Source organism: Microbacterium sp. NPDC028030 (assembly GCF_040637855.1).
In the GTDB taxonomy this organism is placed as follows: Bacteria; Actinomycetota; Actinomycetes; order Actinomycetales; family Microbacteriaceae; genus Microbacterium.
Genome location: NZ_JBEZXF010000001.1, coordinates 451458 through 506463, shown reverse-complemented (window position 1 = coordinate 506463; position 55006 = coordinate 451458). Strand labels below are relative to the sequence as shown.

The 55006-nt window shown below is 68.5% G+C and carries 59 protein-coding genes and 2 pseudogenes (1 of these 61 running past the window's edge); 29 read left to right on the top strand and 32 right to left on the bottom strand.

Annotated features, from left to right (window positions below):
- Positions 1–155: 155 nt before the first annotated feature.
- The 7 genes from AB0E56_RS02435 (at position 156) to AB0E56_RS02405 (ending at position 6087) form a co-directional block, all read left to right on the top strand.
- Positions 156–1592: an NAD(P)/FAD-dependent oxidoreductase gene (locus AB0E56_RS02435; RefSeq protein WP_359796484.1), complete on the top strand. Its 1437-nt coding sequence runs from the start codon at positions 156–158 to the stop codon at positions 1590–1592.
- A 137-nt stretch (positions 1593–1729) separates the two neighbouring features.
- The gene (locus AB0E56_RS02430; protein WP_359796483.1) at positions 1730–2032 is read left to right on the top strand and encodes a DUF427 domain-containing protein; all 303 of its coding nucleotides are present in this window, start codon (positions 1730–1732) and stop codon (positions 2030–2032) included.
- A 43-nt stretch (positions 2033–2075) separates the two neighbouring features.
- Entirely contained in the window at positions 2076–2948 is an 873-nt protein-coding gene (locus AB0E56_RS02425) for an ATP-binding cassette domain-containing protein (RefSeq protein WP_359796482.1), read from the top strand.
- Positions 2945–3628: an ABC transporter permease subunit gene (locus AB0E56_RS02420; protein ID WP_359796481.1), complete on the top strand. Its 684-nt coding sequence runs from the start codon at positions 2945–2947 to the stop codon at positions 3626–3628. Before AB0E56_RS02425 ends, AB0E56_RS02420 begins: the two co-directional genes overlap by 4 nt.
- Entirely contained in the window at positions 3625–4350 is a 726-nt protein-coding gene (locus AB0E56_RS02415) for an ABC transporter permease (protein WP_359796480.1), read from the top strand. Before AB0E56_RS02420 ends, AB0E56_RS02415 begins: the two co-directional genes overlap by 4 nt.
- A gap of 48 nt (positions 4351–4398) precedes the next feature.
- A complete protein-coding gene (locus tag AB0E56_RS02410) occupies positions 4399–5316 on the top strand; it encodes an ABC transporter substrate-binding protein (RefSeq protein WP_359796479.1) in 918 nt (305 codons plus the stop codon).
- 375 nt (positions 5317–5691) lie between these two features.
- The gene (locus AB0E56_RS02405) at positions 5692–6087 is read left to right on the top strand and encodes a hypothetical protein (protein WP_359796478.1); all 396 of its coding nucleotides are present in this window, start codon (positions 5692–5694) and stop codon (positions 6085–6087) included.
- Positions 6088–6109: 22 nt separating this feature from the next.
- Here the strand turns inward: AB0E56_RS02405 and AB0E56_RS02400 are convergent, their stop codons facing one another.
- Together AB0E56_RS02400 and AB0E56_RS02395 are read right to left on the bottom strand one after the other, a co-directional pair.
- Positions 6110–6430: a hypothetical protein gene (locus AB0E56_RS02400; RefSeq protein WP_359796477.1), complete on the bottom strand. Its 321-nt coding sequence runs from the start codon at positions 6428–6430 to the stop codon at positions 6110–6112.
- A 146-nt stretch (positions 6431–6576) separates the two neighbouring features.
- A complete protein-coding gene (locus AB0E56_RS02395) occupies positions 6577–7785 on the bottom strand; it encodes an AI-2E family transporter (protein WP_359796476.1) in 1209 nt (402 codons plus the stop codon).
- 62 nt (positions 7786–7847) lie between these two features.
- On the opposite strand from AB0E56_RS02395, the gene AB0E56_RS02390 reads away from it, so the two are divergent.
- Both AB0E56_RS02390 and AB0E56_RS02385 read left to right on the top strand, forming a co-directional pair.
- Complete coding sequence (locus AB0E56_RS02390) at positions 7848–8147, top strand: chorismate mutase (RefSeq protein ID WP_359796475.1); 300 nt, start codon at positions 7848–7850, stop codon at positions 8145–8147.
- A gap of 156 nt (positions 8148–8303) precedes the next feature.
- Entirely contained in the window at positions 8304–9470 is a 1167-nt protein-coding gene (locus tag AB0E56_RS02385; RefSeq protein WP_359796474.1) for an ROK family protein, read from the top strand.
- Between the two features lie 157 nt (positions 9471–9627).
- On the opposite strand, the gene AB0E56_RS02380 is transcribed toward AB0E56_RS02385, so the two are convergent.
- From AB0E56_RS02380 to AB0E56_RS02370, 3 genes are read right to left on the bottom strand one after another with little or no spacing between them, the layout of a single operon-like run.
- Positions 9628–10554, bottom strand: a complete 927-nt coding sequence (locus AB0E56_RS02380) for a carbohydrate ABC transporter permease (RefSeq protein WP_359796473.1) — start codon at positions 10552–10554, stop codon at positions 9628–9630.
- 2 nt (positions 10555–10556) lie between these two features.
- Positions 10557–11528 carry a sugar ABC transporter permease gene (locus AB0E56_RS02375; protein ID WP_359796472.1) on the bottom strand — a complete coding sequence of 324 codons (972 nt, stop codon included), beginning with the start codon at positions 11526–11528 and terminating at the stop codon, positions 10557–10559.
- A gap of 31 nt (positions 11529–11559) precedes the next feature.
- Positions 11560–12804 (bottom strand): extracellular solute-binding protein, encoded by a 1245-nt coding sequence (locus AB0E56_RS02370; protein WP_359796471.1) that lies wholly within the window; start codon positions 12802–12804, stop codon positions 11560–11562.
- Between the two features lie 326 nt (positions 12805–13130).
- Between AB0E56_RS02370 and AB0E56_RS02365 the strand changes: the two genes are divergently transcribed.
- From AB0E56_RS02365 to AB0E56_RS02345, 5 genes are all read left to right on the top strand, one after another.
- Positions 13131–14027: a sugar isomerase gene (locus AB0E56_RS02365; protein WP_359796470.1), complete on the top strand. Its 897-nt coding sequence runs from the start codon at positions 13131–13133 to the stop codon at positions 14025–14027.
- Positions 14024–15043: an ROK family protein gene (locus tag AB0E56_RS02360; protein WP_359796469.1), complete on the top strand. Its 1020-nt coding sequence runs from the start codon at positions 14024–14026 to the stop codon at positions 15041–15043. Before AB0E56_RS02365 ends, AB0E56_RS02360 begins: the two co-directional genes overlap by 4 nt.
- Positions 15040–15987: a 1-phosphofructokinase family hexose kinase gene (locus AB0E56_RS02355; RefSeq protein WP_359796468.1), complete on the top strand. Its 948-nt coding sequence runs from the start codon at positions 15040–15042 to the stop codon at positions 15985–15987. The genes AB0E56_RS02360 and AB0E56_RS02355 overlap by 4 nt, the downstream gene beginning before the upstream one ends.
- Complete coding sequence (locus AB0E56_RS02350; RefSeq protein ID WP_359796467.1) at positions 15984–16823, top strand: class II fructose-bisphosphate aldolase; 840 nt, start codon at positions 15984–15986, stop codon at positions 16821–16823. Before AB0E56_RS02355 ends, AB0E56_RS02350 begins: the two co-directional genes overlap by 4 nt.
- Positions 16824–16917: 94 nt before the next feature.
- On the top strand, positions 16918–17694 hold the full coding sequence (locus AB0E56_RS02345; protein ID WP_359796466.1) for a DeoR/GlpR family DNA-binding transcription regulator: 777 nt from the start codon (positions 16918–16920) through the stop codon (positions 17692–17694).
- Positions 17695–17720: 26 nt separating this feature from the next.
- Here AB0E56_RS02345 and AB0E56_RS02340 read toward each other — a convergent pair whose 3' ends face one another.
- From AB0E56_RS02340 to AB0E56_RS02310, 7 genes are all read right to left on the bottom strand, one after another.
- A complete protein-coding gene (locus AB0E56_RS02340) occupies positions 17721–17960 on the bottom strand; it encodes a hypothetical protein (protein WP_359796465.1) in 240 nt (79 codons plus the stop codon).
- On the bottom strand, positions 17957–18220 hold the full coding sequence (locus AB0E56_RS02335) for a ribbon-helix-helix protein, CopG family (protein ID WP_359796464.1): 264 nt from the start codon (positions 18218–18220) through the stop codon (positions 17957–17959). Before AB0E56_RS02335 ends, AB0E56_RS02340 begins: the two co-directional genes overlap by 4 nt.
- Positions 18221–18531: 311 nt before the next feature.
- The gene (locus AB0E56_RS02330; RefSeq protein WP_359796463.1) at positions 18532–20976 is read right to left on the bottom strand and encodes a CHAT domain-containing protein; all 2445 of its coding nucleotides are present in this window, start codon (positions 20974–20976) and stop codon (positions 18532–18534) included.
- A 251-nt stretch (positions 20977–21227) separates the two neighbouring features.
- Positions 21228–22793 carry a S8/S53 family peptidase gene (locus AB0E56_RS02325; RefSeq protein ID WP_359796462.1) on the bottom strand — a complete coding sequence of 522 codons (1566 nt, stop codon included), beginning with the start codon at positions 22791–22793 and terminating at the stop codon, positions 21228–21230.
- Between the two features lie 55 nt (positions 22794–22848).
- Positions 22849–23304 carry a hypothetical protein gene (locus AB0E56_RS02320; RefSeq protein WP_359796461.1) on the bottom strand — a complete coding sequence of 152 codons (456 nt, stop codon included), beginning with the start codon at positions 23302–23304 and terminating at the stop codon, positions 22849–22851.
- Positions 23301–23981 carry a sigma-70 family RNA polymerase sigma factor gene (locus tag AB0E56_RS02315; RefSeq protein ID WP_359796460.1) on the bottom strand — a complete coding sequence of 227 codons (681 nt, stop codon included), beginning with the start codon at positions 23979–23981 and terminating at the stop codon, positions 23301–23303. The genes AB0E56_RS02320 and AB0E56_RS02315 overlap by 4 nt, the downstream gene beginning before the upstream one ends.
- Positions 23982–24038: 57 nt before the next feature.
- The gene (locus AB0E56_RS02310) at positions 24039–25349 is read right to left on the bottom strand and encodes an MFS transporter (protein WP_359796459.1); all 1311 of its coding nucleotides are present in this window, start codon (positions 25347–25349) and stop codon (positions 24039–24041) included.
- Between the two features lie 74 nt (positions 25350–25423).
- Between AB0E56_RS02310 and AB0E56_RS02305 the strand changes: the two genes are divergently transcribed.
- Positions 25424–26014, top strand: coding sequence for a helix-turn-helix domain-containing protein (locus tag AB0E56_RS02305; protein ID WP_359796458.1), 591 nt, complete (start codon positions 25424–25426; stop codon positions 26012–26014).
- A gap of 5 nt (positions 26015–26019) precedes the next feature.
- On the opposite strand, the gene AB0E56_RS02300 is transcribed toward AB0E56_RS02305, so the two are convergent.
- The 7 genes from AB0E56_RS02300 to AB0E56_RS02270 form a co-directional block, all read right to left on the bottom strand.
- Positions 26020–27138, bottom strand: a complete 1119-nt coding sequence (locus AB0E56_RS02300; RefSeq protein WP_359796457.1) for an aromatic acid exporter family protein — start codon at positions 27136–27138, stop codon at positions 26020–26022.
- Positions 27139–27289: 151 nt separating this feature from the next.
- Complete coding sequence (locus AB0E56_RS02295; RefSeq protein WP_359796456.1) at positions 27290–27976, bottom strand: hypothetical protein; 687 nt, start codon at positions 27974–27976, stop codon at positions 27290–27292.
- Positions 27976–28890, bottom strand: a complete 915-nt coding sequence (locus AB0E56_RS02290) for an ABC transporter ATP-binding protein (protein ID WP_359796455.1) — start codon at positions 28888–28890, stop codon at positions 27976–27978. The genes AB0E56_RS02295 and AB0E56_RS02290 overlap by 1 nt, the downstream gene beginning before the upstream one ends.
- Positions 28887–29276: a GntR family transcriptional regulator gene (locus tag AB0E56_RS02285; RefSeq protein WP_359796454.1), complete on the bottom strand. Its 390-nt coding sequence runs from the start codon at positions 29274–29276 to the stop codon at positions 28887–28889. The genes AB0E56_RS02290 and AB0E56_RS02285 overlap by 4 nt, the downstream gene beginning before the upstream one ends.
- Before the next feature lie 296 nt (positions 29277–29572).
- On the bottom strand, positions 29573–30094 hold the full coding sequence (locus AB0E56_RS02280; RefSeq protein WP_359796453.1) for a MarR family transcriptional regulator: 522 nt from the start codon (positions 30092–30094) through the stop codon (positions 29573–29575).
- A gap of 10 nt (positions 30095–30104) precedes the next feature.
- Positions 30105–31727: a polyketide antibiotic transporter gene (locus tag AB0E56_RS02275; protein WP_359798252.1), complete on the bottom strand. Its 1623-nt coding sequence runs from the start codon at positions 31725–31727 to the stop codon at positions 30105–30107.
- Positions 31727–32719 carry an ABC transporter ATP-binding protein gene (locus tag AB0E56_RS02270; RefSeq protein WP_359796452.1) on the bottom strand — a complete coding sequence of 331 codons (993 nt, stop codon included), beginning with the start codon at positions 32717–32719 and terminating at the stop codon, positions 31727–31729. Before AB0E56_RS02270 ends, AB0E56_RS02275 begins: the two co-directional genes overlap by 1 nt.
- Before the next feature lie 90 nt (positions 32720–32809).
- Here AB0E56_RS02270 and AB0E56_RS02265 point away from each other — a divergent pair, with 90 nt between their 5' ends.
- The 4 genes from AB0E56_RS02265 to AB0E56_RS02250 all read left to right on the top strand — a co-directional run bounded on the left by AB0E56_RS02265 (position 32810) and on the right by AB0E56_RS02250 (position 37652).
- Positions 32810–33976, top strand: a complete 1167-nt coding sequence (locus AB0E56_RS02265) for a methyltransferase (protein ID WP_359796451.1) — start codon at positions 32810–32812, stop codon at positions 33974–33976.
- A gap of 410 nt (positions 33977–34386) precedes the next feature.
- Positions 34387–35688, top strand: a complete 1302-nt coding sequence (locus tag AB0E56_RS02260; protein ID WP_359796450.1) for a glycine betaine/L-proline ABC transporter ATP-binding protein — start codon at positions 34387–34389, stop codon at positions 35686–35688.
- Positions 35688–36689, top strand: coding sequence for a proline/glycine betaine ABC transporter permease (locus AB0E56_RS02255; protein WP_359796449.1), 1002 nt, complete (start codon positions 35688–35690; stop codon positions 36687–36689). The genes AB0E56_RS02260 and AB0E56_RS02255 overlap by 1 nt, the downstream gene beginning before the upstream one ends.
- Before the next feature lie 54 nt (positions 36690–36743).
- Complete coding sequence (locus tag AB0E56_RS02250; RefSeq protein WP_359796448.1) at positions 36744–37652, top strand: glycine betaine ABC transporter substrate-binding protein; 909 nt, start codon at positions 36744–36746, stop codon at positions 37650–37652.
- 79 nt (positions 37653–37731) lie between these two features.
- On the opposite strand, the gene AB0E56_RS02245 is transcribed toward AB0E56_RS02250, so the two are convergent.
- The gene (locus tag AB0E56_RS02245; protein WP_359796447.1) at positions 37732–37926 is read right to left on the bottom strand and encodes a hypothetical protein; all 195 of its coding nucleotides are present in this window, start codon (positions 37924–37926) and stop codon (positions 37732–37734) included.
- A complete protein-coding gene (locus AB0E56_RS02240) occupies positions 37923–38831 on the bottom strand; it encodes a hypothetical protein (RefSeq protein ID WP_359796446.1) in 909 nt (302 codons plus the stop codon). Before AB0E56_RS02240 ends, AB0E56_RS02245 begins: the two co-directional genes overlap by 4 nt.
- Before the next feature lie 503 nt (positions 38832–39334).
- On the opposite strand from AB0E56_RS02240, the gene AB0E56_RS02235 reads away from it, so the two are divergent.
- From AB0E56_RS02235 to AB0E56_RS02225, 3 genes are all read left to right on the top strand, one after another.
- The gene (locus AB0E56_RS02235; RefSeq protein ID WP_359796445.1) at positions 39335–39520 is read left to right on the top strand and encodes a hypothetical protein; all 186 of its coding nucleotides are present in this window, start codon (positions 39335–39337) and stop codon (positions 39518–39520) included.
- A 2-nt stretch (positions 39521–39522) separates the two neighbouring features.
- Positions 39523–40221: a DUF981 family protein gene (locus AB0E56_RS02230; protein WP_359796444.1), complete on the top strand. Its 699-nt coding sequence runs from the start codon at positions 39523–39525 to the stop codon at positions 40219–40221.
- A gap of 110 nt (positions 40222–40331) precedes the next feature.
- Positions 40332–41807 (top strand): lipase maturation factor family protein, encoded by a 1476-nt coding sequence (locus tag AB0E56_RS02225; RefSeq protein ID WP_359796443.1) that lies wholly within the window; start codon positions 40332–40334, stop codon positions 41805–41807.
- Positions 41808–41834: 27 nt separating this feature from the next.
- On the opposite strand, the gene AB0E56_RS02220 is transcribed toward AB0E56_RS02225, so the two are convergent.
- Genes AB0E56_RS02220 through AB0E56_RS02210 form a run of 3 tightly spaced genes read right to left on the bottom strand, consistent with a single transcriptional unit; the run spans position 41835 to position 43587 of the window.
- Positions 41835–42242 carry a rhodanese-like domain-containing protein gene (locus tag AB0E56_RS02220; protein WP_359796442.1) on the bottom strand — a complete coding sequence of 136 codons (408 nt, stop codon included), beginning with the start codon at positions 42240–42242 and terminating at the stop codon, positions 41835–41837.
- Positions 42239–42859 (bottom strand): bifunctional 4-hydroxy-2-oxoglutarate aldolase/2-dehydro-3-deoxy-phosphogluconate aldolase, encoded by a 621-nt coding sequence (locus tag AB0E56_RS02215; protein WP_359796441.1) that lies wholly within the window; start codon positions 42857–42859, stop codon positions 42239–42241. Before AB0E56_RS02215 ends, AB0E56_RS02220 begins: the two co-directional genes overlap by 4 nt.
- An 11-nt stretch (positions 42860–42870) precedes the next feature.
- Positions 42871–43587, bottom strand: coding sequence for a PAS domain-containing protein (locus AB0E56_RS02210; protein ID WP_359796440.1), 717 nt, complete (start codon positions 43585–43587; stop codon positions 42871–42873).
- Positions 43588–43742: 155 nt separating this feature from the next.
- Between AB0E56_RS02210 and AB0E56_RS02205 the strand changes: the two genes are divergently transcribed.
- Genes AB0E56_RS02205 through AB0E56_RS02190 form a run of 4 tightly spaced genes read left to right on the top strand, consistent with a single transcriptional unit; the run spans position 43743 to position 48362 of the window.
- Positions 43743–45101 carry an MFS transporter gene (locus tag AB0E56_RS02205; RefSeq protein WP_359796439.1) on the top strand — a complete coding sequence of 453 codons (1359 nt, stop codon included), beginning with the start codon at positions 43743–43745 and terminating at the stop codon, positions 45099–45101.
- Positions 45098–46357: an amino acid aldolase gene (locus AB0E56_RS02200; protein ID WP_359796438.1), complete on the top strand. Its 1260-nt coding sequence runs from the start codon at positions 45098–45100 to the stop codon at positions 46355–46357. The genes AB0E56_RS02205 and AB0E56_RS02200 overlap by 4 nt, the downstream gene beginning before the upstream one ends.
- A gap of 11 nt (positions 46358–46368) precedes the next feature.
- Positions 46369–47955 (top strand): amidohydrolase family protein, encoded by a 1587-nt coding sequence (locus AB0E56_RS02195; protein WP_359796437.1) that lies wholly within the window; start codon positions 46369–46371, stop codon positions 47953–47955.
- A gap of 23 nt (positions 47956–47978) precedes the next feature.
- A complete protein-coding gene (locus AB0E56_RS02190; RefSeq protein ID WP_359796436.1) occupies positions 47979–48362 on the top strand; it encodes a RidA family protein in 384 nt (127 codons plus the stop codon).
- A gap of 84 nt (positions 48363–48446) precedes the next feature.
- On the opposite strand, the pseudogene AB0E56_RS02185 reads toward AB0E56_RS02190, so the two are convergent.
- A pseudogene (locus AB0E56_RS02185) lies at positions 48447–48563 on the bottom strand (ABC transporter permease); the annotation flags it as partial.
- Positions 48564–48637: 74 nt separating this feature from the next.
- Here AB0E56_RS02185 and AB0E56_RS02180 point away from each other — a divergent pair.
- The 3 genes and pseudogenes from AB0E56_RS02180 (at position 48638) to AB0E56_RS02170 (ending at position 49905) form a co-directional block, all read left to right on the top strand.
- Entirely contained in the window at positions 48638–49015 is a 378-nt protein-coding gene (locus AB0E56_RS02180) for a hypothetical protein (RefSeq protein WP_359796435.1), read from the top strand.
- Positions 49016–49030: 15 nt separating this feature from the next.
- A pseudogene (locus tag AB0E56_RS02175) lies at positions 49031–49546 on the top strand (cutinase family protein); the annotation flags it as partial.
- 173 nt (positions 49547–49719) lie between these two features.
- On the top strand, positions 49720–49905 hold the full coding sequence (locus AB0E56_RS02170; protein ID WP_359796434.1) for a hypothetical protein: 186 nt from the start codon (positions 49720–49722) through the stop codon (positions 49903–49905).
- Positions 49906–49999: 94 nt separating this feature from the next.
- Here the strand turns inward: AB0E56_RS02170 and AB0E56_RS02165 are convergent, their stop codons facing one another.
- The 7 genes from AB0E56_RS02165 to AB0E56_RS02135 all read right to left on the bottom strand — a co-directional run.
- Positions 50000–50767, bottom strand: a complete 768-nt coding sequence (locus tag AB0E56_RS02165; protein WP_359796433.1) for an ABC transporter permease — start codon at positions 50765–50767, stop codon at positions 50000–50002.
- On the bottom strand, positions 50764–51543 hold the full coding sequence (locus tag AB0E56_RS02160) for an ATP-binding cassette domain-containing protein (RefSeq protein ID WP_359796432.1): 780 nt from the start codon (positions 51541–51543) through the stop codon (positions 50764–50766). The genes AB0E56_RS02165 and AB0E56_RS02160 overlap by 4 nt, the downstream gene beginning before the upstream one ends.
- Positions 51540–51908, bottom strand: a complete 369-nt coding sequence (locus AB0E56_RS02155; protein WP_359796431.1) for a DUF1048 domain-containing protein — start codon at positions 51906–51908, stop codon at positions 51540–51542. Before AB0E56_RS02155 ends, AB0E56_RS02160 begins: the two co-directional genes overlap by 4 nt.
- A gap of 2 nt (positions 51909–51910) precedes the next feature.
- Positions 51911–52255: a PadR family transcriptional regulator gene (locus AB0E56_RS02150; protein ID WP_359796430.1), complete on the bottom strand. Its 345-nt coding sequence runs from the start codon at positions 52253–52255 to the stop codon at positions 51911–51913.
- 175 nt (positions 52256–52430) lie between these two features.
- Positions 52431–53201, bottom strand: a complete 771-nt coding sequence (locus AB0E56_RS02145; protein ID WP_359796429.1) for a LysM domain-containing protein — start codon at positions 53199–53201, stop codon at positions 52431–52433.
- Between the two features lie 50 nt (positions 53202–53251).
- The gene (locus AB0E56_RS02140; protein WP_359796428.1) at positions 53252–53890 is read right to left on the bottom strand and encodes a response regulator transcription factor; all 639 of its coding nucleotides are present in this window, start codon (positions 53888–53890) and stop codon (positions 53252–53254) included.
- Positions 53878–55006, bottom strand: partial view of a sensor domain-containing protein gene (locus tag AB0E56_RS02135; RefSeq protein ID WP_359796427.1) — the 3' portion only. Its footprint extends 104 nt past the window's final position; the window shows 1129 of its 1233 coding nt (coding positions 105–1233); its start codon lies beyond the right edge, outside the window; its stop codon occupies positions 53878–53880. Before AB0E56_RS02135 ends, AB0E56_RS02140 begins: the two co-directional genes overlap by 13 nt.

Sequence of the window (55006 nt, the reverse complement as noted above, 5' to 3'; positions counted from 1 at the left end):
GTGCGCATCCGTGCTTCCGTCGTGCATGTGGCCCGACTTCGCGCACATGCCTCCGACCCGCCACCGGGAACAAGTCACCCGTGACTCGGCGTTGGTCTTGAGCGAGACTGGGCGACGGAGCCCGGCGACGGTTCCGGCGACGAGAGGTGCGACGCATGACTGCTGCGGACAAGACCGACGAGTACGACCTGATCGTCCTGGGCGGAGGGCCGGTGGGCGAGAACGTCGCCGATCGCGCCGTGCAGGGCGGGCTCACCGCGATCATCGTGGAGAGCGAGCTCGTCGGCGGGGAGTGCTCCTACTGGGCCTGCATGCCGTCGAAGGCGCTGCTCCGCTCCGCGCAGGCGCTCCGGGCTGCGCAGCACGTCGGCGGGGCGTCGCAGGCGGTGACCGGGAAGCTCGACGTGCGCGCGGTCTTCGACCGCCGTGACTCGTTCACCAGCAACTGGTCCGACGACGGGCAGGTGAAGTGGCTCGACTCGGCCGGTATCGACCTCGCCCGCGGGCACGGCCGACTCACGGGCGAGCGCGAGGTGACCGTGACGGATGCCGATGGCCTGGAGCGTGTGCTGCGGGCGCGTCACGCGGTCGCCGTCAGCACAGGATCGGATGCCGTCATCCCGCCGATCCACGGTCTGCGCGAAGCCGCGCCGTGGACGAGCCGGGAGGCGACCAGCGCAGAGGAGCTGCCGGAGAGTCTCGCCGTGATCGGCGGCGGCGTGGTCGCGGTCGAGATGGCGACGGCGTATGCAGCCCTGGGTTCGCACGTGACCGTGATCGCACGCAGCGGCCTGCTCGGCGGCATGGAGCCGTTCGCGGGCGAGCGCGTGGCCGCAGGACTGAAGGAGCTCGGCGTCGACGTGCGCACAGGCACCGGCACGACGGCCGTCCGCCGCGGAGACGACGGCGTCACCATCACGCTCGACGACGGCACGGAGATCACTGCCGCCGAGGTGCTCGCCGCGACCGGCCGCTCCCCGCGCAGCAGCGACATCGGCCTGGAGGTCGCGGGCCTCGAGCCGGGGCGCTGGATCGAAGTGGACGACACGCTCCGGGTGCCCGGCTCCGACTGGCTGTACGCGGTCGGCGACGTCAACGGGCGCGTACTGCTCACGCACCAGGGCAAGTACCAGGCCCGCGCCGCCGGCGACGTGATCGTCGCGCGCGCGAACGGCGACGACGTCGATGACGCTCCGTGGGGGCGCCACGTCGCGACCGCCGACGCCGCCGCCGTACCGCAGGTCACCTTCTCGATCCCCGAGGTCGCCTCGGTCGGTCTCACCGAGGCCGCGGCGCGCGAGGCGGGGAAAGAGGTGAAGAGCGTCGACTACGACCTGGGCTGGGTCGCCGGCGCGAGCCTCTACGAGGACGGCTTCGAAGGCCAGGCGCGGCTCGTGGTCGACACCGACCGCGATGTCGTGGTCGGCGCCACGTTCGTCGGCCCCGAGGTGTCGGAGCTCGTGCACGCCGCGACCATCGCGATCGTGGGGGAGGTCCCCATCGCCCGCCTCTGGCACGCGGTGCCGTCGTACCCGACCGTGAGCGAGATCTGGCTGAGACTCCTCGAGGGCTACGGTCGCGACTCCGCCTGAGCCGGCGGCAATCCGTTTTCGAGGTCAGGCCGAACAGCTGACGGATTGTTTCCCACATTGACGGCCCGCGCGCAACCCGCCAGCCCGATGTCGCCGCCGTCTTATACGCTCGAACCCACATCCGAGGAGGCAGGACCATGAAGGCTGTACTCGCAGGAACCGTCATCGCCGAGGCCGACGAGAGCGATCTCGTCCGCATCGAGGGGAACTGGTACTTCCCACCCGCATCCGTCACCCCCGGCGTGCTCGTCGAGAGCCCCACCCCGTACACCTGCCCATGGAAGGGCGCCGCTCAGTACTACTCGGTGCAGACCGAGGGTGAGCTCCACACCGACTACGCCTGGTCGTATCCGAACCCGTATCCCTCGGCCTTCGACCGCGTGGGCACGGACTTCTCGGGATACGTGGCCTTCGACCCGCGCGTCGAGGTCGGACCGTAGCCGTTCCCGCTCTCGCATCGATCGACCGACTGGAGAACAGCCCATGATCGAGTTCCGCAACGTCACGAAGCGGTTCCCCGGCGGCGCGCTCGCCGTCGACGACTTCAGCCTGGTGCTGCCGTCGCGCAAGACCACCGTGTTCGTCGGTTCGTCCGGCTGCGGCAAGACCACCCTCCTGCGGATGATCAACCGGATGGTCGAGCCGACCTCCGGTGACGTCGAGATCGACGGCGAGAGCGTGCTCGAAGGAGATCCGGTGGCTCTGCGTCGACGCATCGGCTACGTCATGCAGAACTCCGGACTCATGCCGCACTTCACGGTGATCGACAACGTGGCCACCGTGCTGCGCCTGACCGGTGTGAAGAGGGGACCGGCGCACAAACGGGCGCGAGAACTGCTCGACACGGTCGGCCTCGACCAGGCGCTCGCCGACCGCTATCCGAGCCAGCTCTCCGGGGGGCAGCAGCAGCGCGTGGGCGTCGCCCGTGGACTCGCGGCCGATCCGAACATCCTGCTCATGGACGAACCGTTCGGCGCGGTCGACCCCATCGTGCGGGCCGATCTGCAGCAGGAGACGCTGCGTCTGCAGCACGAGCTCGACAAGACTGTCGTGTTCGTCACGCACGACATCGACGAGGCGTTCCTGCTCGGCGACCAGGTCGTCATCCTCGACAAGGGTGCGCGCATCGTCCAGGTGGGCAGCCCCAGCGAGATCATCGAGAACCCCGCAGACGACTTCGTCGCCGCGTTCATCGGCGCCGATCGCGGACGCCGGGCGCTGCACCTCAAGCAGACCCCGCGCGGCACCGTCGTGGTCGACTCCGAGGGTCGCACGCAGGGCGCGATCGTCGACGTGCCGGATGCCGTGACCGATGCGCTCCTGAGCGAGGAGAGCGCGACGAAGGGCGCTCCGTGAACTGGGTCGTCGACAACCTCGGGCTCATCTTCGAGCTGACCGCGATACACCTCCAGCAGAGTGCGATCGCGATCGTGCTCGGCTTCGTCCTGTCGCTGCCGCTGGGGTGGGTCGCCTGGCGATATCAGTTGGTGAAGGGACCGGTCATCGTCCTGACCGGTCTGCTCTACACGATCCCCTCGCTCGCACTGCTGATCCTCCTGCCGTCCGTCGCGGGCTATCCGGCTCGCAGCCCCATCAACCTCATCATCGGGCTGACGATCTATGCGATCGCGATCCTGGTGCGCGCGGTCTCCGACGGCCTGGATTCGGTCGACCCCGCGATCAGACAGTCGGCCACCGCGATGGGGTACGGCGGATTCCGGAGGTTCTGGACGGTCGACTTCCCGCTGGCCGGTCCCGTCGTGCTCGCTGGACTGCGGGTCGCAGCCGTGAGCACGATCTCCCTCGCCACCGTCGGCATCCTGGTGGGCGTCACCAACCTCGGGTATCTGTTCACCGACGGTCTGCAGCGTCGCATCCTCGCCGAGGTGTTCGCGGGCATTGTCGCCGTCGTGGTCATCGCCCTCGTGATCGACCTGTTGCTGCTGTTGCTGGGGCGGGCTCTGATGACGTGGACCCGAGCCGCGAAGACGCCGTCGTCTCTGCGGCGCACCGTCACGCTGAGGACCGCCGCATGAACGTCTTCGCCGACGCCTTCGCCTGGCTCTTCTCCCCTGAACGGTGGGAGGGCGCCTACGCGCTGCCCGTCCTGTTCGGCCAGCACATGTTCTACACGATCGTGTCGGTGCTGATCGCGGCCGTCATCGCGGTGCCGCTGGGCTGGCTCATCGGTCACACGGGCCGTGGGCGGGAGATCGCGGTCGCGGTCTCCGGTGCCGCGCGCGCCATCCCGTCGTTCGGTCTGATGGTGCTGCTGGTGCTGCTTCTGGGTGTGCTCCGCATCCCCGAGGCGGCCATCATCACCTTCGTGCTGCTCGCCATCCCGTCGTTGCTCGCCGGCGCGTACACGGGCTTCGAGGCGGTCGACCGGCGCGTACTCGACTCCGCGCGGTCGATGGGCATGACCGAATGGCAGGTGTTCTGGAAGGTGGAGGTGCCTCTGGGCATGCCCCTCCTGGTCGGAGGCCTCAGGGCGGCACTGCTCCAGGTGATCGCCACCGTGACGATCGCCGCCTACGTCAACCTCGGCGGTCTCGGCTGGCCGATCATCCAGGGCATCCCGCTCCGCAAGTTCGACCAGGTGCTCGGCGGCGCGATCCTGGTGGCCGTCCTGGCGCTGATCGTCGACCTGCTCCTCGCGATCGCCCAGCATGCGGCCGTGCCAGCGGGAGTGCGCGCCGCGCCCCGACCGCGGGAGTCGCGTTCCACTGCCAAGGCCACGGCCGCGGCCCCCGCCTGACACCGACCCACAGCATCCATCCCGTTGTCCCAGAGAAGAGGAAGTCCCATGTTCACAGCACGTAAGTCACGACTCGCCCTCGCCGGCGGCGTCTCGCTCGTCGCGGCGCTCGTCCTCGCCGGCTGCGCGAGCAGCAACCCGCTCGACGCACCCACCGACGACTCCGGCTCCGGTGCGAGCGACACGATCGTGATCGGCTCGCAGGCGTACTACTCGAACGAGATCATCGCCGAGATCTACGCCCAGGCGCTCGAGGCGGCCGACTTCGAGGTCGACCGCCAGTTCAGCATCGGACAGCGCGACGCGTACATGCCCGATGTCGAGTCCGGCGCGATCGACCTGTTCCCGGAGTACACGGGCAACCTGCTCGAGTACCTCGACAAGGACGCCACCGCCACGAGCCCCGACGACGTCTACGCCGCCCTTCAGGACGCGCTGCCCGACGGTCTCACCGCGCTCGACTATGCCGACGCTTCGGACCAGGACACCTACACGGTGCTGAAGAGCTTCGCCGACGAGAACGGCCTCACGTCGATCGGCGACCTCTCCAAGGTCACCACTGCCGTGACCATCGGCGCCGCGCCGGAGTTCGAGCAGCGTCCCTACGGCCCCGCAGCGGCCAAGGAGGTCTACGGCGTCGACCTGGCGTTCTCGGCGACCGGTCCGACCACGCTCGAGTCGCTGCTGGCCGGAGAGATCCAGGTCGCCGACATCTACTCGGCCGACCCGGCGTTCCAGACGCAGGAGATCGTCGCTCTCGAGGACCCGGAGAACATCATCCTGGCGTCGAACGTGGTGCCGATCGTCTCGGACGACGTGGCCGATGACATCTCCGACGTCATCAACGCCATCAGTGCCAAGCTGACCGCCGAGGAGCTCGTCGCGCTGAACGTGCAGAGCACGGTCGACCAGAAGTCGGCTTCCGACATCGCGAAGCAGTGGCTGACTGACAACGACCTCGTCTGAGTCGTCTTCCACGATGAAGCGCCCGGCCCCCCCAGGGGGCCGGGCGCTTCTTGGTGCGGTCGTCTTCCGGTCGCCCTCTCGCACAGCTTCGGAGATCGCACGCGACACGCCGGATGTTGGATCCCGGGGGTGCTCCGTAATCGTGAGCGCAGGCCGATTCGAGATCTTTGCCTCGGTGGTGCTCTGTAGTCGTGGTTGGCGCACCAGAGATTGTGCGGCGCTCGGAAGAGGGAGGCGCTCCTCGAGCTGTCCGCCGAAGAGAGGACAGACATCGCCACGCGTACATGTAAAACGTCACGTGTAAGACATATCTAACCTTCGGATAGAACGGAAGAAACAATGATCCGTAGTTCGCGATTGATCATGCTTGGAAGCGTGGCGGCAACCATCTGCATCTTGGTCCCGCAGTCAGCAATGGCTGAAGAACTGCCAGCGTCCTCCGCGCCCGGGGAAGGGTTGGCGACGTCCAGTATCGACGTTCCAGCGTCACCCGGCGAACAAGAAGTGCGCTTTGGCGCGACGCTCGAGGACTCAATCCTGCTGGGAATGGTCGGACAGGAACCCGAAGCCCCGGGAATCCAATCCTATCCGCATCCACAAACCGTCCCAGGTGACAAGGTGTGTTTCTCGGCGCCCTTCAGGATCTTCAAGGATGGGCAGGTTTACGCGAGTTTCTACGCCAACACGATCGTGTCGAAGACGAACTACATCGTGATTACCGCATACCCGAGCGACAATTCTCAGGCCTCAGCTTGTCTCCAGGATGACTGAGGGCTGCTTTTCATCGACAGGTCTATAGACCGCGTCTCGGGCGGGTATCCGGGCCATACATGTCGAAGTCCCCAATGACGCGGATCGATGGGTCGATCTCTTCGCGGAGGGCAACGACAAGCGAGTTCCCTTCTGCGATCCATTGTCTGCCCACTTCAGGGTCAGGCCAGGACACATCGTCTCGGACCGGATCGAGAACTGTCTGCCAGATGTTGTTCCACTCGCGAAGCCGTCTCCGGAGGTCATCGGAAATCTGGATCGCCTGGGGCACGCGTTCCTGATAGCCCCATTCGGGGAACAGGATGAGGGTCCGCATCCTCTCTTCCGGAGTTAGCTCGATCATGCGGTGAGTCTACGACGGAACAACTGTGACCCCTTTGTGGAGGCAAGACCCGGCGGACGGGGCCCATACACGACCCCGGAGTCGTCACCTCGACAGAAGCGCCCGGGCCCCTCAGGGGACCGGGCGCTTCTCGGTTCGGGCGAGTGTCAGACCCGAGCGTCCTGCTTCGGGACGAGCACCTGCTTGATGATGATGAGGATCGACGCCGTGACGGGCACGGCCACGAGCGCGCCGAGGAGTCCGAGCAGCGTGCCGCCGGCGAGAGCGCCGATCACCACGAGGGAGCCGGGGACCGCCACGGCGCGGTTCATCACACGCGGGGTGAGGACGTACGCCTCGACCTGCATGTACACCAGGTAGATCGCCGCGAAGATGAGGGCCGCGATCGGGTCTGTGAACAGGGCGAGCCCGGTGCCGATGATCCAGAACAGCACGGAGCCGACGAGCGGGATCAGGGTCACGCAGAACGCGATGGTGGCCATGAGGGGAGGGAACGGCAGTCCGAGCACCGTGTACAGGATGAGCGCGAGGGTCGCGTTGCAGAACGCCAGGATCACCATGCCCATCACGTAGCCGCCCACCGAGTCGGTGATCTGTTCGGAGATGTCGGCGGCGCGAGCCCGGTCGCGCGCAGGCGCCAGACGGAGCAGGCCCTGCTTCATGGCGGGGAGGGTCGCCAGGAAGTACAGGGTGAGCACGAGGACGACGATGGCGCCGGAGATGCCGGTGGCGATCGAAGCCCCGACCGCGAGGGCGCCGCCGCCGATCGTGGCGAGGTTGCCGAAGTCGGAGAGGAACTTCTGCACCTCGCCGACGAGGTCCTGGAACTGATCGCCGAACTGGTCGTCCAGAGCCGCGTACAGGTCGGTCCGCGTGAAGTCCTGGATCATGCCGGGAACCGACTTCACGAAGCTGGTGATCTGGTCGATGACGATCGGGATGACCATCCACAGCACGAGCGCGAACACCACGATCAGAGCGAGGATGGTGATGACGACGGCGATCGCGCGGGAGAGGCCGCGGCGCTCCAGGAACCGCACGGCGGGGTCGAGCCCCAGCGCACCGAACAGGGCGAGGGCGATGTAGATCAGGACCGTCGACAGGCTCGAGATCGCGAGGCCGATGACGATGGCGGCGAGACCGCCGAGCGTCAGGAGGAAACCGACCACGAAGGGACGGTCGATGCGGGTCCAGAAGGAGCGGATCGGTGTCGCTGGCTCGGTCGCGACCTGGCGCGTGGAGCCGGCAGACGCAGTCGAGGGAGTGGTCGTCGTCGTCCCGTTCGCCTCCGTGGTGCCGGACTCGGCAGCATCGTCGTCGAGGGGCGCGGGGGCCGACGTCTCTTCGTTGCTCATGTGCTCACGATAGCGGTGCACCGGGTCTGAATCGGGGCGTTCCGCGGCTCTAGAGTAGGGGCATGACCGCCGCCGAGGACCCGAAAGCCGAACTGCTCCGGCTCCGTGCCACCATCGACAACATCGACGCCGCACTGATCTTCATGCTGGCCGAGCGCTTCCGCGCGACCCAGCAGGTCGGGCGTCTGAAGGCGGAGCACGAGATGCCGGCCTCCGACCCGAACCGTGAGGAGCAGCAGGTGGCTCGGTTGAGGGCGCTCGCCGAGGAGGCGCATCTCGACCCGGAGTTCGCGGAGAAGTGGTTCAACTTCGTGGTGGCGGAGGTCATCCGCCACCACACCGAAGCGGCCGAGAGCCGTTGAGAGGTGCCGGACGGGCGACGGTGTGTGCAGCACTCGCCCGTCCGGAGCTGGAGCTTCATCGAACAACTAAGTTCAATGAATAAACTTAGGGAGAGACTACGGATCGCACCGCGATCTGTCAACAGCCCGTGACCCACGGGCCCCGGACGGGAACACATGCTCAGCACGGATGACGGCCTCGACACCCAGGCGTCGGTTCGGCGTGCGAACCTCCGTCGCGCCCTCCAACTGGTGTTCCGCAACCCGGGGACACAGACGCGCGCCGGCATCGCCCGCGCCACGGGTCTGACCGCCGCCACGGCCTCGTCACTCGTGGCCGAGCTCATCGAGAACCATCTGGTCGTCGAGGGGGAGCAGGCCGCGAGCACCGGAGGGAAACGCGCCACCACTCTCAGCGTCGACGCGACCCATCACGTGATCCTGGTGCTGGTGATCCAGCCCGTGCACGCACACGTCGCCCTCGTGGCGCTCGACGGCACCGAGGTCGACGCGCGCCGACTGAGCTACACCGCCGAGACCCGCGACCGCACCCTCGACGAGGCGGTGTCCGCCGTGGCTTCGGAGTTCGGGACGCGGCTGCTCGCCGTTGGGGTCCAGCTGCCCGGCACGACGGATGGCTGTTCCGTGCTGGAGAGCGTGCAGCTCAAGTGGGAAGACGTGCCGCTGGCCGAACGGTTCGAGAAGATGCTCGGGGCGCCGGTGCTGCTCGTCAACGACGTCGACGCCGAGGCCATCGCCGAAGCGGGCATGGACGAATCGCCCTCGGGCTACCGGCTCTTCATCCACCTCGGCGGCGGTGTGGGGGCGGCCGTGACCCTCGACGGGGAGCTCGCACCCGGACCGCGCGATCGGGCGGGGGAGATCGGCCACGTGCAGGTCGTGTTCGGAGACGCGGCGCGCACGTGCCGGTGCGGGCAACGTGGATGCCTGGAGTCGGCTGCGGCGCTGGGGGCGATGCTCGGCGACGAGTTCTCGGACGCCCTCGAGGCCCCCGAGATCCGCGCGCTCGCCGCCACCGCCGACGAGGAGCACCTCGATGAGGGCGCCCGGGCCCTCGCCAGAGCCGTCAAGCTCATCAGCGCCCTCCTCGACCCCACCGAGGTCGTCATCGGGGGGCCGGCCACCGAGCTCGGGCCGCGCTTCCTCGACAGGCTCCGCCGCGAGACCGAGTATCCGTCTCGGGGTACGGCGCAGGTCCCCGTGCGCTACGCCGACCCCCGGGTCTCGATCGCCGCCGGTGCCGCGCAGGCCGCCCTCACCTCGGCGCTCGGTGTGCGGTGGAACCCGGAACAGCTCCGCGCGGCATCCAGCTCCCGCCCCTGACCCTGTCTCGCCGCGTCCGGGATGGCCGTCCAGGTGCGGATGCAGGGAGAACGCACGGATGCAGGGCGACACGCCGTGTTTCGGCCCTGCATCCGTGCATCGGTCCGACAAGTGTCCCGCCGTGCCCGCCGCCGGGGAGACCCGGCCTCGCGATGGGCTACTTCACGCTGCCCGCGGTGAGGCCGCCGACGAGGCGCTTCTCGATGAGCATGAACAGGATGACGACCGGGAGGATGGCCACGATCGAGACCCCGAACACGTACTGCCAGCTGGTCTCGTACTGTCCGACGAACTTGGTCAGCGCGACCGACAGCGGCTGGTTCTTGTCGGTCGACAGGATCACGAGCGAGGCGGCGAACTCGTTCCAGCAGGCCACGAACGTGAACACGATCGCCGTGACGATGCCGGGCCACACCAGCGGCAGGTTGATCTTGAACAGCACGGTGAAGCGTCCCGCGCCGTCGATCTGCGCGGCTTCGTCGACCTCTTTCGGGATGCCGGCGAAGAAGGAGTGCATGATCCACACCGCGAACGACAGGTTGAACGCGGCGTTGATGAAGATCATCGCCATCCAGGTGTCGCCGAGTCCGAGCACCGTGAACTGACGGAACAGGCCAGAGGTCAGCACGGCGGGCTGCAGCATCTGGGTGATGATCACGAGGAACAGGAACACCATGCGCCCGGGGAACTTGAACCTGGCCGTGTAATACGCGGCGGGCAGCGACACCAGCAGGACGAGCAGCGTCGCGAACACCGCGATCACGATGGTCGAGATCAGGTTGTACGGCAGCGGCGTCTCGGGGGTCGACCACATCGTGATGTAGTTCTCCCAGTGCCACTCCGTCGGCAGGTACGTCGGATCGACCGACCGGATCTGCGGCTTCGTCTTCACCGAGCCGAAGAACATGATCAGGTACGGCAGGACGAAGATCGCGAGCACCAGGAACCCGGCGACCGTGCGCAGGATCACGCGCGGCAGGGTGACCTGGTCTTCGGTGTACCGGCGCTTGCGGCCGGGGATGGGCGGGGTGCGGCGTCCACCGGGACCGGCGGTGGTCACGAGGGCGGTCTCGGTCACGGTCATGATCAGACCTCCTTCATGGGCTTGACGATCTTCACGTAGGCCGCGACGATCACGATGACGATGAGGAATGCGACGACCGAGAGGGCGCTCGCGACATCGACCTTCTTCTGCAGCTCGATGTACTTGAAGATCAGGGTCATGATCGTGTCGGCGCCGTAGCCGGGGATCGATCCGGTCATCACCTTGAGGATCGGCAGCGAGTTGAACACGTTGATGATGTTGATCAGCACGGCCACGGCCAACGCGCTGCGCAGCTGGGGCAGGATGATCGACCAGTACGTGCGGGTGGGACCGGCGCCGTCCATCTTCGCGGCCTCGATCGCATCGGCCGGCACCGACTGGAGTCCCGCCAGGATCGTGTAGGTCGTGAACGGGAGCGACACGAAGATCGCGATCACGATCGACCAGATGAACGCGGTCGTCGGGTTCTTCGTCCACCCGTACCCGACCGCATCGTCGGAGAGACCGATGTCGTAGAGGAACTTGTTGAAGACCCCGAAGTACGGCTCGAGGCTGTAGTAGAACACCATCGTGGTCATGACGACCGAGGCCGCCCACGGCACGATGACGGCCATGCGCACGAGCTGGCGCCCGGGGAAGGCCTTGTTGAGGATCTGCGCGAGCCCGAGCGAGATGACGACCGTGAAGAGCACGACCGACACGACCCAGACGATCGTGCGGAAGAAGATCGGCCAGAACTCGCTGAACGTGAAGACGGTGACGAAGTTGTCGAAGCCGACCGATCCCTTGTCGAGGCCCGACAGCGAGATGTCACGCGTCGAGTTGAAGAACATCACCCCGGCGGGGAAGAAGACCACGCCGACGATGAGCAGCACGGCCGGCGCGATCCAGGGCAGCGCCTGGAGGAGGTCCTTTCCGCCCGGCCTGCCGCGAAGGGCATCCGGGGTCTTCGGGGTGCGGGGGCGGCTCTTCGCCGCCCCCGCGAGGTTCGAGGACTCTGTCTTCTGGCTCATTCGGGTACCCGAACCTCTCCGATCAGCGGGCTCAGCCCGCGTCGACCTGCGCCTGGATCTCGGTCAGCACGTCCTGTGCCGGCTTCGACTGGAGCTGTCCGAACAGCGACTTGAACGCGCCGTCGGCAGCCGACCACTTCGGGTTCGTCGACGGGTAGAACTGCGCGTCGGGCAGCACGTCGAGGAACGGCTTGAGGGCCTCCTCGCCGGAGAGCTGCTCGGCGCCGGACTTGGTGACGGGCAGGAAGCCCTCCGCCTGCACCCACGGCACGTACACGTCGGCCGAGTAGAAGTAGTCGAAGAACTTGGTGATGGCTTCCTGCTTGTCGCCGTCGTTCTCGAACGCCATCAGCTGGTCCATGACTCCGAGCGTGAAGGGCGAGCCGTCCTTCGTGGGGATCGGGACGATGGAGTAGTCCAGGTCCGGGTTGCCCTCGGCGATCTGCCCGACCGTCGGCGGGAGTCCGACCTGCATACCGATCTTGCCCTGGACGAAGATGTCCATCAGCGGGGAGCGCTGCGTCGAGCCCGGGTCTGCCTGGGTCGCGCCGGCATCGATCATCTTCTTGATCTGCTCGGCGCCCACCAGGTTCTCCGGGGTGTCGATCGTGATCTCGGATGCGTCGCCGAACGATCCGCCGCCGCCCCACAGCCACACGGCCGCCTCGGCCTGCGCCTCTTCGGAGCCGAGCGGCATGCCGTAGCCGGCGACGCCGCCGCCGAGGGCGGACACCTTGGTCGCGGCATCCAGCAACTCGTCCCAATTGGTCGGAGCTTCGACGCCGGCCTGCTCGAGCAGGGCGTTGTTGACGAACAGGGCGCGCGCCGACGCGATCATCGGCAGGGCGTAGGCGGTGCCGTCGATCTCGGCGTTCTTGAGGAACGACTCCTGGAAGTCGGCATAGGTCTCCTCCGACACGACGTCTTCGGTCGGGTAGAGCAGTTCGTCGCCGACGAAGCCGGCGAAGGGGCCGCCGTTGTAGATGTCGGGGGCCTCTCCGGCCTGGATCTTGGTGGAGACGACCTTTTCGAGGTTGTCCCAGGACTGGACTTCGAGCTTGACGTCGATGTCGGGGTTGGCCTTCTTGAACCCCTCGATCACCGTCTCCCAGTTCGCCTTGGTGCCGTCCGAGTAGCTGGGGACGAGCAGGTCGAGCGTGGTGGATCCGTCTCCGCCTTCGCTGTCTCCGGACGATCCGCCGAACCCGCACGAAGCGAGCGAGAGCGTGGCGACCACCGCAAGGGCGACGGCACCGTACCGCAGTGACTTCTTCATGTGTATTGCATTCCTCACTGTGAGTGTCCCGCTCCGGGCGGCGGGGCCGCTTCGGACGGGGTGTGGTGCACAGTCGCAAGCACATCACGCGACGGTGCGTGGTGATCGCTTCGCCAGGTGGCATCCGCGATCGTTCAAGCCGGGGCTCGGGGTTTGCTCGACGACGAGGGAGGTCGACGTCGAGGGGTGGAACTTGTCCGATTATTTGTCAAGGCAACAAACAAATCAAGCAGAACACCTGGTTGTTATCTAATGACGAAATACTATGATCGAATAAGCACGCAAACAATCACAAGTACGCAACAAATCGGTGGAAAGGCCCCTTCATGACTGAATCGCTGCCCGGCGCGCACATGCGCGAAGAGCTCTTCTCACAGCCGCAGACGTGGGCGACCGCCGTCGACCTCACCGCCGAGCAGGCCCAGCTCCCGGCCGCCGGAGCCCGCATCGCGGTCGTCGGCTGCGGCACGTCGTGGTTCATGGCGCAGTCGTACGCCGCCCTCCGCGAGTCCTCCGGCCAGGGCGAGACCGACGCATTCGCGGCGTCCGAGGCGTTCATCGATCGCGGGTACGACGCGGTCGTCGCGCTCACCCGCTCCGGCACGACCACCGAGGTGCTCGAACTCGTCGAGCGCATCAAGGGGCGGATCCCCACCGTCGGCGTGATCGGCGACCCGACCTCGCCGCTGGTGTCTCTCGTGGACGACGCGATCCTGCTCCCGTTCGCCGACGAGAAGTCGGTGGTGCAGACCCGCTTCGCGACCACGGCCCTCGCGCTGTTCCGCGCGTCGCTCGGCGAAGACCTCACCGCTGCCATCGCCGACGCCGAGGCCGTCCTGACCGAGCCGGGAGACGACGAGCTGCGCGATGCCGAGCAGTACACGTTCCTCGGACGTGGGTGGACCATCGGCCTCGCGCACGAGGCAGCGCTCAAGCTGCGGGAATCCTCGCAGTCGTGGACCGAGGCCTACCCGTCGATGGACTACCGGCATGGTCCGATCGCGATCGCGGCTCCCGGACGCGTCACGTGGCAGTTCGGAGATGCGCCGGAGGGGCTTCCCGCTCAGGTCGAGGCCACCGGCGCCCGCTTCGAGCAGCGGGGGATCGACCCTCTCGCCGACCTCGTGCGCCTGCACCGGACGGCGCTGGACCGCGCCGTCGCGCGAGGACTCGACCCCGACCAGCCCCGCAACCTCACGCGATCCGTCATCCTGGATGCATGACGCAACCTCGCCAGGAGCCGATCATGATCGACGGTGACGCGGCGGTGACCGTTCCCGACGTCGAACGCGATGCCGCGGGTGAGAAGCTCGCCCGCGTGCGCACGCTCGGGACCGGCGCTCCCGTGCTGGCGTTCGACGTCGGCGGTACCGACATCAAGTCGGCGCTGTTCGATGCCGAGGGAACTGCGCTCGGCCTGCGGCGCACGCCCACCCCGATCGTCGAGGGCGACCGCACGCAGGCGCTCCTCGAGCGTCTGGCCGTGCTCGCCGCCGAACTGGGCGCCGCGCATCCCGACGTCGTGCCGCAGGCTGTCGGACTCGTGGTGCCGGGGATCGTCGATGCGGAAGCCGGCCTCGGCGTCTTCGCCAGCAACCTCGGCTGGCACGATTCCCCGTTGCGCGACCTCGCATCCGCGCGCCTGGGGCTGCCGGTGGCGTTCGACCATGACGTCCGCGCGGCGAGCTGGGCGGAGCGTCAGCTCGGTGGGGCCCGCGACTACGCCGATGCTGTGGTGCTCGTGATCGGCACGGGAATCGCTGGTGCCCTGCTCGTCGGCGGCGTCCCGTACACCGCGGGCGGGTACGCGGGCGAGATCGGGCACTCGCCGATCGCGGACGGACCCATCTGCGCGTGCGGCGCGCGAGGCTGCCTCGAAGCGGTCGCATCGGCCGGCGCGATCGCCCGCCGCTACCGCGACGCGACCGGCATCGCGCCCGATGGGGCGAAGGACGTCATCGCCAGGGCGGCCGCAGGCGACGAGGAGGCCGCCGCGATCTGGAACTCTGCGCTCGACGCGCTCACGATGTCGTTGGCACAGCTCACAGCCGTCGTCGCGCCGGAGGCCGTGGTCATCGGCGGCGGCCTCTCGCGTGCCGGAGGTGCGCTGTTCGACGAGCTGCGCGCCCGACTCGCCGCGCGACTCAGCTTCCATCGGATCCCGGCCCTCGTCCCCGCGGAGCTCTCCGGCAACGCGGGGCTGCTCGGCGCCGCCCTCCGCGCACGGGAGCTCACATGATCCTTACCGTCACCCCCAACCCGGCGCTCGACCTGACCTGGCACGTCGACCGGCTCGTTGAGGGCGGCTCGCATCGAGCGGAGGCCGGAGCCACGCGGGCAGGGGGCAAGGGCCTCAACGTCGCGCGGGTGGCGCATGCCGAGGGTGCGAACACGCTCGCGGTCACCACCTCGGGCGGACGCGTCGGCGAGGAGTTCGCGGCCGAACTCCTCGCCAGTGGTGTTCCGCACGCCCTCGTCCCGGTCGCCGCGGAGACCCGTCGCAGCATCGCCATCGTCGACGACGCCCTCGGAGACACCACGATCATCAACGAGCGTGGACGGAACCCGGACGATCCGGAGTGGGCGGCCCTGCTCGCCGAGGTCGTCGAGCGGCTGCCCGGTGCGACGGTCCTCGTCATCTCGGGCAGCGTTCCACCCGGCGCACCGGATTCCCTGCTCCCGATGCTCGTCGCGGTGGGGAAGGATGCAGGTGTGCCCGTCATCGTCGACACCTCGGGGCCCGCGCTCCTCCGTGCCGCGGATGCCGGCGCCACCGTGCTGAAACCCAACGCGGCCGAACTCGTCGAAGCCACGGGGATCGCCGAACCGGTCGAGGGCGCCCGTTCGCTGCTCGCCCGCGGCGCCGAACTCGTGCTGCTCTCGCTCGGCGCGGACGGCATGCTCGCGATCACGGCATCCGACGTCGTGCACGCCCGACTCGACGAGCCCCTCGCCGGCAACCCCACGGGCGCAGGCGATGCTGCGGTGGCGGCATGCGCCGTGCTGTACGCGGAGGGGGAACGCGATCCGGAGCGGGTCCTCCGCCGTGCCACGGCCTGGTCGGCCGCCGCAGTGCTCACCCCGCTCGCGGGCGACATCTCTCCCCGCTGGACCTCACTCGAGCAGCAGCTCCACGTCTCACCCCACCCCGCTCCCGCTCCGCTCCGGAAGGACCCCTCGTGACCCTCGTCTCCGCTCGCGAACTCGTCTCCGCCGCCTCCCGTGCCGGCACCGGCATCGGGGCGTTCAACGTGATCCACCTCGAAACGGCCGAGGGGCTCGTGCGGGCCTCCGCCCTCGCGCAGCTGCCCGTCATCCTGCAGATCTCGCAGAACTGCGCCGACTACCACGGCGGCCTCGAACCCATCGCGCTGGCCACGATGGCGGTCGCTCGACGCGCGCAGACTCCCGTGGCGGTGCATCTCGACCACGCCGAGCGCCCGGGACTGGTCGACGAGGCCATCGCGCTGGGTTTCGGGTCCGTCATGTTCGACGGCGGAGCCCTGCCCTACGACGACAACGTGGCGCTGACGGCCTCGGTCGCCGAGCGCGCCCACGCAGCGGGGGTGTACATCGAGGGAGAGCTCGGCGAGGTGGGCGGCAAAGACGGGGCGCATGCCCCCGGAGTGCGCACCGACCCCGACGAGGCGCGGGCGTTCGTCGAGGCGACGGGGGTCGATGCGCTCGCCGTCGCGGTGGGCTCCTCGCACGCGATGACCGACCGAACGGCCTCCCTCGACCTCGACCTCATCGCCCGGCTGCATGAGGCGCTGTCGGTTCCCCTCGTGCTGCACGGGTCCTCAGGCGTCGCGGATGCCGTGATCGCCGACGCCGTGCGTGCGGGCATGACCAAGGTCAACGTGTCGACCCACCTGAACGGGTTCTTCACGCGGGCGGTGCGCGAGAAGCTCGACGCCGACCCTCGTCTGGTCGACTCGCGCAAGTACCTCGCTCCCGCGCGTGACGCACTGGCGGACGAGGCCGCTCGCATGCTCCGGCTCTTCGCCCTCGCATCATGAACGCGCCGCAGCTCTGCACTCCGGTCGCAGGCGTCCCGGCGACGGCTGCGACCTCGCGCACAGACGGCGTCGGGGGCGGCGCACAAGGAGCACGATGAAACGGGCGGCGCGGCTCAACGCGATCCTCGACCTCCTGGCCGCCAGCGGCGAGGTCACGGTGGACGACCTCGTGGAGCGGTTCGGGGCGTCGTCGGCGACCACCCGGCGCGATCTCGACTCCCTGGCCGAGCAGCGCCTGCTCACACGCACCCACGGCGGGGCGGTCGCTCAGACCGTCGCCTACGAACTGCCGATCCGCTACAAGAGCCACCTGCGCACGCACGAGAAGGCCAGCATCGCGCAGACGGCCGCCGGACTGGTCGCACCCGGCATGGTCGTCGGACTCTCGGGAGGGACGACCACCACGGCGATCGCGGCCGCCCTCGCCGCGCGCGACGACCTCGCGGGGAACGGCGGCGTCACGGTCGTCACGAACGCCGTCAACATCGCCGCCCAGCTCGCCACCCGGCCCGACATCAAGGTCGTGGTCACCGGAGGCGTCATCCACTCGCGCAGCTACGAGCTGGTCGGCCCGTTCGTCGAGCAGCTGCTGCGTGGCGTACGGCTCGACATCGCCTTCATCGGCGTCAACGGGATGGATGCGGCTGCCGGCGCCACCACGCAGGACGAACGCGAGGCCGCCGTGAACCGGATGATGGCAGAGCGCGCCCGCCGGGCGATCGTGGTGACGGACGGCAGCAAGCTCGGCGTCGAGGCCTTCGCGACCGTGGGCGGACTCGAGCTGTTCCCCACCGTCATCACCGACGCCGGGGCCGACTCCGCGGCGCTCGCCGCCCTCCGTGCCGCCGGATACGCGGTGCTCGTCGCCTGAACCCGGACACCCCGAAGGCCTCGACGTCACTCGAGAAGGCGCACGTATTGAGGGCGTGCTCTCATCGCGTGGATGAGCTCCTCCGTGCCGTCGTCCCACACGAGCACGACGAGCTCCAAGAGGCGGCCCCGGGTATCGAATCCGAGGCGGAGCTGTCGACCGGGGTTCTCGTCATCGAGCGCTGCGGTCAGTGCCGGCCATGTTGCGGCGTTGACGGAGTCTTCTGCGGGAATGCCGTGCTTGAATGCGGAGGGGCGAACGATCACGCCGCGTGAGCCCACGCGGCAAGGGCGGCACGGATGGCTTCCGATCGGTTCAGATGCTCCCGCTCGGCGCGTTCCATCACGGCGGCGAGCTCATCGGCGGTGAGACGTACCGGTACGACCTGGGAGGCGGCGCTGGCGCGAGCCGGTCGGCCGCCGCTCCGGCGTCGCAACTCCTCGACGTCGTATCCGGCTTCCGCCTCGGAGACCCACTCGTCGACTTGAGACTCTAAGATCTCTTCGCCCTGCATTCTTCTCGTCATGACTGAATCGTAATACGAAACCGACGCGGGCGAAAGTGCCGCCGGATACGCGGTGCTCGTCGCCTGAACCCGGACACCCCGAAGGCCTCGACGTCCCCAGAACGTCGAGGCCCCCTGAGGGTGTCGCGGCAGGCGCCGCAGCATCCCCGAGCAGATGGTGTCCTTGTCGTACTCACGCTCCCCAGCGCGCGCGATTCCCCAGATCCGACTGCGCCTCCCTCGCGCCTCTCCCTTCGAGGCCCTTCGCATGGCACCTTCCGAAGAACAGGAGCGCCCGGCACCCGCTCTGATACATCGATTGGAGAAAAAGGTCAGAATCCGTCGCCGTGGCATTGGAACGGGGCGCTGAGTCCGGTGTCGTCGGTCGCTCTGGCGAGTGCGACAGCCGGTGCGGCCCCTTCGGAGAGCCCGGTGTGCACGGCGCTCAGCAGCTCCCCGGCCACGTCATCGGGAACCGCGACCGGAGCGGCGATCACGCACGACGAGCCCGCGTGCAGCCAGACCTGCGTCATGCCCAGCGCTTCTTCGCCCCAACGCACCGACGAGCGTCCGAGCTCGCACGCGGAGAGGATCACCGTTTCGGGAACGCGCGGGATGAGGTCGACGTCGTAGCCGAAGAGGATGCCGTCGGCCAGCTCGAAGCCCGAGAACAACGGGTTGTCCACCGCGTGCCGGCCGTGCGCGGCGATGTGCAGTACGTCGGATCCGGCCGCGAGTTCCGTGACCGCCGCGACCGTCGCGGTCGCGCCCGTCACGACCGTCGTGCCGGAGCTGTTCCAGGCCGACGCGGCCCGGTCGACCTCCTCCTCGGCGCGGGGGACGCGGGGGCCGGCCGCGAACCCGATGGTCGACGGACGCGTGCGGCTGTGCGTGCGACGGCCGAGCAGCCGCGACACCGAGGTCGCGAGGGTGAACGGGACGCCTGACATCCCGGGCAGCATCCCCCAGGGCACCCCGCCGAGGGCTCCGGGAACGGTGATCGCCACGCGGTCGGCGGACGACGCGGTGGGGAGCAGCGGGGCGAGCAACGCGGCATCGAGAAGCCTGAGCCGCGCCGTGAGGGCCCGCTCCGTCACCGCGCCCATCAGTCCGCCACGGGTCATGGCGGCCATGTCGAGGTCGGCGCGAAGACCGTCGAGCGCCGCGCGGACCTTCGCCCAAGACAGGTCGACGATCGTCGCTCCCGAGGCGGTCACCATCATCCCGTGCAGCGTGGACCCGGTGAAGACGTAGGAGAGCACGGCGGTACGCGGTGGGAGCAGGGTGATCGCCTCGGCGAGTCCGAGCCGTTCGAGCGTGGGGCCGGACCCGGTCATCGACCACTGCCGCTCGCGCACCCGGTCGCGGACGGCGCGCACCCTGGCGTCCGTCGTCCAGTCGGCGCCGGACAGTTCGGCGCGCAGCATCCGCAGCTCGGCCAGATCCACGGCGAGGGATTCGTCATGCGGAGGACGCACCGGGGCGACCTGCTGGCTGAGATGCCGCGCCCGCTCCGACCACTCGAACAGCGTCGCGGGGTCTCGCAGTCGTGCCGCGGCGGAGAGCCCGGCGAACATCAGGTCACTTCCGTGCATGGCCGCCGACGCCTGGAGGTCGAGGGCGCCGAACGACTGCTGCCACGCGGTGAGCAGGTCGAGTCCGGCGCCGGCCTCGCGCAGGGCCGCACGGTCGTGCCCTGAGGCCGCGGCGCGTGCGGCCCGCACCTCGTGAGCGCGCAGCCGCAACGGCGTCGGTGCGGTGTCGTCGATGCGCGGCAGTCGCCCCATGCCGTCGCGTCGGGCGTCGAGGCGGAGCGCGATGGCCTCGGTGTGGAATCCCGCCCTGTCGAGAGCCCTCGCGGTGCGCGCGAACTCATCCGGGTCCCGCCGGCGCTGAGGCTTCGATCGGTGCAGCGCCTCGAGTCGCACCGCGTGCGCGCGGGCCTCCCATCCATGACTCTCGAGGGCGAGGAACCGCCGGGCGGCCGCCCGCGCCGCTCGCTCCGCCGCCGTCGGATCATGACGCACGAGCGACCGCGCCAGATGGAACTCCGCCTCGGCTCTGGCCTGTCGCATCCGCTGGGCGCCGAACTGGCTGGCCACGTGCGCGAGCAGGTTCTCGGCCTCGGTGGTGAGGCCAGCGTCACGGAGCACCTCGGCGCGGTCGAGGTCGCTGATCGCGGCGGCGAGGTCGCTCGTGGCGGCGAGGGTCGGACGTGAGCGCGTCATCAGGGTGAGCGCGGTCACGAGATCTCCGCCGAGGAGTGCCGCGTATCCGAGGTTGTGCCGTGCCTCCGCGAGCGGCTGTTCGTCATGGTTGGCTTCGTACACGGCGACCGCGCGCTCCAGGTCGTCGACGCACAGGCCCAGCTCGCGCTGCTGCATCCGCACCACCGACCGGTTCATGAGGCAGTTCGCCAGCTCCGTGGTCTCCTCGCCCTGTGCCGTGAGCGTGTCGATCGCGCGGGTGAGCATGCTCCCGGCTTCGGCAAGGGTGCCGCCGTGCATGAGCAGCGTGCCGAGCTGGCCGCTCAGCAGGGCCACCGTCTCCGCGCGGAGCCCCGCCCGACCGAGCGCTGCGCGGCAGAGCTGCTCGGCAGCCGCCGGTCGCCCTGTCTGGGCCAGGACGTACGCGGTCGTCCCGTCGATGCGGGCGCGCAGGTCGGGATCGTCGGTGCGGGCGGATGCCGCATCGAGCACCTGGCGCGCCTGTGCGAACCGGCGCGCGTTCGCCGCTTCGACTCCGCGCCGGTGCAGCTCGATCGCGGACAGGGGCATCGCTCCAGGATGCCCTGCCGGGAGTCTGCGCGGAAGAGCGCGGACGCCCGGCCAGCGAGACACCCCGGCAGCGGGACACCCGTCGGAAGAAAGCACGCTCGTCGGGCGACGCGCCGTGTTCTCGTCCGACAACCGTGCAACCATCCGACAGGTGTCCCGGCAGGAGGGGCCGGCGCGAGGGACCGGCACGACAGGACCGGCACCAGGACGAGCCGCCCGCATCGGTACGGACGGCTCGTCCCGGGGGTGCGTCAGTCGGGATCGACCGGGGTCGGGAGGGACTTCAACACGGCGGCGACCGCCTTCGCCGCCGCAGCCGCGTCGATGCCGGAGACGGGCACCGTGCCGAGCTGCGCGGCGATGCGCCCGGCGACGTACGGCGCTGCGAACGAGGTGCCGCTCCAGATCGCGAAGCCGCCGCGGTAGTCGTCGGGGTCGATCGTCTCGCGGCGGAGACCGTCGACATCCGCCCGCGTCGCCGCCTGCGCTCCGCCGACGAACGCGGGCGAGCAGCTCACGACCGCGGCGCCGGGAGCGTAGGCCTGCACCCAGGGTCCGACGTTCGAGAAGAGCGCGACCGAGCGCGCCGACGGGTTCAGAGCGCCGACCGAGACGAGCGGAGCATCGTGGTCGGGCTGGATGCCGTTGTCGGCGCCCGGCCACGGCCACAGCGACGCCGGGAACGAGGGCCGGTCGATCGCGTCGTTGCCGGCGGAGCACACGACCACGCAGCCGAGTTCCCGCGCCTTGGCGAGCAGTCGATGCAGGGTGAGGCTGAAGAGTCCGTCGGTCGGAGTCTCGTGGTAGTAACTCAGCGACAGGTTGAGCACGTCGATCGGGAAGCCGGTCGACGGGTCGTCGCGGTGGCGGGTCAGCAGGGTGACGACCTGGGCGACGGTCTCGAGCAAGGTGCTCTCGTCGACCACCCCGAGTGCCCCGGCCACGCGGATCGAGAGGATGTCGGCGTCCGGGGCGGCCTGCCGGATGAGTCCGGCGATGAAGGTGCCGTGTCCGGCCACGGCATCGATCTCGCCGTCCAGCTGTCCGTACAGATCGGGGTAGCGCTCCGGGTCGGCGTCATCGGTGAGCCCCACCGGCACCCCGTCGAGGTCGATGGCGCGGGTCACGATGTCGGCGGGCAGCCACGCGTGCTCGCCGCAGCCCGTGTCGAGCACGGCGACGACCGGGCGTCGGCCGCGTTTCGGAGCGGGTCCTCGCGCGGGCGCGGGTCCCAGCCAGGTCACCGGTTGCCTGGCGCCACGGCCCGGCTCGAGGTAGTCGTCGCTTCCGCCCGCACCCGCACCGCGCACCGGGTTCGTGCGCGTGAACGGATTGGTCCGCGTGAACGGGTTCGTGCGCGTGAACGGGTTGAGCCCGACCGGGTCGATCGACAGGACGTGGTCGAGGCTGGTGCGGGGCATGGTCGAGCGGGACATGCGTCGCGCGCGCTGGAGCACACGCCAGGCGTCCGGGGCGACGGGCGACTCTCCGCGCACCGGCTCGTCGAGGGTCCGCAGCCGCGCGCGGAGGAATCCGGGAACCCCCGGCACGAGTTCGCCGTCCGGGGCAGCCACCGCGCTGTCCTCGACCTCGAGCTGCCATCCGAACGTGTCCGCCGCGTCGCGCAGCGTCCGGACCTCACGGTCGAACGCCTCCTGGTCGGCGAGGTTGCGCGTGATCAGCAGGCGCTCCGGCAGGTACGCGGTGGGGAAGGCGCGGATGCCGTCGACCGGTTCCGTGCTCGGATCGAGGGCCGTGCCTCGACGGATCGATCCCTCCGCGCGATCCTGCCAGGTCCATCCCTTGGGCTGCTCCATCGGTCATCCTCTCGGTGCGGTCGCGTCTCGCGTCAACGACGGGCGGGGCCCGCTGTCACAGCTCGAACTGCGGGGTGGCGAGCGTACGCGGCTCGCCCCCGATCTTGGTCGTGAGTCGCACGCGGGTGAGGCCTGGCGGCACCTCGTCGAAGACGAAGCGCCCGGTCTCCTCCGGTGACGTGGTCCTGGTCGTCTCGCCCTGCGTCAGGACGATCTCGGCGGCCGCGGTGTCGACCCAGCCGTCGACGCGACGGCGTCCCGACGAGGTCCGCGTCACGTGCAGGAGGATGCTGGTCGAGCCGTCGCTGAACTGGAGGGTGAGCGCATCGGCGTCGCCGCGCACGGATCCCAGCTGACCCTCGACGAGCGTCAGGAGCGCATACTCCCGATTCAGGCCGTCGGCGGCGACGGCGGCGACCATGCGGTCGATGAGCGCAGCCGGCACGGGGTCGACCTCGCTCCAGACCGTCCGGAGGCGTGCGAACATCTCGGCGTCGTCCTGGGTGCTCATGCCCATCCCCCTGCCGGCGCCGACGGCGGCGCGTCCAGAAGCGCACGAAGCTTGGACAGGCACCGGTTGCGCGTTGGGCCGATGCTCCCCACCGGCATCGCGAGATCGGCGGCCAGCCGCGCGTAGTCGGGGCGGTCCTCGAACGCGATGACGCGCAGGAGCCGCTGGCAGCGCTCGTTCAACCGGCGGACCGCCGCCCACAGGCGTCTGTTCTCGTCGCCGAGGGTCGCGTGCTCCTCGGCGGATGCCTGCTCGGGGAGCAGCATGTCGAGGTCGTCCGACTCTGCCGTGTCGACCCGTCCGTGCGCCTTGGCGACCTTCCAGGCCTCGCGGCGGGCCGTCGTGGTGAGCCAGGCCGACACGGCTCGCCTATCGCTGATCGACCCGTGTCCGCGCACGAGTTGGAGCCAGGTCGTCTGCACGACGTCTTCTGCGAGCGTGCGTTCGAGCCCGTACGCGCGCACCACGTGCCACAGCACGGGCGTCATCAGGCGTACGAGCTCGTCCATCGCGCGGCTGTCGCCCTCGTGCCATGCACCGAACAGATCGGCGGCGCGCTCCCAGCGTGCGCGCCCGTCGTCCGAGGCAGGACCGAGAGCGGCGCCGGGTGCGCCGTCGATCATGAAGCCCATTGTGATCACACCTACCAGGAGCACGGCAAGAGCATCCTGATACATGTCCGGATCCAAGAATTCCGCGGGCTCTCGCGGTCGGTCGGATTCGGTCTCGCAGGGTCAGGCGTTCTCGAACTGCTTCGCGTGCTCCGCCCAGCGCGACTCGACGGGAAGAGCGCGCAGCGCGCGGTTGCCGATGGCGAGTGCCGCGGCGAGGATGCAGAGAGCCGCGCAGAGCAGGAGGGTCCCCTCGCGTCCGAGCCAGGTGAGTCCGAAGCCGGCGATGAGCGGAGCGAGCGGCATCGCCCCCATGGCCAGCACGCCCAGAGCGCTGTTGGCGCGACCGAGCAGGTGCGAGGGCGTCGCGACCATGAAGTAGCCCATCATGCCGGCGTTGAGCGCCGGAAGCAGCAGCACCGATCCTCCGAGCACCACCCCGATCGCCCAGGGCTCTGAGACCATCGACAGCACCACGGCCCCGACCGAGACGACCGACAAGCCGAGGGTCGCCAGGATGCCGGCCCTGATCCGCGGCACGAGCAGGGGTGCGAACAGGGCGCCCACGAGCATCACCGCGCCGAGCACCGCGCTGAGCGTGCCGATCAGGAGCTCGGAGTGTCCATCCTGCTGCAGGGCGTAGACGACGGTGGTGATCGCGGCGTTGAAGCCGAGGTTGATGATGGTGATGATGAGCATCACGCCTGCGAGGTCGCGGCGCCCGAGCAGCCAGCCGAAGCCCTCCCGCAGCTCACGCCACGCGCTCGGCTTCGGTGTCGAGGCCGCGGTGACGCCGAGACCCGGGTCGTCGGGGTTCTCGCCCGCGTCGACGATTCCCGCCCGACGCGCCTGACGCCCCAGCAGCCACGCGGTGGCTGCGGCGACGACGTGGCACAGTGTCATGACCGCGCCGACGAGCCATCCGCCGACGCCCAGCAGGAGTCCGCCGAGCGGACCGCCGGCGAGCTGGAGCGCGGCGTCGCGACCCTGGTTCGCGGCCTGCGCGCGGCCCATGGCGTCGTCGGGGACGAGCTCCTTGATCGCGCTCTCGCCGGCGACGTCGAAGAGACCGCTCCGAGCGGCGAGGAGCACGTCGATCACGAGCAGTGAGGCGAACGTCATGGCGTCACCGAGGGCGAGCAGTGTGAAGCCGCCGGCGAGCACGATGCCGATGAGCGAGCCGAGGAGCATGAGGGCGATGCGTCGATGCCGATCGGCGAGGACGCCGCCCGCCAGCGTCGTGAGGAGTCGCACGACCATTCCCGCGCCGCCGATGATGCCTGCCTGTGCGGGGTCATTCGTGACGATGAGGGCCAGGAGGGGGATCGCGAAGCCGAAGAGTGACGCAGCGAGCCCTTTGCTGGTGTCGCTCACGAGCCAGGTCAGATATCGGGTGTTGCGCCACAGGCGATGGGGCTCCGTCACGGTGGTCATGCGTCGAGACTAGATGCGCAAGAACAATTGCGCAAGTGCAGTTGCGCAATTCTTCCTGCGGGTAGGATCGGCACATGACGGAGGAAGGCCAGCGGGGTACGAGCGGGGATCCGGTATGGATGACCTCCGCCATGCTCAAGGCCTATTCCCATCCGCTCCGGCGTCAGATGCTCCGGCTGTTCTCCCGGCGAGAGTTCCTCCGTGCCGCCGACATCGCCGCGGAGCTCGGAGTGCCGGCCAACAGCGCCAGCTTCCATCTGCGCGCCCTCGCCGACGCGGGGCTCATCGAGGAGGCGGCGGACAAGGCGCGCGACCGGCGTGACCGTGTGTGGACCGGTCGCAAGGGCGCACTCAACGTCGGTGGGCCGGAGAGCCCGGTCGCCGACGAAGCGCTCGGCGTCGTGGTGGTCGCCGCCCTCGTCGAGGATCATCAGGACCTGCTCCGCCGCGTGCTGGCGTGGACGCCGGAGTATGTGGCCGGGCGCACGGCCGAGGTGCACGCCGCCTTCACGCAGCGCACGATCCGACTGACCGAGGCCGAGTTCGACCAGGTGATGGTGCAGATCAACGACGTGCTGAACGCCGCCGACGACGCCCACGACGACGCGGATCCCGCCGGCCGCTACTGGCAGATGGACCTGGTCGCCGGAGACGACACGATCTGACCCGACTACTCGTCCTCCCCGTGCGCCACGGTCGACGGCGGTGAGCTCAGGATGAGGATGCGGCGCAGGTGCATCGCGACCAGCACGCCCGGCCCCATGGAGCGACGCGCATCGATCGTGCGATCGTCCACACGTTCGACGAGGAGGCGGATGGCGCGCGCCGCCTCGCCTCGCCGCCGATGCCCTGCCGGCGAGGCGGGGTCGTCGTCGGCGATCACCTCGGCGACGGCGTGGCATGCTGCGGACAGCGGTTCCGGCAGAGCCGGGTCGAGGGCCAGCGCGCCCGGCCGGTCCCAGATGGTGTCGGCCGTGGCGTCCGAGATGTCGCGGATGAGGTGGGCGATCCGGTCCAGGCTCGCGAGTTCGTCGTGGATTTGCCCGGTCTCGGCGCGGCGTCCCCGTGCGCGCGGATTGCCACGCCTGCTCTCGTCCGCCTCGGCGAGGGCCGTCCGCAGCGACATGGTCGTCTCGGCCAGCGAGGCCGCATCGTCGACCCACTGCTCGTGCTCCGGTGGCCACGACTCCGACACCGCGTAGCCGATGTCATGCAGGTGCGCGCTCAGTCGCGCCCGGAACGCCTCGATCCTCGACGCCGCGACCGCGGTCAGCGGAGCGGGGGCGATCAGGAGGTTCACCACGAGTCCGACGACGACGCCGACCGCCATCTGCGTGAGGTATCCCAGTGAGTAGTCGTCGGCGTTCTGGCCGCCGATGATCAGCACGAACAGTGCAGCCATCGGCACGTACTCGCGTCCGGCACCGAACCAGCCGGTTCCCGAGACGAGCACGCCGAGCCCCACGACCAGGGGGATCGACCACCAGGTCGGACCGACGGTGAGCACGATCAGCGTGGCGAGGCCGATCCCGGCTGCGAGACCGAGCAGGGTCTGCAGGCTCGACTTCGCCGACCCCATCAGCGTGGGGTACATGCTCACGAGGGCGCCGAGCGGTGCGTAATAGGGGTACTCGTCGGTGACGCCCGGCATGTGCGGGGCGATCGCCCAGGCCAGCCCGACGGCGAGCATGGTCTTCGCCACGAGCAGCAGCCGCGCGGGGAGCACAGCCTCGTGCAGGGCGCGGCCGATGCCCGAACGGCGAGCGTCGAGGCGGGGAGAGATCTTCACGCGCACCGAGCGTAGTCGCGGGTGCACCCGACGGACACCGGGTTGCCCGCGCCGAAGCCGACCGCTAGAGAGCGCGGCCCGGCGGGGAACGACGGATGCCGCGGCCACACGGGGTGTGCGGCCGCGGCATCGGCGGGTGATGCGGTGGGGATCAGGGGATCGTGCGGCGGAACGCGAGGAACGAGACGCCCGTGAAGATCGCCGTGAGCAGAAGCCCCCAGAGGGCCAGCCCGAGGGCGCCGAGGTCCATGATCGCCGCGCCGACGTGATTCCACAGATCGAGCCGCGTCGCCAGGAACACGAGTCCGATCAGCACCAGCGAGAGTCCGATGCTGACGATGAGGAGCACCAGCTGTCCCCAGCTCTTGTAGATCGTCGCCCCGGTGAACCCGAGCACGAAGAAGAACAGGGCGAGGGTGAAGTACACCACGAAGGCGCCGAAGGGTCCGGCATCCCACAGCCACGGCAGGTAGAACACGTAGCCGTTCACGCCGTAGCCGTTCGTGGCGACCTCGATGCCGCCGCCGATCAGGAACAGCACTCCCATGAGGGCGCTGCCGAGGATCGCCGTCAGCAGCGTCCCGAAGAAGAACTCCCTGCGGGTGATGCTCATGGCCTGCGAGAACGGGAAGGTGAGGGTCATCGCCGACATGCCGATCGCGAAGAAGTACCACAGCGGGGCCTGGCCGCCCCCGCCGTACTTGGGGGTGTCGACCGGGATCATCGCGTAGATGATGACCGAGATCACGACGGCTGCGGCGAGGATGATCAGCGGATACCAGACGAAGGTGCCCTTGTTGATCAGCTGCAGGCGGATGACGTTGAATGTGCGTCGCATCAGCGCACCTCCTCCTTCGTGTCGGCGTCTCGCGTGGCATGTGCCTCGGTCTTCTGGGTGAGTCGGACGACGAGCTGCTGGAGCGACACCGGCGCCAGATCGAGACCCGATGCCGTGATCTCGACGCGCTCTTCCGCCGACACCGTGCCGAGGACCGTGACGGATGCCACGCGTCCGAGTGCCTCGCGGTGCAGCACCTCGCGGCCCTGGACCCAGGCGTCGACCTTCGCGGCGTCTCCCACGACCGTGACGGCACGGTCGCGGACGGCATCCGTGTCCTCGTTGAGGAGGATCTGGCCGTTGTCGATCACGATCACCTTCTCGATCAGGTTGGACACCTCGTCGATCAGGTGCGACGAGAGGATGATCGTGCGCGGGTGCTCTGCATAGTCCTCGACGAGCCGGTCGTAGAAGATCTGGCGGGCGACCGCGTCGAGTCCGAGGTAGGGCTCGTCGAAGAAGGTGATCTCGGCGCGCGAGGCGAGTCCGATGATCACACCGACGGCCGAGAGCTGACCGCGCGAGAGCTTCTTGATCGTCTGCTTCATCGGCAGCTGGAACTCGTCGATGAGCTCGTCGGCGAGCGCCTGGTCCCAGTTCGGGAAGAACAGGCTCGCGGCCTTGAACGCGTGCTTGGGATAGGCGTCGTCCGGGTACTTCTGGCTCTCGCGGACGAAGCAGATCCGGCTCAGGACGTGGGCGTTCTCGTACGGGTGCTCCCCGAACACCTTGATGGTGCCGGAGGACTCGAAGTTCTGGGCCGTGAGGATCGACATGAGTGTCGTCTTGCCGGCGCCGTTGCGTCCGAGGAGGCCGTAGATCGCGCCTCCTTCGATGGCGAGGGACACGTTGTCGAGCGCTCGCTTCTCCTTGTAGCGCTTGCTGAGGTTCTGCACCTCGATGACAGCGGTCATGCGGGGGTCTTCCCTTCTGTGTCGATGGTCTGTGCGGCACGCTGCCTGAGCAGTGCCGCGAGGTCGTCGGCGCCGAGCCCGAGTGTGCGGGCCTCGGCGAGGAGCGGATCGATGTACCGGTCGGCGAACAGCGCGCGGCGCTCGCCGAGGAGCACCTCCCTCGCACCCTCGGCGACGAACATGCCGATGCCCCGGCGCTTGTACAGCACTCCCTTGTCGGTGAGCATGGCGACTCCCTTCGCTGCGGTGGCGGGATTGATCCGGTAGAACGCGGCCAGTTCGTTCGTGGAAGGAGCCTGGGTCTCCTCCGCGAGCGAGCCGTCGAGGATCGAGTCCTCGATCTGCTCGGCGATCTGGAGGAAGAGCGGCTTGCCTTCTTCGATCACGAGTCCTCCGGGTGGTTAGTGGGTTACTTACTCGACTAAGTAACCATGGAACCCAGACGCGTGTCAACCCCGGTTTCCCTCCGGTCGTCGACGGGCCGGATGTCGGGAGGACGGACGGATGTCGGGAGGACACGCGAGGAACGGTCCGACATCCGTGCATCGACCCGACAGGTGACCCGGCGGCAGCGGTGATCCGTCGACAGCACGACCGGTCGGCGCGGGGACGGTCGGCGCGGGACGGTCGGCGCGGGGACGGTCGGCGCGGGCCGGTCGGCGGGCCCGGCGGATGCGCGCGGTCAGGCGCCGTCGCGGCGGAGGTCGCGCCAGTCCTCGACGATCTGCAGCATCCGGGTGGAGAGGAAGCGGAAGAACTCCGCGAGCTCCTCCGCGCGTTCGCGGGCGCCGTCGTCTTCGGAGTGCTCGGCGGCGATGGCGTCGATGTACTCGGACAGCCGCGAGTACACCGGCATGTTCCCCACGATGGACGCGTAGAACGGATCGTGCACGAACTCGTAGCGGTCGCGTCGGTCGCCGGGACGGGAGCGCCGCTGGATGAAGTGCAGCTGCTGCAGATACCGCACCGCACCGGACACGGCGGCGGCCGAGACGCCGAGCCGTTCGCCGAGTTGAGCGGCCGTGTACCCGCCCTCTGGTGCGGCGACCAGAGCCATCATCACCCGCGCTGGCATCCGCGCCATCCCCGCGGCGGTCATCATGGCAGCTGCCTGCTCGGCGGGCTCCACCCCGCGGTGGTCGGACGACGGGTCGAGGTCGTCCGCGGCGTCGATCGCGTCGTGGTCGCTCCTGTCGTCTCGCATCTCGTCCTCCTCAGGCGCCCGAAGCCAGCTCACGGCGTCGCATCAGGGTGAGGGCGGCTGCACCTCCCGCGGCGAGGGCCAGCACGAGCCACCACAGCCCCCGCACGTCGATTCCCCTGCCGTCCACCACGGGCGTGACCGCGAACGGAGAGAGGTTCGCGGTCCATTCCGGCAGACCGAACAGCGGACCGAACATCCCGAGCATGGCCGCGAGCAACACGAGACTCCATGCGACCGCCGTCGTCGCCCGGGGGATCAGCACGAACACCAGAGCCGTCAGCACCGCGAACACGGCCGCCGCGACGGCCTGCCCGAGTCCCGCGACCGCGACGATGCGGTACAGCGACTCGTCGCCGCCGTTCGACCACACGCCGATCCACCCCGCCAGCACCGCCGCACCGACGACGATCAGCACCGCGACGACACCCACGATCACGAAGTCCGCGAGCCAGCGCACACGTCCGACCGGGGCCGCGAGCACGGACTCGGCGGTCCCGTGCGCCTCCTCCTGCCGCGTCCGGACCACGGTCTGCACGGCACAGCACGCGGCCAGGATGCCCAGCAGCGTGAAGAACACGGTCACCACGACCTCGTCGAGGCCGCCTGTCGCACCGCCGATCTGCGTCAGGATCTCGGCCACGGCCGGGTTCTCTCCCGAGATCTGGTCGACCAGACCACTCAGCGTCGTGGCGAGGATGCCGGTGATCGCACCGCCGGCCGCCCAGCCGATGATCGAGCCCGACGTGAGACGCCACACCAGCGCGTGCGGCGAGGCCAGGGCCGGACGCGCCGACACCCGCCCGCGGCGCTCCGCCACGAAACTCGCGTCGATGTCACGCAGCGACTGCAGGGCGATGGATGCCGCGGCGAGCACGAGCCCGAACACCAGCCCGAGCAGGATCGGCCAGGCGAGGTCGGCGTCGTAGGGGCGCGTCTGCTCGGCCCACCCGAACGGCGAGAGCCACGCCGGCCACGCGCTCGCCATGCTCGTCAGGTCGTCGCTCGGGGTTCCTGCCGCGTTGCCGATACCGCGGATCAGGAACGTGGCGACGAGCACCCAGACCGTGAGGGAGTTCGCCCCGCGCGAGGTGCGCATGAGCTGTGCCGCGAGCAGCCCGATCCCCAGGAAGGCGATGCCGCACGTGCCTGCCGCGGCGCCGGAGAGGAGCGACCCTGTCGTGGGAAGCCCGGTGGCGATCAGTGCCAGAGCAGTGAGCGCGGCGAGGACGACGTTCGCGAGCAGGCCGTGCACGAGGGTCGCGACGGTGGGCAGTCGGCGTCCGGCCGGGGTGGCCCACACGAGTTCGGCACGACCGGCTTCCTCGTCTCCGCGGGTGTGGCGCACGACGAGGAAGGTGCTCATGAGTGCGGCGAGCAGCGCCAGCCACGGCAGCACCTCGAACGCCAGGAACGCGCCCTCCGAGGTGCCGGACGGCAGCCCGCGGAACATCAGGATCACGGGATTCGCCAGGGCCGCGGCGAGGATGTTCTGCCGGTCGGCGAGCGTGGCGTACGACTGGGTCACCCCGGCGTACCCGGCGAAGGCCATCAGCGCGGTGCCCACGATCCACAGCGTCAGCTGGAGTCGGTCTCGCCGCAGTCTCTGCCGCAGGAGGATGCCGAAGGCGTTCATCACGCGCGACCCTTCAGGGCGCGGCGCTCGCGGCGGGTGGCGGGTTCCGCGTCATCCGTCCCGCCGTCTTCCGCGGCTTCGAGTGTCGCGAGGTCGTCGCCGTAGTGGCGCAGGAAGAGCTCCTCGAGCGACGGCGGGGCGACGCGCAGGTCGGTGATGCCGAGGGCGGCGAGCGCAGGCAGCACCGTGGCGGTGCGGTCGCTGTCGACGGCGAGGCGGATCCGGTCGCCGTGCTGCTCGGGGTCGTGCACGTCGGCGATGCGGGCGACCTGTTCGAGGGTGGCTCCGGCAGGGGTGAACGACACGTCGCTGCGCGTGAGGTGTCGCAGTTCCGTGAGCGTGCCGGATTCGACGATGCGGCCGGCGCGGATGATCGACACCCGGTCGCACAGCTGCTCGACCTCGCTCATGATGTGGCTCGACAGCAGCACGGTCGCACCGTTCGCGTGTGCGCGGGCCACTTCGCGCTGGAAGATGACCGCCATCAGAGGATCGAGTCCGCTGGTGGGCTCATCGAGGATGTAGAGGTCGGCGGGAACGGCGAAAGCCGCGATCAGCGCGACCTTCTGCCGATTGCCCTTCGAGTACGCGCGGCCCTTCTTGCGCGGGTCGAACTGGAACGCGTCAATCAGTCGCTTCTTCTCGTGCTGGTAGGTGGCGTCTTTCGTGCGAGCGCCGCGTAGCCGGGCGAGCAGGTCGACGGCCTCACCTCCGGACAGGTTCGGCCAGACGCTGACATCGCCCGGGACGTACGCGAGGCGTCGATGCAGGTCGACCGCGTGGGTCCACGGGTCTTCGCCGAAGACGGACACCTCGCCGGAGGTGCGGCGTGCGAGACCGAGGAGGATGCGGATCGTGGTCGACTTGCCTGCGCCGTTCGGGCCGAGGAAGCCGTGGACCTGACCGGGCTCGACGGTGAGGTCGAGCCCGTCGAGGGCATGGACATGGCCGTAGTGTTTGGTGAGGTCCTGGGTGGAGATGACGGTGGTCATGCGCGGGAGCGTACGCCCGATTCACAAAGTTGTGAATCGGCGAAAAACAACGCATGCGAAATCCTTACGGCGCCCGCGTACAGTGGGCTGGTGCCGGAGTTCCCCTACAGCCGCCTGCGCCGCTGGCCCGACGTCGAGGCGGAGAATCTCCAGGCGTACGACGCCACCGATCTGCTGCTCGTCGAACGGGCGCTCGGGCTCGGCGTCGCAGGCTCCGAGACCGTGGTGATCGGCGACGAGTACGGTGCGATCACCCTGGCGCTCACGGCCGCCGGGCTCGACGGCATCCGTGTGCATCAAGACCTGGCGTCAGGGCGTCGTGCCCTTGCACGCAACGCCGACGAGCTCGGGCTGTCCGGCTTCCACTCGCATGAGCTCGACGCGGACCTGCTCTCCGGGGCGCGCCTCGTGCTGCTGCAGCTGCCGAAGTCGCTCGCGGAACTCGAAGAGATCGCGGATGCCGTTGCTCGGTGGGCTGCTCCCGACGCGGTGCTCATCGCGGGAGGGCGGGTGAAGCACATGACGCTCGCGCAGAATGACGTGCTCGGGCGCAGCTTCGCGCAGGTTCAGGCACAGCGCGCTGAGCGGAAGTCGCGGTTGATCGTCGCCTCCGACCCGCGCCCGGCGCCCGCCGAGCCGCCGTTCCCGGTGACCGCGCGACACGGCGGACTGACGCTCGTCGCGCACGGAGGCGCCTTCGCCGGCGCCCGTCTCGACATCGGCACACGTGTGCTGCTCGAGGTGCTCGGTCTCGGTGGTTCACAACTTCTCACGAACGGGCCGGAGAACGGCAGTTCTTCCGGAGCTGTGAACGGCGACCAGGCGAGCCGCGTGCTCGACCTCGGCTGCGGCACCGGTGCGCTCGCCGTCTCGTACGCGCTCGCGCACCCCGAGGCGCAGGTCACCGCGAGCGATCGCTCGGCTGCTGCGGTGGCCTCCGCCCGGGCGACGGCGGAAGCCAACGGGGTCGCCGACCGCGTCTCGGTCGCACACGACGATGCGGCATCCGAGATCCCGGACGCGAGCGTGGACGTCGTGCTCCTGAACCCGCCGTTCCACCTCGGCACGAGCGTGCACCCGGGAGCCGCGACGCGCCTGTTCGAGGCTGCGACGCGTGTGCTCCGACCCGGTGGAGAGCTCTTCACGGTCTACAACTCGTCGCTCGCTTACCGCCCAGAACTGACCCGCCTCGTCGGTCCGACCGAGCAGCTGCACCGCACCCCGAAGTTCACGGTTTCGCGGAGCACCCGGCGCTGACGACCCCTCGAGGGGTCAAGGAACGCCGCATGTGCGCGCTCGGACGCGGCGTGTCTTGACCCCTCGAGAAGTGTGCGGGAGGGGGCGTGAGCGAGGCGAGGGGGAGGGGACCAATCCCCCGGTCAGCCGCGGAAACGCACTCAGCTCAGCCGGACGGGATTTGCCCCTGATCGGCCATTTCGTTACGTTGGTCTGTGGGCCTGACGGCCCGAAGACCAGTCCGCGACCACGTCCTTCTTTCGATGAGCTGTGCTGCGAAGAGGCGTGGACGTACGGTCGATGCTCTATCGCGGTGGATCCGAAATCCGCCGTCCGTGCCGCCACAGCAGACATGTCGAACGGCCTCGAGAGCGTCACCCGGGCGTGACCGAAGCAGGCTCAGCCACCCGAAGGCGAGCCGCAGGGGAAACGTGTCCGAAATCGCTCTCGAAGCGCGCAATCTGTACAAGGTGTTCGGCAAGAATCCGAGCACCGCCGTCCGTCGCCTGAAGGCCGGTGAGAACCGCGCCGCCGTCTCGGATGCCGGTACCGCCGCGGTCATCGACGCCAGCTTCACCGTCAACCGCGGTGAGATCTTCGTCATCATGGGGTTGTCCGGATCGGGCAAGTCCACCATCATCCGCATGCTCAACGGGCTGCACGAGGTCACCTCGGGGACCGTCACCGTGAACAGCGATCCCATCACCGGCATTCCGGCGTCGCGGCTGCGTGAGATCCGTCGCGACCGCATCTCGATGGTGTTCCAGCACTTCGCGCTGCTGCCGCACCGCACGGTCGCCGCGAACGTCGCCTATCCGCTCGAGCTCAAGGGCACCCCCAAGGCCGAGCGTCTGGCGAAGGCGGAGGAGATCCTCTCCCTCGTCGGCCTCGAAGGACAGGGCGAGAAGCTGCCGTCCGAGCTCTCCGGCGGCATGCAGCAGCGCGTCGGCATCGCCCGCGCGCTCGCGGCTGACAGTGACATCCTGCTGATGGATGAGGCGTTCAGCGCGCTCGATCCGCTGATCCGCCGCGAGATGCAGGAGCAGCTGCTCGAACTGCAGCAGAAGCTGCACAAGACCATCGTGTTCATCACGCACGACCTCAACGAGGCCATGTTCCTCGGCGACCGCATCGCCGTGATGCGCGACGGCCGCATCGTGCAGATCGGGACGCCCGAGGACATCCTGATGGACCCGGCCAACGACTACGTCGAGCAGTTCGTGCAGGACGTCGACCGAGCCCGCGTGCTCACCGCAGCGAACGTGATGGAGCGCCCGCGCCCCGTCGTGCCCCACACCGCGGGACCCCGCACCGCGCTGCGGCAGATGCGCGACGCGTACATGTCGGCCACCTACGTCGTCGGGCGCGACCGGCAGCTCGTGGGTGTGGTGACCGACCGCGACGCGGTCAAGCTCGTGCGCAACGGCGCGACCACCCTCGACTCGATCCTCAAGCCGGTGCTGCAGAGCGTGCGCGAGGACGAGGTGCTGATGAATCTCTTCGTCCCTGCCGTCGAGTCGCCGCTTCCCCTCGCGGTCACGGATGCCGACGGTCGCCTGGTTGGCGTGATCCCGCGCGTCACCCTGCTCGCCGCCCTGGGACCCGGTCCCGGTGCGACCGAGGAGATCACGCTGCCGCTCATGCCGATGCCGCAGGCCGAGATCGATGCGGTGCTGGATGACGGGTGGACGGCCGACCCGGCCGACGCCTCGACCGCGGAGGAGGTGCGCTGATGGACGGCTTCCGCATCCCCGTCGGAACCTGGATCGAATCGGTCGTCGACTGGGTCAAGGACAACCTCGACGGCCTGCTCGACGTGATCTCCTTCGTGATGAGCTTCCTCGTCGACGGACTCACATCCCTCCTGCTCGCGCCGAGCTTCGCGGTCATCATCGTGATCGCCGCGCTCATCGCCTGGCTCGTGCGCTCGTGGCAGCTCGCGATCGGGACGGTCGTGTCGTTCGGGCTGATCGTCGGGATGGACCTGTGGGTCCCCGCGATGCAGACCCTGGCGCTCGTGCTCGTCGCCGCCGTGATCGCGGTGCTGATCGCCGTGCCGCTGGGCATCTGGTCGGCGCGCAATGCGACCGTGCGCGCAGTGCTGAAGCCCGTGCTCGACTTCATGCAGACGATGCCGGCTTTCGTCTACCTGATCCCCGCGATCGTGTTCTTCGGCATCGGCGTGGTGCCCGGCCTCGTCGCCACCGTGATCTTCGCGCTGCCTCCGGGCGTGCGACTGACCGAGCTCGGCATCCGTGGTGTCGACTCCGAGACGGTCGAGGCGGGCCAGGCGTTCGGGGCCAAGCCGGGACAGATCCTGCGCGGCATCCAGCTCCCGCTCGCGATGCCGACGATCATGGCCGGCGTCAACCAGGTCATCATGCTCGCGCTGTCCATGGCGGTCATCGCCGGGATGGCGGGTGCAGACGGGCTCGGGAAGATGGTGGTCGAGGCGATCTCGACGATCAACATCCCCAAGGGCGTCGAGGCCGGCCTCGGCGTCGTGCTCATCGCCGTCTTCCTCGACCGCGTCACCGCGGCACTGGGAGCGCCGGGCGAGAACCGGTCCTCGCTGCTCGGCATGATCGAGCGTCGCCGCAAGCCGCACGGCGGTGGTGGCGGAGCAGCATCCGCCCCCGCCCCCGAGGTCATCGAGCAGCAGGATGCCGCGGCCGCGGCGGAGCGCGCCGAGGTCGCACCGCGCCGCAACGCCGTCGGCGGCGGCGTGCACTGAGAGCTTCACCCCTACGGAACAACACCCATACGGAACGCAAGAGAGAGAAATCACATGAAGAAGAAGATCCTGGCAATCACCGCACTCGGCGCCGCAGCAGCGCTCACCCTCGCGGGTTGCAGCAGCGACGGTGCCGGCGGTACCGGCGGCGGCGACAGCAGCGCGGACGACAAGGGCACGATCACGCTCGGCTTCCTGCCGTCGTGGACCGACGGTCTGAGCACCGCGTACCTGCTGCAGGACCAGCTCGAGAAGATCGGCTACACGGTCGAGATGAAGACGCTCACCGAGGCGGGCCCGCTGTACACCGGCCTCGCGCAGGGTGACGTCGACATGTACCCCTCGGCCTGGCCCGAGCTCACCCACGCCGAGTACATGAAGACGTACGGCGACGACATCGAAGACCTCGGCGCATACTACGAGAACGCCAAGCTGACCCTCGCAGTGCCGGAGTACTCCGACCTGACCTCGATCGAGGATCTCGTGGGCAAGGGCGCCGACTTCGACGGCAAGATCTACGGCATCGAGCCGGGCGCGGGTCTCACCGCCCAGACCCAGAAGATGATGCCGGAGTACGGCCTCGACAGCGAGTACGAGCTCGTCACCTCGTCGACCGCGGCGATGCTCACCGAGCTGAAGACCGCGACCGACAAGCAGGAGGACATCGTCGTCACGCTGTGGCGTCCGTTCTGGGCCAACGACGCCTTCCCCGTGAAGGACCTCGAAGACCCCAAGGGCGCGATGGGCGAGGCCGAGGGCCTGCACTTCCTGGGCACCAAGGGCTTCGCGGAGGAGTTCCCCGAGGCTGCTGAGCTGATCGAGCAGATCAAGCTCGACGACGAGCAGTACGGTGCGCTCGAAGACCTCGTGGTCAACGAGTTCGGCGAGGGCAAGGAAGCGGACGCCGTCGACGAGTGGCTGAAGCAGTACGGCGACCAGTTCGACTGGACCGTCACCAGCTGACACCGCGGACGTCTCCCCGATGGGCGGAGTGTTCCTTACGGAGCCTCCGCCCATCGGCGTGTTCCCGCCCTAGGACGAGTCACTGTGGGGGATCGCCCCGCCGCTTGTTCTTGTTGGGATACCACGTGCGGGTGATGAACGTCACGACGATGACCGCGACAGCTCCCCCGATGTTCCACCACGTGATGGGGTTCCCAGAGAACAGGGGGACCACAAGGATGAACAACGCGATCAGCGAGTTGATCACGAGCCTGCTCGCAAAGGATTCCATCATCGCCTGCAATTCACGGTCGTCGCGTTGATCGATGTCCACCCGATGGGCGGGTTGGACAACGCAAGCCAAGGGTAGTTGATCGCCACACACTTTCCCGCGGCGTTCGCCCGGTTGATCGGGTCGATGAGTGCGAAATAAGCCAGGGCGATCGCCGCACCACATCCCAGCGCAGCGGGCCCGGGAAGCGCTCCACAGACCACGCCGGCGAGTACTCCTGCCCCCTGATTGTTCGCGATCACGGAGGCTGCCTTCTTTGTCTCGGCACGCGTGAGTTGTACGTAGTATCCCCACCACTCTGTACCGAGATCAGGGTCAGCAGTTACGGGAAAAACAGTGTCCGCATCGATGGCGACCGTTTGGATAAGGGTTGTGCCTTCTATGCGGAACGATGTCGGGATGGAATCACCGTTTGCGTCGACAGCCCACGGTGCCCGAAACCCGCCGGTGGCGACTCCAGCGTCATCGGAGATGACCACGGATCCGTCGTCAAAGAGAGCGGCTTGTCCGCCCACGGGCAGATTGAGGGGGAAGCGATACTCACTCGGGGCGGACGCGTCCGGAATCTGGATGAGGGTCTGCACCCCGTCGTCTGTTGCGTAGCTGCTGATGAGTGTTGAATCTTGATTTGTGCTCAGCAGGGCGGGGCCGGTCGCAGAGAGCAAGACCTCGGGGACCTGGGATACGTCCACAACCGATTCTGTAATTTCGCCAGGCATTTGGATGCTGACGTCAATGTCCTCCACCGCTAACGTCTGAGATTCCGGATCGACGATGACAGCCCCCGAGTCTGTCATCAGAGAGTCCGCACCCCATGTGGTTGCGGAGGCAGAGAGCGGTGTCAGGAGCATCGCCGTTGCGATCGCCGCGGAAGCTGTTCCTCGATGGGCTTTTCGTGTGAACTTCACAGCACAACCTTTCTCGCGTATTACTTGGACACCGTATGAAGGGTCGGGCCAGTCTCCATGTCGGCCGATCGGAGGACAGACAAACGTCTATGCTCGGCGCGGTCAGGAACTAAAAGCTAAAACATCACCTGCTAGCGCGTTAAGGTATTTCAAGTCTGGACGAAAGTCCCGGGGTGTGGCCCTCGGGCATCGATCCCCTGACCTGGTCCTGGACGCGTCTCGCCGGGTCGCAACGACATGCCAGCGACGACGAGCCTCAACCCCAGGTCTCCAAAATGGGTCCGCGCGCGGCACCCGCCGTCGGTGTGATCGCGGGGCTCCCGTCGCGCCTTCCGTCGCCTGGCTCCGCCAGCCCGACAGGGAGTGCGACGGGAGCTTTCGTTTGGGCGGAAGCCGTCGGCGGACTAGGATCCTCCGTCGAGGCGGGTATCACAAAGGCAGGTAAAACTATGGAGACAGGATCTGGACCGGGCGAGGCCGGACGGGTTCGAGCGGCTCGATGGGTGGCAGCGCTTCCCAAGGTCGCGCTCGGGGTCTTGGCGTTGGCCATCCTCGTCGCGATCGTGTTCTGGGCCACGGCGACGGGGAGCGTCGGCCAAGACCTCTCGATCGCGACCCTGTGCGTCGGCTTCACGACAACGATCGCAACGATGTCGCTGCGTGAACTCCTCAAGGGGGGTGCGGCGTAGCCATGTTGCTTCAGGGGATCACGTTCAACACCACCATGGCGCTCGTCGCCGGCGCGATCATCCTTCTCGTACCCGTGTTCATGCGGGCAGTGCAGCGCGGTGACCACGCATCGATGGTGGGCTGGGGCTACGCCTTCATCGCTGCGGGCTTCTTCCTCGGTGCCACGGGCCTCTACATGATGCTCACCTGGCCGCTCGCCCAGGTCGACGGTGCGTTCTGCTGCAAGGTCGACAACTTCACCTTCGGGGAACCTGCCGCGCTCTACGGCATCCTCACCTTCGTCGCAGGTCTGATCGTTCTCCGCACGACATCGAGCGCCGACAAGAACGGTGGCGAGGTGTCGCCTGATGCCATGTTCGCGGCGCTCCGACCGCTGCTCTTCGTGGGCGCGATCGGGGGTTTCGGTCTCGTGCTCATCGGCATCGGCGGCATGCACTTCGGCATGTGGCGGCCGCCCGACATCGAGCCGCTCGCACGCCTCATGGCCGGCAGCCTGCTCGAGCCCCTCCTGATGATGGTGCTCTACATCGGCACCGGCGTCACCGCGGTACTCGCTCCGTTCGTCCGAGAAAGCGTGTGGGTCGCGCGGCTCTTCGCGGTTTTCGCGTGGTGCCTCGGACTCCTGTGGATCCTGCTGTCGCTCACCGTGTTCTACAGCCACATCGGCTTCTTCCCGCAGCCGGACGGCTCGTACATCTGACCCGCGCGTCACGGGTTCGCTCCCGTCGCACTCCTCGTCGCCTCGGCACCGCCGTTCCGACAGAGAGTGCGGCGGGAGCTTCTGCTTTCCGGGGAGCGTAGCCTGAGCGCGTGGACGGTTTCGCCGCAGTCGACTTCGGATTCGCGCGCGAGGTGCTGCAGCGGGGCATCGCGGCGCTCTACCTCGTCGCGTTCGTCTCGACCCTGAACCAGTTCCGGCCGCTTCTGGGCGAGCGGGGGCTTCTGCCCGCACCGGCGCTGCTCGAATGGGTCGGGCAGAAGCCGGAGCGGCGGCGGATGCTGCACCCGACGCTGTTCTCGCGCATCCGCTACACCGACCGGCGCCTCGTCGTCCTGTGCGCGGCGGGCGTCGTGGTCTCGGCGGTCCTCGTCGCCGGCATCCCGCAGTGGGGTCCGCCCTGGGTGCCGATGCTGTGCTTCCTCGCCCTGTGGCTCGGGTACATGTCGATCGTCAGCATCGGGCAGACCTTCTACTCCTTCGGCTGGGAGATGCTGCTGCTGGAGGCCGGGTTCCTCGCGGCGTTCCTCGGTTCGAACGACCAGCCGCCGCCGACGGTCGTGATCGTGCTGTTCTGGTGGCTGGTGTTCCGGTTGGAGTTCGGCGCGGGCATGATCAAGATCCGTGGCGGACGGGAATGGCGCGACCTGACGGCGCTGATGTACCACCACGAGACGCAGCCGATGCCGGGTCCGCTCAGTCGGCAGGCGCACCTGCTGCCGGCGTGGTTCCACCGCGCCGAGGTCGTCGCCAACCATGTCGCGCAGCTGGTAGTGCCGTTCTTCCTGTTCGCGCCGATCCTGTCGCTGTGGGTACCCGGCGCGGTGCCGCAGATCGTCGGCGCGGTGGCGGCATCGATCGTGATCCTGACGCAGGCGTGGCTCGTCCTCACGGGGAACTTCGCGTGGTTGAACTGGGCGACGATGGTCATCGCCTTCTCCGCGATCGGGCTGCCGGCCGTGGGGGCGCCCGCGATCGCGCCGGCGACGGACTGGCCGCGAGCAGTGTCCGACATCCCCGTGTACTGGATCGTGATCACCTCTGCTGTCGGGCTGCTGTACGTCGTGGTGAGCGTGCCCTCGCTGCAGAACCTGTTCGCGCGGCGGCAGCTCATGAACGCGAGCTTCAACCGGTGGCAGCTCGCCAACGCGTACGGCGCCTTCGGCACGGTCACGAAGGAGCGCATCGAGATCGTGGTCGAAGGGTCGGCGGACGAAGACGGGCTCGAGTGGCGCGAGTACGAGTTCAAGGGCAAGCCCGGCGACGTGCGTCGGATGCCGCGGCAGTTCGCGCCGTATCATCTGCGCCTCGACTGGCTCATGTGGTTCCTGCCGCTGGGGCGCTCGCTCGACGACTGGTTCACGGCGTTCCTGGTCCGGCTCCTCGAAGCCGATGCGCCGACGCTCGCGCTCATCCGGGTGGACCCCTTCGACGGCGAGCGGCCGCGCTGGGTCAGGGCCGTGTCATACCGATACCGCTTCGCGACCCGCGCCGAGATGCGGGCCGAGGGCGTGCGGTGGGTGCGGACCCGCCGCCGCGAGGTGCTCGGTCCCTTCGGCCTGCGGTGAAGGCCTCGCTGCGACCGCGTGTCCTGGTCAGCTCTCGGCTGTGACCAGAGGATCGGGCGACTGGTGGGACACGACGCCGCCCGACTCGGTGTCGAAGCCGTTGCGCACCCAGTACTCGTATCCTCCGAGCAGTTCCCTGACGTCGAGGCCGGCGGCGAGCAGCACCCGCGCGGTCGAGGTGCCGCCGTTGCATCCGGGACCCCAGCCGTAGACGACGATCGTGCGGTCACGGGGGAGCGAGTCGATCCCGGATGCGATCTCGGTCTTGGGCAGGTGCAGGGCTCCGGCGATGTGGCCGTGCCGCCACGACTCGAGGCGTCGCGTGTCGACCAGCACCGCCTCCCCTGCCTCGACCGCCTCGCGCGCTGCGATCACGTCGATCTCATACGCGAGGCGCGCATCGACGTGTGCGAGCCGCGCACCGAGATCGGTCATGCGCGGGACGCGGTGCCGAGGAGTGCAGCGAGCTGCGGCAGCTGGGCGGGGTCTTCGAGCGCCGACCCGACGGCGACGACACTGGCACCCGCGCGGAGGTACTCGTCGGCGTTGCCGGCGTGCATGCCGCCCGTCGTGACGAAGCGCGCCTGCGGGAAAGGACCGCGCATCGCGGCGAGCCACTGCGGGCCCAGCACGGAGGCCGGGAAGGCCTTCACCCAGGTGAGTCCCGCTCCGAGGGCGGACTGCACCTCGCTCGCCGTGGCGACGCCCGGCATGCTGATGAGGCCTGCGTCGTGTGAGGCGCGGACGACCTCGAGGTCGAGCCCGGGGCTGACGGTGAACACCGCTCCGGCGGATGCGGCCTGGGCGACGTGCTCGACCGACACCACGGTGCCCGCGCCGACGGCCTTGCCGCGCTCACGTCCGGCTGCAGCGACGACGCGCAGCGCCTCCAGGTCTTCCTCGGTCTGGATGGGCAGTTCGACGACGTCGATCCCGAGGTCCCACGCGGTGGTCGATACGGCGAGACTGCGTTCGACGCCCATGCCGCGGAGGATCGCCATCAGCGGTGCGCCGTCGAAGAGCTCCTCGAAGCCGGAGTTGTCCATGGTCATGCCTTCCCTCGTCATCGCGTCCTGGCCTCTTCCAGGTAGGAGTAGGCGGTCACGCGCGAGATGCCGAGCCGCTTCGCGATCGCTTCGACCGACTTGCGCATCTGCGTCGCACCGCGCTGGTCCAGCCGCTCCAGCACCGTGATCTTGTCGTCGCGCGACATGCTCTCGACCGGGCGGCCGATCTCGCGGATGGCCTCGGTGATCATCGAATCCATGACCGATACGAGGTCGGCGCCGAAGTGCTCCTTCGGGGCATCCGCCGGCACGGGAGGGGGCAGCAGGGCATCGAGCGTCGTGCGGGCGAGCAGCAGCGGGCTGAGGTCGACGTTGACGCACAGCGACGCGATGATGTCACCGGCGCGGTTGTGGAAGTACACCGAGGAGCAGCGGAGCTCCCGTCCGTCGCTCGTGTAACCGGTATAGCCGAACGCATCGTGGTTCCCGCGGCGGTCCTTGAGCACATCCAGGCCGAGCGAGGTGGACGGGCCGCCGACGGCGCGACCGGTGACGTGTCCGTTCTCGATGGCCATGATCGTGTGGCCGAGGTCGACGTCGGTGCCGTCGAGGTTGTGGAGCACGACCTCGACGGTGGGTCCGGCGGCGGTGGCGAGCGCTCGCAGCACCGGCCGGTAGAGGCGGAGCACCTCCTCGGCGCTCTCGTAGGTCTCCCGCGCGAGGTCGTCGGCGAGGGCCGCGACCGCGTTCTCCGTTGTCGTCGATGTCGGCATGGTGACTCCAATCGAGAGCAACGATACAGGCGTACAAAAAATTCGGGAGATAGACAGAATGTCTATTTCGCTGTTAGTTTAGCCACGCCCGAGACGATCCGTCGAGGCCGACCGCAACGGATGCGGGCGCGCATCAACCGAGCAAGGAGCCCCGGATGGCCACTGTCGCTTCATCTGGCTTGACCCCTAAGCAGCGCAAGACGATCGCCGGAGGCGCGATCGGCACGCTGATCGAGTACTACGACTACTACCTGTACGGCCTCGCCGCCGCGGCGGTCTTCCCCGCGGTCTTCTTCTCCTCGAACGACCCCGTGATCGCGCAGCTGTCGTCGTTCGCGACCTTCGCCGTCGGCTTCTTCCTCCGCCCCGTCGGTGGCATCATCTGGGGCATCGTCGGTGACCGCAAGGGCCGCAAGGTCGTGCTGATGAGCACGGTCATCGGCATGGGGCTCGCGACGACGGGCATCGGCCTCATCCCTTCGGACCAGGTGATCGGCGTCGCGGCACCGCTGCTCCTGCTGATGTTCCGCCTGTTCCAGGGGTTCTTCGTCGGCGGTGAGATGGGCGGCGCGGCGACGATGGTCGTCGAGGCTGCGCCGACCGGCAGACGCGGGCTCTACGGCGCCTTCCTGATCAGCGGCGCGGGTATCGCCAACGTGGTGTCGGGCGGACTCATGGCCGGGCTCGGCCTCACCCCCGAGTCGTGGTTCCTGCAGTGGGGCTGGCGCATCCCGTTCGTCTTCTCGATCGTGCTCGCGATCGCCGCGATCCTGCTCCGTCGTCAGCTCGAGGAGTCCGACGAGTTCACCGAGACCCAGACGCTCCTGCTCGCCACCACCGGCAAGAAGCACAACCCGCTCGTCGAGGCCTTCCGCCACCCGAAGAACGCGATCATGGGAATCCTGATCGGTCTGCCGCAGTCGATCGCCGGCTACGTCGTCCTCACCTACGGCCTGGCGTTCATGGTGTCGGACAAGCACCTGCCGGCGTGGATGGGGTTCGCGGGAACCATGCTCGTCGGGCTGCTGCAGATCGTCGTCGCCCCGCTGTGGGGAGCGATCTCCGACCGCATCGGTCGCCGCACCGTCTACATCATCGGCTGCCTCGGGTTCGCCGCCATGGTCTATCCCACGTTCATGCTCTTCAGCACCGGGAACATGTGGCTCATCTGGCTCGGTCAGATCCTGGGCTTCGTCGTCTTCGGCGTCGCGATGCAGGCGACGCTCTCCACGATGCTGGTGGAGATGTTCGACCCCGAGGCCCGCACGACGGGCGTGAACATCGGCTACCAGATCTCCAACACCCTCGGCGGCGGCCTCGCTCCGCTCATCTGCACGGCGCTGGTGGCGGCCGCTGGTGGCGCCTTCTGGCCGGTCGTCGTCTACGCGGCGGTGATCTCCGTGATCGGCGTCATCGCGACGATGGTGGCATCGATCCTGCCCGACAAGGAAGGCGCCGGGCGTCTGCACGAACTTGCGCCGACCGGTGCGGTCAAGACGGGAGGCTCGCGATGACGCCTTCGGAACCGGAGCTGCTCACCGCTCGCGACAAGGGTCTTCCCCAGCGGGCGGCGGGTCTCACGGCTGCGGAGTTCCTCGCCACCGAGGCTCGCCTCGACGAGTTCTGGACGCCGCTGATCGTGCTCGACGACGCGGCGATGCGGGCGAACGTGGCGACGATGGCGCAGTGGTGCGCAGACCGAGGGCTCGACCTCATGCCGCATGGCAAGACCACGATGGCCCCCGCCCTGTGGAAGCGCCAGACCGACGCCGGCGCGCGCGGGATCACGTTCGCGACCATGGGCCAGGTGCGTACCGCTCGCGATCTGGGCGTCGACTCGGTGATGCTCGCGAATGCCGCCGTCGATCGACCTGCGCTGGCGTGGCTGGCGCAGGAGCTGGCGGATCCCGGGTTCCGGTTCGTGAGCTGGGTCGACTCGATCGCCACGGTCGAGACGATGGAGGAGGCTCTGCTCTCCTCAGGGACGCCGCGTCCGGTCGATGTCTGCGTCGAGCTCGGCGGCGCAGGCGGTCGCACCGGCGCCAGGTCCATCGAAGAGGCGGTGCGCGTCGCCGAGCGCATCGCCGCCTCCGCGGTGCTGCGCCTCGCCGGGGTGGCCGGCTATGAGGGGAGCCTCGCGCACGATCGCACGCCCGCGTCCCTCGCGGCCGTCCGTGCGTACCTGGAGTCGCAGCTCCAACTGCACGCCACGATCACGCCGCTCTACGACGACGGCGAGCTGTTCGTGACCGCCGGGGGCAGCGCGTACTTCGACGTCGTCGCCGATGTCTGGGCGACGGCGGCGCGCGACGACCGCACGCACTTCACCCTCCGCTCCGGCGCCTACATCGTGCATGACGACGGCTTCTACCGCGGCATCTCCCCCTTCGACGAGGGAGCAGCGCACACGGAGGGATCCCCTCGGTTCGTGAACGCGATGCACGCAATCGCGCGGGTCGTGTCGGCGCCGGAGCCCGGTCTGGCCCTCGTCGACGCAGGCAAGCGGGATCTGCCCTACGACGAGGGGCTGCCGATCCCGCGCGCCGCGGCGCCCGGCGTGACCGGCCCCTGGCAGCCGCTGCAGGCAGAGGTCTCGGCGATGAACGATCAGCACTCGTACGTGCGCTCGGAGCAGGCGCTGGAGATCGGCTCCGTCGTGCGTCTCGGCCTGTCCCACCCGTGCACCGCCTTCGACAAGTGGCGGGTGCTGCCGGTCGTCGCATCCGCCGATTCCGACGTGGTCACGGGCCTCGTCCGCACATACTTCTGAGGGATGCAGTGATGAACCGGGTGGTCCTGCGCGGTGGTTCCGTCGTCGACGCGACGGGCCTCGTGCGTGCCGATGTCGCGATCGAGGGAGAGCACGTCACGGGCGTCGGTCTCATCGAGCCGCGCCCCGGCGACGAGGTGGTCGACGTCTCCGATCGTCTCATCCTGCCGGGATTCATCGACGCGCACTCCCACGCCGATGGCCTGCTGAGCGACCCCGATGTCACGCTGTCTCTGCTGCGCCAGGGCGTGACCTGCGTCATCGCCGGACAGGACGGCGTGTCGTACGCCCCGGGCGACGGCGAGTACGCCTCCGAGTACTTCGCCGCGATCAACGGGCCGCACCCCAGCTGCCGGGGTGGCGGTGTGGATGCGTACCTGTCATCCGTCGACGGAACCTCGGCGCTGAACGCGGGATACCTCGTGCCGGCGGGCACCGTGCGCTTCGAGGTGTGCGGACGGGAGGATCGCCCGGCGACCGAGGATGAGCGCCGACGCATGCAGGCCCTGGTCGCCCAGGGCATGAGCGACGGCGCCCTCGGCCTGTCGACCGGGCTCGACTACACGCCGGGCATCTTTCAGGACGCCGCGGAGATCGCCGCTCTGTGCGCGCCGGTGGCCGAGGCCGGAGGCGTGTACGTGACGCACATGCGCGGAGGATATGAGGCGAACACCGCGGCCGGCGCGTCGGAGATCGCCGAGATCTCGCGCCTCGCCGCGGCCGAAGCCGGTGCCGAGCTCCCCGTGCACATCTCGCACTTCCATGCCGATGCCGACATCGTGCTCGATCAGCTCGACGCGCTGGAGGCCGCGGGGGTCGATGCGACCTTCGACGCGTACCCGTACACCCGCGGGTGCACCCTGCTGGGCATGCCGCTGCTGCCCCCGGAGGTCGCGGCGCTGCCGGTGGCCGAGGCGGTCGCGGTGATCGCGGATCCGTCGCAGCGTGTCGCTCTGCGTGAGAAGTGCACCCTTCGAGCGGCGACGAGCGCGAGTCTCGGCCCCGAGTGGCCCGACATGATCACGCTGGCCCACCTCGCCGCGCCGGAGCTGTCGTGGGCGCACGGCCTCACGCTTCGCGAGGCCGCCACGCACGCCGGCGTCTCCCCGATCGACTTCGCGCTCGACGCGCTCGCCGCGTCTCGCCTCGAGTGCAGCGCCGTCATGGCCGTCCGCAGCCCGCGCTCCGGCGCCGAGCTGGCCCGCATCTTCGCGCACCCCGCTCACATGGGCGGCTCCGACGGCATCTTCATCGGCGCGCATCCGCACCCCCGTGCCGCCGGCTCGTTCTCGCTGTTCCTGCGCGAATACGTGCGGGAGCGGTCGACCTGGACGTGGGCCGACGCCGTGCACCATCTCTCGACGCTGCCGGCTCGACGCTTCGGCCTCGGGCGTCGCGGAGTCGTGGAGGCCGGCGCTGTGGCCGACCTCATCGTGGTCGATCCGGCGACCGTCGCCGACACGGCCACGTACGAGAATCCGCGCGGACGCGGGGTCGGCATCGACGATGTGTTCGTCGCCGGCATCCGAGTGCTCGCCGACGGTGAGCTCACCGGTGCGCTTCCCGGCCGGGGACTGCGCCGCTCACCCCAGACCTGAATCGTCAACGAAAGGAAAGAGAAATGCCGAAGACCGGATTCTACGCAGACGGGGCGCCCACGCCCGCAGGCCCCTACAGCCACGGCGTGGTCGCGAACGGATTCCTGTACACCGCAGGGTTCGGCCCGCAGGACGCGGCGAACGACCACGCAGTGCCCGACAGCGTCGGCGATCAGACCCGACAGGTGCTCCGGAACATCCAGAAGGTGCTCGCCGTGCACGGCCTGACCATGGACGACGTCGTGAAGTCGACCGTGCACCTGCAGGACCTGTCCGACTTCGCGGAGTTCAACGAGGCGTACGAGGAGTTCTTCACCGCGCCGTTCCCTGTACGCACGACCGTGGGCTCGCAGCTCGCGAACATCCTCGTCGAGATCGACGTGGTCGCCGCTCTGCCCCAGGCCTGACCGCCTTCACTGCGCCGAGCGCGGCGAAACGCCCCGGCCGGGGGAGAGTCCCCGGTCGGAGCGTTCCGTCTCGCTTGGCGTCGATCAGCTGACCTTCTTCCGGTAGGAGATGATCGCGAACACGTAGGCGACCACGAGGATGCCGAAGCACCAGGCGAGGGCGATCCAGATGTCGTTTCCGACGGGCTGCTCGGCGAACAGGTGTTTCGTTCTGGAATGCTGATGTACGCGGACCGTCTTTCATTGCTGCCGATGCCCCCTTCACGGGACGGTGGGTGGATTATTCAATCCCATTGAAGAAAGACGGAGTGATTGTGACTATCGACAGCATGATGCGCAGGGTCGCGCGAAAGTTGAAGTCTGGTGTGGTCGTCGGGGCCTTGGTGATTGCAACTGTGCTCAGTGGCGGGTCGAGCGCAAATGCCACCAACACCACGAATCAATGTGCATGGGCCGTGATGATCGGAGTCCGTGGGACCTCGGCGCCTGGCGGCGCGGGAAGTACTCAAGCGGGTCATGGCTGGACGAGCGGCGGAATGGGCGATGTCGTCGGCCAGTTCACGGCCACCTATCTACTTCCCAGCGATCCGTGGAACGAGTACGGCCTCTATGTTGAAAGCCTCAACTATCCGGCTTCCGACGCTGGCGGCTAAGCGCAGAGCGTCACCGCGGGGGTGCAAGCGTTGCAGTCGGAGCTCGAATGGATGGCCTCTCACTGCGCCAGCCCGCCCGCTGTGGTGCTGGCCGGGCATTCTCAGGGGGCACAGGTCATCCTCACCGCGCTCGCCCCGGGGTCAGAAATCAAGTTCGGCGGTGGCTTCTACCCGACCTTGTCTGCTAAAGCGCGTTCGATGGTCCGCGCAGTAGTGGTCTGGGGAGACCCGACCTGGAAAGCTGGTCAGGTCTGGAACTCGCCTGACTCTGTGAAGACCGGACAGGGGATCCTGGCCCGAGGGCAGGCCAGCTTGGACTATCTCTCATCTGAGTACCGGTCCTGGGGGTGGCCGCAAGGAAGTACGAGTACCAATCCGCAGTGGGTGCCGAAGATCCGTTCCTACTGTTACGCGAAAGACTGGGCTTGCCAGGCAGGGTCTCCGATTGACAATCAAATCCATAGCTCCTATAAGAGCTACATGTCCGATCCGCGATCGTTTGTCCGATACATGATGACTGACTTCTCATGACACGGACGAGCAGTTGGGGACCGATCCAGCGCATACCGCGGCGACCCTACGTCGCTGCGGGCCTCTGGGCGTTCGCGCAGATCGCGGTTGCCTGTGGAGGCGTACTTCTCGTCTATCTCGCTGCAATGCGGATGGATGGATGCGCATCTTCGTGCAGGGACGATCTCGCTAACGTGGCGATCGACGGTCTGAGAGTGGCGCTCATCGTCATCGTCGTCGCTCACTTTGCCCTGCTCGTCATGGCACTCATCAAGAGAACATCACCGCACGTGATTGGCGGCGTGGCGATCGGTCTGAGTCTCGGCGCGATCACCGTCGCCTATCTGCTCATGGTCTCCGCGTACCCGGTCCCCTCCTGATGCCCACGCTGAGGGGCCACTGCGCCGAGCGCGGCGAAACGCCCCGGCCGGGGGAGAGTCCCCGGTCGGAGCGTTCCGTCTCGCTTGACGTCGATCAGCTGACCTTCTTCCGGTAGGAGATGATCGCGAACACGTAGGCGACCACGAGGATGCCGACGCACCAGGCGAGGGCGATCCAGATGTCGTTTCCGACGGGCTGCTCGGCGAACAGCGCCTGGATGGTGTTGACGATCGAGGTGACCGGCTGGTTGTCGGCGAACCACTGCACCGGAGCCGGCATCGTGTCGGTCGGCACGAAGGCCGAGCTGATGAACGGCAGGAAGATCAGCGGGTACGAGAACGCGCTCGCGCCGTCGACCGTCTTGGCGTTCAGGCCCGCGATGATGGCCAGCCAGGTGAGAGCCAGGGTGAACAGCATCAGGATGCCGATCACTGCCAGCCAGGCCCCGACGCTCGCGCCGGTGCGGAAGCCCATCAGGAATCCGACTCCGAAGATGATCGCCAGCGTGATGGCGTTCGCCGTCAGTGACGTGAGCACGTGCGCCCACAGCACGCTCGATCGGGCGATCGGCATGGAGTGGAACCGCTCGAAGATGCCGCTCTGCATGTCGGTGAACAGCCGGAACGCGGTGTAGGCGATTCCGGAGGCGATCGCGATGAGCAGGATGCCGGGGAGCAGGTAGTTCACGTAGTTCTCGGTGCCGGTGCTCTGCTGAAGAGCTCCGCCGAAGACGTACACGAACAGGAGCATCAGCGCGATCGGGGTGACGGCCGTGGTGATGATCGTGTCGGGACTGCGGAAGATGTGCCGCATGGAGCGGCCGGTGAGGGTCGCCGTGTCGGCGGCGAAGTGCGTGCTCATGCTGCGTCCTCCTTCGTGGTCGTGGCCTTGGGGCCGATGAGGGTGAGGAAGATCTCCTCCAGGGTGGGCTGCTTCTCGACGTACTCGACCTTGGCGGCAGGAAGCAGCCGCTTGAGGCCTGCGAGCGTGTCGTTCGCGATGATGCGCCCCTCGTGCAGGATCGCGATGCGGTCGGCGAGCTGCTCCGCCTCATCGAGGTACTGCGTGGTGAGGAGCACCGTGGTCCCGCTGTTCGCGAGTTCCTTGACCACGTCCCACGCCTCGATGCGGGCTTCGGGGTCGAGGCCCGTGGTCGGCTCGTCGAGGTAGATGACCTCGGGGTGACCGACCAGACTCATCGCGATGTCGAGCCGGCGACGCATGCCGCCGGAGTAGGTGCCGACCTTGCGGGAGCCGGCATCCGTCAGGCGGAACGTCGCCAGCAGGTCGTCGGCGACCTGCCCGGCGTCTGGCAGGTGCCGCAGTTTCGCGACCAGCACCAGGTTCTCGCGCCCGGTGAGGATCTCGTCGACGGCCGCGAACTGCCCGGTGAGGCTGATCCGCTCGCGGACGCCGACCGGGTTCGCCGCGACGTCGATGCCCTGCACCGATGCTGTGCCCGCGTCGGACTTCAGCAGGGTGGAGAGGATGCGCACCATCGTCGTCTTGCCGGCGCCGTTCGAGCCGAGGAGGGCGAAGATGCTGCCCTTCTCGACCTCGAAGTCGACGCCCCGCAGCACGTGCAGATCCTTGTACGACTTCTCGATGCCGCGCACCGAGATGGCTGCATTCGTCATGACTCCTCCTTCTTCTTCGCGTCGTCGAACGCCTTGATGAGGCGTGCGCGCTCCTTGTCGATCCACTGGCGTCCGCCGTATGCGGCGGCGTAGTTCTCTGCGAACTCGACCGGGTCGTCTCCGACGATCGCGCTGACCGGGGTGCCGTCGATCGCGGCGCGCTCCCAGATGTCAGCGATGTCGAGGAACATCTTCACGATGGTGTCGCCGTCGGTGATGCCCCCGTAGTACATGTTGTAGCGCTGCTGGGCCTTCGCCATCTCGCGGTACGGCTCGGGGAGCGCGTTGATGCGGGCCTGCGCCTGCTTGTACAGCTTCTTCTCTTCGAGCGATCCGGTGATCGTTTCGATCCACTTCGCGGCCATGGTCAGTTCTCCTTGTCGTCGGTGTTGCGCTTTTCCAGCTGTTCGATGTGCGTCTTGAGGAAGCTCCAGGTGGTCCAGAACTCCTCGAGCTCTTGCCGGCCCTGTGCGTTCAGGGTGTACACCTTGCGGGGCGGACCCTTCTCGCTCGGGACCTTCTCGACGTCGACGAGGCTCTTCTGCTCGATGCGCACGAGGAGTGCGTAGATCGTGCCCTCGGCGATGTCGGTGAATCCGTGGTCTCGGATGCGTGTGGTGATCTCGTACCCGTATGCCGGCTGCTCGGCGAGGAGGGCCAGGACGATGCCCTCCAGAGTGCCCTTGAGCATCTCGGTCATCTGCTTGCCCATCAGGTCCTCCTTTCGTTTCGGTTGGTACTCAGTGTTGCTGGGTACCGGTACAAAGTAACACTGAGTACCGGTACTTAGCAACACCGAATACCAAACTTTTTCCGAGGAGATCGTCGGAGGAGTTTCCGGGCGCGCGAGAAAGACCGCCGGACGACCGGCGGTGAGGAAGTCGCTGCTACGGGAACATGCGGCGGAGCAGCGGCAGGTCGTCGTCGCTCAGCGCCTGGGAGATCAGGGCGGCCGTCTCCGGAGGCATGTCCTTCTCCAGACGCTGCCACAGCCACCGCGCGGCACCCAGGTCGGCGGTGGCGACGGCGGTCGAGAAAGCCGCGACGCCGTCGTAGTACGCGATCGTGGAGGAGCCGGGCTCGGCGTTGTACGGCCCGTAGATGTCGACGAACGGCAGCGTCGGATCCGGACGCAGATAGAGGACGTCACCGGGCGCGATCGGTTCGAAGCCGCGCACGTGGTTGTAGCTGCCGACGGTGACGTAGTCGACGCAGAAGCGCTCGCCGATCGCGATCAGGCTGTCGCCCGGCTGCACCTCGTACGAGAAGATCTCCCCGTCGGCATCCAGGGTGACGGGACCGCTCGCCAGTTCCGACTCGCCCATGTCGACGAGTTCGCCCAGGAGCTTCGCGTACATCGGAGAGCCGTCGTCGCTCTGGATGTTGATGAACGCGTTCGTGGTGCAGTCGCCGGGCCCGCCGGCGGGAACGCTGATGCCGTCGCCCAGGTCGACGAGTTCGTTTCCGACCAGGTTCTCGGTATCGGCGGCGGTCGAGGTGGGGGCCGTGGAGGGTGCGGCGGCGAAACGCTCCGATGCCCAGGAGGCGACATCGAGCACCGCGGGCGCGGCGCCGACCACGGCGGGAGCGGCGGCGGCGACCAGGCCGGCGACCGCGACGGCGACGACGGCGGTGGTGATCTTGGTGGAGCGTTTCATCCCGGTCAGCATGGCATCGAAGCGGGTCAGAGCGCCAGAGCGGAAGCCGGTCAGGTGCGCAGATACGCGAGCACGGCGAGGACGCGGCGGTGGCCGCTGTCGCTCGAGGCGAGGCCGAGCTTGCCGAAGATGTTGCCGATGTGCTTGCTCACCGCCGTCTCGGTCACGAACAGCCGTCCGGCGATGGTGTCGTTGTCGAGGCCCTCCGCCATCAAACCGAGGACCTCCCGCTCGCGCGGAGTCAGCGTCTGCACCGGGTCGTCTGCGCGACGGCGGCTCATCAGCTGCGAGATCACCTCGGGGTCCATCACCGTGCCCCCGGCGGCCACGCGGTGCAGGGCGTCGATGAACGCGGCGACCTTGCCGACCCGCTCCTTCAACAGGTAGCCGAGGCCGTCGGCTCCCGCCGCCAGCAGTTCGCCCGCGTAGCGGTCCTCGACGTACGCCGACAGCACGAGCACCGGGAAGCCAGGACGACGAGCGCGGGCCTCGGCGGCTGCCTTCAACCCCTCGCTCGTGAAGGTGGGCGGCATCCGCACGTCGACCACCGCGGCATCCGCCTCGTCGAGCCGGGCGAGGAAGTCGTCCGCGTTGTCGACAGCGGCCACCACGTCGAACCCCTCGCTGCGCAGCAGCAGCGCTAGTCCCTCCCGCAGCAGGGTGTCGTCTTCGGCGATCACGACCCGCATGGCAGCTCCGCTCTCAGGGTGGTGGGGCCGCCGACAGGACTGGTCAGCGACAGCCTGCCCTCGAAGGCCTCGATGCGACGACGGATGCCGGCGAGCCCGCCCCCCGGCCGCTCGACAGCGCCGCCGACCCCATCATCCTGCACCTCGATGAGCAGCACCTCGCCGTCGCGGGACACGCGGACCGTCGCTCGCGTCCCCTCGCTGTACTTGTTGACGTTCGTGAGGGCTTCGGCGACGACGAAGTAGCTCGCGGACTCCACGGCGGCCGGCACACGCCCGACGCGCGTCGTCTCGATCGTGCACGGCACCACGCTCCGCCCCGCCAACGAGGCCAGCGCCCCCTCTAGCCCGAGCTCGTCGAGGATGGGTGGGTAGATGTCGTGCACGGTGCGGCGGAGTCCGGCCAGAGCATCCGTTGCCGCATCCTGCGCTCGCCGCAGCGGCTCGAGCACGTCACCCCCGGTCTCCTGCGCGCGCTCCGCGATGCCGAGCATCATCACCACGTTCACCAGGCGGTTCTGCGCGCCGTCGTGCAGGTCGCGTTCGATGCGTCGCAGCTCCGCCGCATGGGCGTCGAGCGCGGCCGCGCGGCTGAGAGTGAGGGCGTCGACCCTCGCCGCGAGGCGGGACTTCTCCGGTGTCGCGAGCAGCGTCGCCGACACGAAGGACACCAGGCGAGCGACGAGGGGGATGAGGAAGATCGAGAGGATCGCGTAGGCCACCGCGACGAGAGGCATCGTCGCGGCGAGCTCCCACGACGTCACGGGATAGGGCGAACCGACGGGGTCGTCGGCCGGGGCGAACTGCCAGTAGTAGGTGATGGCGAGGCTGTTGACCGCCGCCACGGGGAGTGCGGCGGTCACCAGCGAGACGAACAGCACGGGGAGCGCCTGCACCGCCAGCCACAGGACCTCGCGACCTGTCGTGCGCGAGAACGCGGAACGCAGCCGCTCGTCGATGGTGGAGCCGGGCGCGAGCACACGACCGAGGGGCGGAAGCACCTCGCCGCGGTAGACCCCGACGCGTCGGCGGTTCATATCCGTCCACGCGTGCAGCCCACGTACCGCCGCGGGCATGAGCAGTACGCCGCCCGTGATGATCATGAGGGGGAGGAGG

Excerpts from the sequence above, each read along its gene's own strand:
- AB0E56_RS02310 (WP_359796459.1), bottom strand. The coding sequence starts at position 25,349 with ATGACCACCGTGACGGAGCCCCATCGCCTGTGGCGCAACACCCGATAT.
- AB0E56_RS02385 (WP_359796474.1), top strand. The coding sequence starts at position 8,304 with ATGCTCAGCACGGATGACGGCCTCGACACCCAGGCGTCGGTTCGGCGT.
- AB0E56_RS02355 (WP_359796468.1), top strand. The coding sequence starts at position 15,040 with ATGATCCTTACCGTCACCCCCAACCCGGCGCTCGACCTGACCTGGCAC.
- AB0E56_RS02425 (WP_359796482.1), top strand. The coding sequence starts at position 2,076 with ATGATCGAGTTCCGCAACGTCACGAAGCGGTTCCCCGGCGGCGCGCTC.
- AB0E56_RS02335 (WP_359796464.1), bottom strand. The coding sequence starts at position 18,220 with ATGACGAGAAGAATGCAGGGCGAAGAGATCTTAGAGTCTCAAGTCGAC.
- AB0E56_RS02160 (WP_359796432.1), bottom strand. The coding sequence starts at position 51,543 with ATGACGAATGCAGCCATCTCGGTGCGCGGCATCGAGAAGTCGTACAAG.
- AB0E56_RS02245 (WP_359796447.1), bottom strand. The coding sequence starts at position 37,926 with ATGATGGAATCCTTTGCGAGCAGGCTCGTGATCAACTCGCTGATCGCG.
- AB0E56_RS02380 (WP_359796473.1), bottom strand. The coding sequence starts at position 10,554 with ATGACCGTGACCGAGACCGCCCTCGTGACCACCGCCGGTCCCGGTGGA.
- AB0E56_RS02230 (WP_359796444.1), top strand. The coding sequence starts at position 39,523 with ATGTTGCTTCAGGGGATCACGTTCAACACCACCATGGCGCTCGTCGCC.
- AB0E56_RS02190 (WP_359796436.1), top strand. The coding sequence starts at position 47,979 with ATGCCGAAGACCGGATTCTACGCAGACGGGGCGCCCACGCCCGCAGGC.
- AB0E56_RS02195 (WP_359796437.1), top strand. The coding sequence starts at position 46,369 with ATGAACCGGGTGGTCCTGCGCGGTGGTTCCGTCGTCGACGCGACGGGC.
- AB0E56_RS02360 (WP_359796469.1), top strand. The coding sequence starts at position 14,024 with ATGACGCAACCTCGCCAGGAGCCGATCATGATCGACGGTGACGCGGCG.
- AB0E56_RS02415 (WP_359796480.1), top strand. The coding sequence starts at position 3,625 with ATGAACGTCTTCGCCGACGCCTTCGCCTGGCTCTTCTCCCCTGAACGG.
- AB0E56_RS02220 (WP_359796442.1), bottom strand. The coding sequence starts at position 42,242 with ATGACCGATCTCGGTGCGCGGCTCGCACACGTCGATGCGCGCCTCGCG.
- AB0E56_RS02210 (WP_359796440.1), bottom strand. The coding sequence starts at position 43,587 with ATGCCGACATCGACGACAACGGAGAACGCGGTCGCGGCCCTCGCCGAC.
- AB0E56_RS02330 (WP_359796463.1), bottom strand. The coding sequence starts at position 20,976 with ATGCCCCTGTCCGCGATCGAGCTGCACCGGCGCGGAGTCGAAGCGGCG.
- AB0E56_RS02430 (WP_359796483.1), top strand. The coding sequence starts at position 1,730 with ATGAAGGCTGTACTCGCAGGAACCGTCATCGCCGAGGCCGACGAGAGC.
- AB0E56_RS02345 (WP_359796466.1), top strand. The coding sequence starts at position 16,918 with ATGAAACGGGCGGCGCGGCTCAACGCGATCCTCGACCTCCTGGCCGCC.
- AB0E56_RS02250 (WP_359796448.1), top strand. The coding sequence starts at position 36,744 with ATGAAGAAGAAGATCCTGGCAATCACCGCACTCGGCGCCGCAGCAGCG.
- AB0E56_RS02365 (WP_359796470.1), top strand. The coding sequence starts at position 13,131 with ATGACTGAATCGCTGCCCGGCGCGCACATGCGCGAAGAGCTCTTCTCA.
- AB0E56_RS02395 (WP_359796476.1), bottom strand. The coding sequence starts at position 7,785 with ATGAGCAACGAAGAGACGTCGGCCCCCGCGCCCCTCGACGACGATGCT.
- AB0E56_RS02370 (WP_359796471.1), bottom strand. The coding sequence starts at position 12,804 with ATGAAGAAGTCACTGCGGTACGGTGCCGTCGCCCTTGCGGTGGTCGCC.
- AB0E56_RS02275 (WP_359798252.1), bottom strand. The coding sequence starts at position 31,727 with ATGAACGCCTTCGGCATCCTCCTGCGGCAGAGACTGCGGCGAGACCGA.
- AB0E56_RS02205 (WP_359796439.1), top strand. The coding sequence starts at position 43,743 with ATGGCCACTGTCGCTTCATCTGGCTTGACCCCTAAGCAGCGCAAGACG.
- AB0E56_RS02290 (WP_359796455.1), bottom strand. The coding sequence starts at position 28,890 with ATGACCGCTGTCATCGAGGTGCAGAACCTCAGCAAGCGCTACAAGGAG.
- AB0E56_RS02375 (WP_359796472.1), bottom strand. The coding sequence starts at position 11,528 with ATGAGCCAGAAGACAGAGTCCTCGAACCTCGCGGGGGCGGCGAAGAGC.
- AB0E56_RS02215 (WP_359796441.1), bottom strand. The coding sequence starts at position 42,859 with ATGACCATGGACAACTCCGGCTTCGAGGAGCTCTTCGACGGCGCACCG.
- AB0E56_RS02200 (WP_359796438.1), top strand. The coding sequence starts at position 45,098 with ATGACGCCTTCGGAACCGGAGCTGCTCACCGCTCGCGACAAGGGTCTT.
- AB0E56_RS02255 (WP_359796449.1), top strand. The coding sequence starts at position 35,688 with ATGGACGGCTTCCGCATCCCCGTCGGAACCTGGATCGAATCGGTCGTC.
- AB0E56_RS02140 (WP_359796428.1), bottom strand. The coding sequence starts at position 53,890 with ATGCGGGTCGTGATCGCCGAAGACGACACCCTGCTGCGGGAGGGACTA.
- AB0E56_RS02155 (WP_359796431.1), bottom strand. The coding sequence starts at position 51,908 with ATGGCCGCGAAGTGGATCGAAACGATCACCGGATCGCTCGAAGAGAAG.
- AB0E56_RS02400 (WP_359796477.1), bottom strand. The coding sequence starts at position 6,430 with ATGATCGAGCTAACTCCGGAAGAGAGGATGCGGACCCTCATCCTGTTC.
- AB0E56_RS02305 (WP_359796458.1), top strand. The coding sequence starts at position 25,424 with ATGACGGAGGAAGGCCAGCGGGGTACGAGCGGGGATCCGGTATGGATG.
- AB0E56_RS02325 (WP_359796462.1), bottom strand. The coding sequence starts at position 22,793 with ATGGAGCAGCCCAAGGGATGGACCTGGCAGGATCGCGCGGAGGGATCG.
- AB0E56_RS02315 (WP_359796460.1), bottom strand. The coding sequence starts at position 23,981 with ATGTATCAGGATGCTCTTGCCGTGCTCCTGGTAGGTGTGATCACAATG.
- AB0E56_RS02165 (WP_359796433.1), bottom strand. The coding sequence starts at position 50,767 with ATGAGCACGCACTTCGCCGCCGACACGGCGACCCTCACCGGCCGCTCC.
- AB0E56_RS02390 (WP_359796475.1), top strand. The coding sequence starts at position 7,848 with ATGACCGCCGCCGAGGACCCGAAAGCCGAACTGCTCCGGCTCCGTGCC.
- AB0E56_RS02410 (WP_359796479.1), top strand. The coding sequence starts at position 4,399 with ATGTTCACAGCACGTAAGTCACGACTCGCCCTCGCCGGCGGCGTCTCG.
- AB0E56_RS02280 (WP_359796453.1), bottom strand. The coding sequence starts at position 30,094 with ATGCGAGACGACAGGAGCGACCACGACGCGATCGACGCCGCGGACGAC.
- AB0E56_RS02435 (WP_359796484.1), top strand. The coding sequence starts at position 156 with ATGACTGCTGCGGACAAGACCGACGAGTACGACCTGATCGTCCTGGGC.
- AB0E56_RS02145 (WP_359796429.1), bottom strand. The coding sequence starts at position 53,201 with ATGAAACGCTCCACCAAGATCACCACCGCCGTCGTCGCCGTCGCGGTC.
- AB0E56_RS02320 (WP_359796461.1), bottom strand. The coding sequence starts at position 23,304 with ATGAGCACCCAGGACGACGCCGAGATGTTCGCACGCCTCCGGACGGTC.
- AB0E56_RS02295 (WP_359796456.1), bottom strand. The coding sequence starts at position 27,976 with ATGCGACGCACATTCAACGTCATCCGCCTGCAGCTGATCAACAAGGGC.
- AB0E56_RS02270 (WP_359796452.1), bottom strand. The coding sequence starts at position 32,719 with ATGACCACCGTCATCTCCACCCAGGACCTCACCAAACACTACGGCCAT.
- AB0E56_RS02150 (WP_359796430.1), bottom strand. The coding sequence starts at position 52,255 with ATGGGCAAGCAGATGACCGAGATGCTCAAGGGCACTCTGGAGGGCATC.